The organism is Mycolicibacterium duvalii, from assembly GCF_010726645.1.
GTDB lineage: Bacteria > Actinomycetota > Actinomycetes > Mycobacteriales > Mycobacteriaceae > Mycobacterium > Mycobacterium duvalii.
This window is the reverse complement of the sequence record NZ_AP022563.1, coordinates 626,681-684,351: the sequence shown is the minus strand read 5'-3', so window position 1 is coordinate 684,351 and position 57,671 is coordinate 626,681. Positions and strand designations below refer to the sequence as shown.

45 protein-coding genes and 3 tRNA genes (2 of these 48 running past the window's edge) are annotated in these 57,671 nt (G+C 68.2%); 21 read left to right on the top strand and 27 right to left on the bottom strand.

What is annotated here, in order from left to right:
* From G6N31_RS03130 to G6N31_RS03120, 3 genes are all read right to left on the bottom strand, one after another.
* On the bottom strand, positions 1–903 hold the 5' portion of the coding sequence (locus tag G6N31_RS03130; RefSeq protein ID WP_098004594.1) for a 2-oxoacid:ferredoxin oxidoreductase subunit beta. The gene continues 183 nt to the left of window position 1, outside the view; only the first 903 of its 1,086 coding nucleotides appear in the window; the start codon lies at positions 901–903; its stop codon lies off the left edge, out of view.
* Between the two features lie 28 nt (positions 904–931).
* Complete coding sequence (locus G6N31_RS03125) at positions 932–2,869, bottom strand: 2-oxoacid:acceptor oxidoreductase subunit alpha (protein ID WP_098004593.1); 1,938 nt, start codon at positions 2,867–2,869, stop codon at positions 932–934.
* Positions 2,870–3,252: 383 nt separating this feature from the next.
* On the bottom strand, positions 3,253–3,516 hold the full coding sequence (locus tag G6N31_RS03120; RefSeq protein ID WP_098004592.1) for a hypothetical protein: 264 nt from the start codon (positions 3,514–3,516) through the stop codon (positions 3,253–3,255).
* A gap of 52 nt (positions 3,517–3,568) precedes the next feature.
* On the opposite strand from G6N31_RS03120, the gene fdhD reads away from it, so the two are divergent.
* The gene (gene fdhD, locus G6N31_RS03115; RefSeq protein WP_098004591.1) at positions 3,569–4,393 is read left to right on the top strand and encodes a formate dehydrogenase accessory sulfurtransferase FdhD; all 825 of its coding nucleotides are present in this window, start codon (positions 3,569–3,571) and stop codon (positions 4,391–4,393) included.
* 24 nt (positions 4,394–4,417) lie between these two features.
* Here fdhD and clpX read toward each other — a convergent pair whose 3' ends face one another.
* Both clpX and G6N31_RS03105 read right to left on the bottom strand, forming a co-directional pair.
* Positions 4,418–5,698, bottom strand: a complete 1,281-nt coding sequence (clpX, locus tag G6N31_RS03110; RefSeq protein ID WP_098004590.1) for an ATP-dependent Clp protease ATP-binding subunit ClpX — start codon at positions 5,696–5,698, stop codon at positions 4,418–4,420.
* A gap of 294 nt (positions 5,699–5,992) precedes the next feature.
* Positions 5,993–6,283 carry a hypothetical protein gene (locus G6N31_RS03105; RefSeq protein WP_098004589.1) on the bottom strand — a complete coding sequence of 97 codons (291 nt, stop codon included), beginning with the start codon at positions 6,281–6,283 and terminating at the stop codon, positions 5,993–5,995.
* Between the two features lie 121 nt (positions 6,284–6,404).
* Here G6N31_RS03105 and G6N31_RS03100 point away from each other — a divergent pair, with 121 nt between their 5' ends.
* Positions 6,405–6,848 carry a TIGR03618 family F420-dependent PPOX class oxidoreductase gene (locus tag G6N31_RS03100; RefSeq protein WP_098004615.1) on the top strand — a complete coding sequence of 148 codons (444 nt, stop codon included), beginning with the start codon at positions 6,405–6,407 and terminating at the stop codon, positions 6,846–6,848.
* 9 nt (positions 6,849–6,857) lie between these two features.
* Here the strand turns inward: G6N31_RS03100 and clpP2 are convergent, their stop codons facing one another.
* The 4 genes from clpP2 to G6N31_RS03080 all read right to left on the bottom strand — a co-directional run bounded on the left by clpP2 (position 6,858) and on the right by G6N31_RS03080 (position 9,780).
* The gene (gene clpP2 / locus G6N31_RS03095) at positions 6,858–7,493 is read right to left on the bottom strand and encodes an ATP-dependent CLP protease proteolytic subunit ClpP2 (protein WP_098004588.1); all 636 of its coding nucleotides are present in this window, start codon (positions 7,491–7,493) and stop codon (positions 6,858–6,860) included.
* Positions 7,490–8,092 (bottom strand): ATP-dependent Clp protease proteolytic subunit, encoded by a 603-nt coding sequence (locus G6N31_RS03090; RefSeq protein WP_163722421.1) that lies wholly within the window; start codon positions 8,090–8,092, stop codon positions 7,490–7,492. Before G6N31_RS03090 ends, clpP2 begins: the two co-directional genes overlap by 4 nt.
* Positions 8,093–8,215: 123 nt before the next feature.
* On the bottom strand, positions 8,216–9,652 hold the full coding sequence (gene tig / locus G6N31_RS03085; protein WP_098004586.1) for a trigger factor: 1,437 nt from the start codon (positions 9,650–9,652) through the stop codon (positions 8,216–8,218).
* Between the two features lie 51 nt (positions 9,653–9,703).
* Positions 9,704–9,780 (bottom strand) — tRNA-Pro (locus G6N31_RS03080).
* Positions 9,781–9,924: 144 nt separating this feature from the next.
* On the opposite strand from G6N31_RS03080, the gene G6N31_RS03075 reads away from it, so the two are divergent.
* Positions 9,925–9,998 (top strand) — tRNA-Gly (locus tag G6N31_RS03075).
* 814 nt (positions 9,999–10,812) lie between these two features.
* Here G6N31_RS03075 and G6N31_RS03070 read toward each other — a convergent pair.
* Positions 10,813–11,646 carry a GNAT family N-acetyltransferase gene (locus G6N31_RS03070; protein WP_163722016.1) on the bottom strand — a complete coding sequence of 278 codons (834 nt, stop codon included), beginning with the start codon at positions 11,644–11,646 and terminating at the stop codon, positions 10,813–10,815.
* A gap of 129 nt (positions 11,647–11,775) precedes the next feature.
* On the opposite strand from G6N31_RS03070, the gene G6N31_RS03065 reads away from it, so the two are divergent.
* The 6 genes from G6N31_RS03065 (at position 11,776) to G6N31_RS03040 (ending at position 18,996) form a co-directional block, all read left to right on the top strand.
* On the top strand, positions 11,776–12,675 hold the full coding sequence (locus G6N31_RS03065) for an oxygenase MpaB family protein (RefSeq protein ID WP_179964259.1): 900 nt from the start codon (positions 11,776–11,778) through the stop codon (positions 12,673–12,675).
* Positions 12,676–12,919: 244 nt separating this feature from the next.
* The gene (locus G6N31_RS03060; protein WP_098004585.1) at positions 12,920–13,765 is read left to right on the top strand and encodes an MlaE family ABC transporter permease; all 846 of its coding nucleotides are present in this window, start codon (positions 12,920–12,922) and stop codon (positions 13,763–13,765) included.
* Between the two features lie 41 nt (positions 13,766–13,806).
* Positions 13,807–15,798 carry a SpoIIE family protein phosphatase gene (locus tag G6N31_RS03055; RefSeq protein ID WP_098004584.1) on the top strand — a complete coding sequence of 664 codons (1,992 nt, stop codon included), beginning with the start codon at positions 13,807–13,809 and terminating at the stop codon, positions 15,796–15,798.
* Between the two features lie 59 nt (positions 15,799–15,857).
* Positions 15,858–17,198 carry a cytochrome P450 gene (locus G6N31_RS03050; protein ID WP_098004612.1) on the top strand — a complete coding sequence of 447 codons (1,341 nt, stop codon included), beginning with the start codon at positions 15,858–15,860 and terminating at the stop codon, positions 17,196–17,198.
* A 138-nt stretch (positions 17,199–17,336) separates the two neighbouring features.
* Positions 17,337–18,143 (top strand): MBL fold metallo-hydrolase, encoded by an 807-nt coding sequence (locus G6N31_RS03045; RefSeq protein ID WP_098004583.1) that lies wholly within the window; start codon positions 17,337–17,339, stop codon positions 18,141–18,143.
* Positions 18,144–18,249: 106 nt separating this feature from the next.
* Complete coding sequence (locus G6N31_RS03040) at positions 18,250–18,996, top strand: hypothetical protein (RefSeq protein WP_098004611.1); 747 nt, start codon at positions 18,250–18,252, stop codon at positions 18,994–18,996.
* A gap of 11 nt (positions 18,997–19,007) precedes the next feature.
* On the opposite strand, the gene G6N31_RS03035 is transcribed toward G6N31_RS03040, so the two are convergent.
* From G6N31_RS03035 to G6N31_RS03025, 3 genes are all read right to left on the bottom strand, one after another.
* On the bottom strand, positions 19,008–19,814 hold the full coding sequence (locus G6N31_RS03035) for an Fpg/Nei family DNA glycosylase (protein ID WP_098004582.1): 807 nt from the start codon (positions 19,812–19,814) through the stop codon (positions 19,008–19,010).
* A 3-nt stretch (positions 19,815–19,817) separates the two neighbouring features.
* Entirely contained in the window at positions 19,818–20,291 is a 474-nt protein-coding gene (locus G6N31_RS03030; protein WP_098004610.1) for a ribose-5-phosphate isomerase, read from the bottom strand.
* A 75-nt stretch (positions 20,292–20,366) separates the two neighbouring features.
* On the bottom strand, positions 20,367–20,987 hold the full coding sequence (locus G6N31_RS03025; RefSeq protein WP_098004581.1) for a mycothiol-dependent nitroreductase Rv2466c family protein: 621 nt from the start codon (positions 20,985–20,987) through the stop codon (positions 20,367–20,369).
* A gap of 95 nt (positions 20,988–21,082) precedes the next feature.
* Here G6N31_RS03025 and pepN point away from each other — a divergent pair, with 95 nt between their 5' ends.
* Both pepN and G6N31_RS03015 read left to right on the top strand, forming a co-directional pair.
* A complete protein-coding gene (gene pepN, locus G6N31_RS03020) occupies positions 21,083–23,668 on the top strand; it encodes an aminopeptidase N (protein ID WP_098004580.1) in 2,586 nt (861 codons plus the stop codon).
* A gap of 15 nt (positions 23,669–23,683) precedes the next feature.
* Positions 23,684–24,049, top strand: a complete 366-nt coding sequence (locus G6N31_RS03015; RefSeq protein ID WP_098004579.1) for an HNH endonuclease — start codon at positions 23,684–23,686, stop codon at positions 24,047–24,049.
* A gap of 16 nt (positions 24,050–24,065) precedes the next feature.
* Here the strand turns inward: G6N31_RS03015 and G6N31_RS03010 are convergent, their stop codons facing one another.
* Positions 24,066–25,160: a helix-turn-helix transcriptional regulator gene (locus tag G6N31_RS03010; RefSeq protein ID WP_098004578.1), complete on the bottom strand. Its 1,095-nt coding sequence runs from the start codon at positions 25,158–25,160 to the stop codon at positions 24,066–24,068.
* Positions 25,161–25,361: 201 nt separating this feature from the next.
* Between G6N31_RS03010 and G6N31_RS03005 the strand changes: the two genes are divergently transcribed.
* Together G6N31_RS03005 and G6N31_RS03000 are read left to right on the top strand one after the other, a co-directional pair.
* Positions 25,362–25,592, top strand: coding sequence for a hypothetical protein (locus tag G6N31_RS03005; RefSeq protein ID WP_163722013.1), 231 nt, complete (start codon positions 25,362–25,364; stop codon positions 25,590–25,592).
* Positions 25,593–25,620: 28 nt separating this feature from the next.
* A complete protein-coding gene (locus tag G6N31_RS03000; protein ID WP_098004576.1) occupies positions 25,621–26,013 on the top strand; it encodes a nuclear transport factor 2 family protein in 393 nt (130 codons plus the stop codon).
* A 74-nt stretch (positions 26,014–26,087) separates the two neighbouring features.
* Here G6N31_RS03000 and G6N31_RS02995 read toward each other — a convergent pair whose 3' ends face one another.
* From G6N31_RS02995 to G6N31_RS02985, 3 genes are read right to left on the bottom strand one after another with little or no spacing between them, the layout of a single operon-like run.
* Entirely contained in the window at positions 26,088–26,567 is a 480-nt protein-coding gene (locus tag G6N31_RS02995; protein ID WP_098004575.1) for a DUF5130 domain-containing protein, read from the bottom strand.
* The gene (gene ctaJ / locus G6N31_RS02990) at positions 26,554–26,784 is read right to left on the bottom strand and encodes an aa3-type cytochrome oxidase subunit CtaJ (protein WP_197747154.1); all 231 of its coding nucleotides are present in this window, start codon (positions 26,782–26,784) and stop codon (positions 26,554–26,556) included. The genes G6N31_RS02995 and ctaJ overlap by 14 nt, the downstream gene beginning before the upstream one ends.
* 25 nt (positions 26,785–26,809) lie before the next feature.
* Positions 26,810–27,478, bottom strand: a complete 669-nt coding sequence (locus tag G6N31_RS02985) for an HNH endonuclease (protein WP_098004574.1) — start codon at positions 27,476–27,478, stop codon at positions 26,810–26,812.
* Between the two features lie 162 nt (positions 27,479–27,640).
* Here G6N31_RS02985 and G6N31_RS02980 point away from each other — a divergent pair, with 162 nt between their 5' ends.
* A complete protein-coding gene (locus tag G6N31_RS02980) occupies positions 27,641–28,051 on the top strand; it encodes a globin (protein ID WP_420090956.1) in 411 nt (136 codons plus the stop codon).
* A gap of 9 nt (positions 28,052–28,060) precedes the next feature.
* Here the strand turns inward: G6N31_RS02980 and G6N31_RS02975 are convergent, their stop codons facing one another.
* From G6N31_RS02975 to G6N31_RS02935, 9 genes are all read right to left on the bottom strand, one after another.
* The gene (locus tag G6N31_RS02975) at positions 28,061–28,732 is read right to left on the bottom strand and encodes a DUF8185 domain-containing protein (RefSeq protein WP_098004573.1); all 672 of its coding nucleotides are present in this window, start codon (positions 28,730–28,732) and stop codon (positions 28,061–28,063) included.
* Positions 28,729–29,148, bottom strand: a complete 420-nt coding sequence (locus G6N31_RS02970; protein WP_098004572.1) for an acyl-CoA thioesterase — start codon at positions 29,146–29,148, stop codon at positions 28,729–28,731. The genes G6N31_RS02975 and G6N31_RS02970 overlap by 4 nt, the downstream gene beginning before the upstream one ends.
* Complete coding sequence (locus G6N31_RS02965; RefSeq protein ID WP_098004571.1) at positions 29,145–34,010, bottom strand: NAD-glutamate dehydrogenase; 4,866 nt, start codon at positions 34,008–34,010, stop codon at positions 29,145–29,147. Before G6N31_RS02965 ends, G6N31_RS02970 begins: the two co-directional genes overlap by 4 nt.
* Before the next feature lie 91 nt (positions 34,011–34,101).
* Positions 34,102–35,775: an energy-dependent translational throttle protein EttA gene (gene ettA, locus G6N31_RS02960; RefSeq protein WP_098004570.1), complete on the bottom strand. Its 1,674-nt coding sequence runs from the start codon at positions 35,773–35,775 to the stop codon at positions 34,102–34,104.
* A 121-nt stretch (positions 35,776–35,896) separates the two neighbouring features.
* Positions 35,897–36,400 (bottom strand): single-stranded DNA-binding protein, encoded by a 504-nt coding sequence (locus tag G6N31_RS02955; RefSeq protein ID WP_098004569.1) that lies wholly within the window; start codon positions 36,398–36,400, stop codon positions 35,897–35,899.
* A 162-nt stretch (positions 36,401–36,562) separates the two neighbouring features.
* Entirely contained in the window at positions 36,563–38,581 is a 2,019-nt protein-coding gene (locus G6N31_RS02950; protein ID WP_098004568.1) for a bifunctional copper resistance protein CopD/cytochrome c oxidase assembly protein, read from the bottom strand.
* A gap of 34 nt (positions 38,582–38,615) precedes the next feature.
* Positions 38,616–40,964: a glycerol-3-phosphate 1-O-acyltransferase gene (locus G6N31_RS02945; RefSeq protein ID WP_098004567.1), complete on the bottom strand. Its 2,349-nt coding sequence runs from the start codon at positions 40,962–40,964 to the stop codon at positions 38,616–38,618.
* Positions 40,961–42,538 (bottom strand): HAD-IB family hydrolase, encoded by a 1,578-nt coding sequence (locus G6N31_RS02940; protein ID WP_179964314.1) that lies wholly within the window; start codon positions 42,536–42,538, stop codon positions 40,961–40,963. Before G6N31_RS02940 ends, G6N31_RS02945 begins: the two co-directional genes overlap by 4 nt.
* Positions 42,539–42,555: 17 nt before the next feature.
* On the bottom strand, positions 42,556–44,028 hold the full coding sequence (locus G6N31_RS02935) for a wax ester/triacylglycerol synthase family O-acyltransferase (protein ID WP_098004565.1): 1,473 nt from the start codon (positions 44,026–44,028) through the stop codon (positions 42,556–42,558).
* Positions 44,029–44,128: 100 nt separating this feature from the next.
* Between G6N31_RS02935 and G6N31_RS02930 the strand changes: the two genes are divergently transcribed.
* The 3 genes from G6N31_RS02930 (at position 44,129) to G6N31_RS02920 (ending at position 46,510) form a co-directional block, all read left to right on the top strand.
* Positions 44,129–44,201: transfer RNA gene (locus G6N31_RS02930), tRNA-Arg, on the top strand.
* Between the two features lie 133 nt (positions 44,202–44,334).
* Positions 44,335–45,081, top strand: coding sequence for a dienelactone hydrolase family protein (locus tag G6N31_RS02925; RefSeq protein ID WP_098004564.1), 747 nt, complete (start codon positions 44,335–44,337; stop codon positions 45,079–45,081).
* Between the two features lie 61 nt (positions 45,082–45,142).
* Complete coding sequence (locus tag G6N31_RS02920) at positions 45,143–46,510, top strand: PE-PPE domain-containing protein (protein WP_234815396.1); 1,368 nt, start codon at positions 45,143–45,145, stop codon at positions 46,508–46,510.
* Between the two features lie 47 nt (positions 46,511–46,557).
* Here G6N31_RS02920 and G6N31_RS02915 read toward each other — a convergent pair whose 3' ends face one another.
* A complete protein-coding gene (locus tag G6N31_RS02915) occupies positions 46,558–47,061 on the bottom strand; it encodes a DUF2505 domain-containing protein (protein WP_098004562.1) in 504 nt (167 codons plus the stop codon).
* Positions 47,062–47,439: 378 nt separating this feature from the next.
* On the opposite strand from G6N31_RS02915, the gene G6N31_RS02910 reads away from it, so the two are divergent.
* The 4 genes from G6N31_RS02910 to pks2 form a co-directional block, all read left to right on the top strand.
* Complete coding sequence (locus tag G6N31_RS02910; protein WP_234815395.1) at positions 47,440–50,490, top strand: MMPL/RND family transporter; 3,051 nt, start codon at positions 47,440–47,442, stop codon at positions 50,488–50,490.
* A gap of 14 nt (positions 50,491–50,504) precedes the next feature.
* Positions 50,505–51,320 (top strand): class I SAM-dependent methyltransferase, encoded by an 816-nt coding sequence (locus G6N31_RS02905; RefSeq protein ID WP_234815394.1) that lies wholly within the window; start codon positions 50,505–50,507, stop codon positions 51,318–51,320.
* A gap of 514 nt (positions 51,321–51,834) precedes the next feature.
* Positions 51,835–52,056, top strand: coding sequence for an MbtH family protein (locus G6N31_RS02900; protein WP_098004559.1), 222 nt, complete (start codon positions 51,835–51,837; stop codon positions 52,054–52,056).
* A gap of 218 nt (positions 52,057–52,274) precedes the next feature.
* Positions 52,275–57,671, top strand: the 5' portion of a protein-coding gene (gene pks2 / locus G6N31_RS02895; RefSeq protein ID WP_234815398.1) for a sulfolipid-1 biosynthesis phthioceranic/hydroxyphthioceranic acid synthase. It continues 822 nt past the right edge of the window; the window shows 5,397 of its 6,219 coding nt (coding positions 1–5,397); the start codon lies at positions 52,275–52,277; its stop codon lies off the right edge, out of view.

The following is a 57,671-nucleotide window of genomic DNA, read 5'->3' as shown; positions in this document are numbered from 1 at the left end:
CGCGAAGGCGTATGCGGGATCCGCCAGGTGCGCGTCGTGGATCACGATCTGGTCGGCGGACACGTCGGCGGTCTTGGCGACCTCGAGCCCGTAGCCGGACTTGACCACGCAGTACCCGCCGTCAGCGCCGAAGGTGATCGGCTCACCGTGGGCGAGGTTGATCAGGCGGTCCTCGGCGCCCTCCTTGCGCAGCGCATCGAACGAACCGTCGTTGAAGATCGGGCAGTCCTGCAGGATCTCGACCAGCGCGGCGCCGCGGTGCGCGGCAGCGGCGCGCAACACCTCGGTCAGGCCCTTGCGGTCGGAATCCAGCGCACGCCCGACGAACGTGGCCTCCGACCCCAGTGCCAACGACACAGGGTTGAAGGGATGATCCAGCGAGCCCATCGGTGTGGACTTGGTGACCTTGCCGACCTCGGAGGTCGGTGAGTACTGGCCCTTGGTCAACCCGTAGATCCGGTTGTTGAACAGCAGGATCGTGATGTTGACGTTGCGGCGCAGCGCGTGGATCAGGTGGTTGCCGCCGATCGACAGCGAGTCGCCGTCGCCGGTGACGACCCACACCGACAGGTCGGGGCGCGCCAGCGCCAGACCGGTCGCGATCGTCGGCGCGCGCCCGTGGATCGAGTGGAAACCGTAGGTCTCCAGGTAATACGGGAAACGGCTGGAGCAGCCGATCCCGCTGACGAACGCGATGTTCTCGCGGCGCAATCCCAGCTCGGGCAAGAAGTTGCGGATGGTGTTGAGGATGACGTAGTCACCGCAGCCGGGGCACCAGCGCACCTCCTGGTCGCTGGTGAAGTCCTTGCCCTTCTGCGGCTGGTCGGTCGTCGGGACCAGAGCGGTCTTGCTCAGCGGCGTCAGGCCCAGGTCTCGATGGTCGTGACCGATCACATCAGTCATTTCGGCTCCTCCCGCAAGCGCTCGTGGGTCATGCGTCTACCGTCGCGGCAGGCACCTCGACGGTGGCCGCTGCCAGGCGCGCGAACTTGGCTTTCTCGTTTTCCTTGTCACCGAGCGTCCCGTCGAGCGCTGCATCGATGATGCCCTCGACCTCGTCGGCGAGGAAGGCCATGCCTTCCACCTTGGTCACCGACTGCACGTCGACGAGGTAGCGACCCCGCAGCAGTAACGCCAGCTGACCGAGGTTCATCTCCGGCACCACGACCTTTGAGTACTTGGTCAGCACTTCGCCGAGGTTGGCCGGGAACGGGTTGAGGTGACGCAGCTGCGCGTGGGCGACCTTGACGCCTTGCCGGCGTGCACGCCGGCAGGCTTCGCCGATCGGGCCGTAGCTGCTGCCCCAGCCGAGCATGAGCAGCTCGGCATCGCCGGTCGGGTCGTCGACCTCGAGATCGGCCACGGCGATTCCGGCGACCTTCTCCTGCCGCAACCGCACCATCAGGTCGTGGTTCTTCGGCTCGTAGGAGATGTTGCCCGATCCGTTCGCCGACTCCAGGCCACCGATGCGATGGGCCAGGCCCGGGGTGCCGGGGACGGCGAACTGGCGGGCCAGCGTCTCGGGGTCACGCGCGTAGGGGGCGAACGGCTCCCCCTCCTTGGCGAAGGTGTGCTCGATGGCCTCGTAGCTGTTGACGTCAGGGATACGCCACGGTTCCGAGCCGTTGGCGATCGCACCGTCGGACAGGATCATCACCGGGGTGTGGTAGTTGATCGCGATCCGCGCAGCTTCCACAGCGATCTCGAAGCAGTCCGACGGGGAGCGTGGCGCCAGCACCGCGACGGGCGACTCGCCGTTGCGGCCGAACATCGCCTGCAACAGGTCGGCCTGCTCGGTCTTGGTCGGCAGACCCGTCGAGGGGCCGCCGCGCTGCACGTCGATGACGATCAACGGCAGTTCGGTCATCACGGCCAACCCGATGGCCTCCGACTTGAGCGAGATGCCCGGACCCGACGTGCTGGTGACACCGAGGGCGCCGCCGTAGGACGCGCCGATGGCCGCGCCGATGCCGGCGATCTCGTCCTCGGCCTGGAACGTCATGATGTTGAAGTTCTTGTGCTTGGACAGCTCGTGCAGGATGTCCGATGCGGGGGTGATCGGATAGGTCCCGAGCACCACCTGCAGGTCGGCCAGCTGACCGGCCGTCACCAGGCCGTAGGCCAGTGCCGTGTTACCCGAGATCTGGCGGTACTCACCGGTTTTGAGCTTGGCGGGCGCGACCTCGTAGGTGGTGCCGAACGCCTCGGTGGTCTCGCCGTAGTTCCAGCCCGCCTTCAGCGCCAGCACGTTGGCCTCGGCGATCTCGGGCTTGCGTGCGAACTTCTCGCGGATGAACGCCTCGCTGTGCTCGAGCTCGCGGCCGTACATCCACGACAACAGGCCCAACGCGAACATGTTCTTCGCGCGCTGGCCGTCCTTCTTGCTCGCGCCGATCGACTCCACCGCCCCCAGCGTCAGCGTGGTCATCGCGACCGCCTGGACGACGTAGTCGGACAGTTCCTCGGTTTCCAGCGGGTTGGCGTCGTAGCCGACCTTGGCGAGGTTGCGCTTGGTGAACTCGTCGGAGTTGGCGATGATCAGCCCGCCACGCGGCAGATCGGAGACGTTCGCCTTCAGCGCGGCCGGGTTCATCGCGACCAGGACATCGGGCCGGTCGCCGGCGGTGAGGATGTCGTAGTCGGCGATCTGGATCTGGAACGACGAGACGCCGGGCAGCGTGCCCTGCGGGGCTCGAATCTCGGCCGGGTAATTGGGTTGGGTGGCAAGGTCGTTGCCGAACAGCGCCGCTTCGGAGGTGAACCGGTCACCGGTGAGCTGCATACCGTCGCCGGAGTCACCGGCGAAGCGGATGACCACCTTTTCCAGCTTCTGCCGGGGCGTCCCGGCCGCGCCGCCGTTGTCTCCCACTCGCCTGCCTTCCGTTGCTGCTCGGCTCAAGTCTTGGCAAGTGTCCACCGGGTCGCCAACTCTGCGACACGCCGTCGTTGGACCTGCACCAGAGTTTGGTGTCACTGCCAGTACCGATTATGGCACTTCTCTGAGGCTGGCCTATACCGGACGCGCCCTCTCGAGACAGGTGAGCGCACCCCAAACACACTGTTCAGTGGCTATCCCGACCAGCACAATGAGACAGAAGTGTGTTTCTCGTCACGTTTGTGCGACACGGCGAGCGAACTCAGATTTCTCAGGAAAGGTTACTTGCCAGTAGCCGTCAGCTAGCACTTTCGCAGCAGGTCGCAGGCGTGCAGACGATGCCTGCCGCGGACGAACGCAGCACGCACCGGCAAATCTCAGCCGGAGCCGCGCTCGTCGCCGCCGGCGGCTCGCCGCTCGTGCCACCGCAGGCGCAGCAGCAGCAGGCCGCGGTGGGCGCGCCATCCGGCCGACAGCGGATCGCGCCAGACCGGCACGTTCGCCGATGAGTCGAGGGCGGGCTCCATGGCCTCCATTGTGCCGCGTGCGGGGGTTGCCGGCTGCGCGACCGTGGTCACATCGCGGTGTCGGGTCCATGAACATTCGTCAGCCCGGCGCCGCACCACCACAATGGACAGCATGTCCGTCCGCAGCTTCGTCTCAGGTCCCTCTGCCGCCCGCGAGGGCCGCTAGATGGGGCGGGTGACGACACGTCGGCGCGTGCACCATGTGACCGCGGCAGAGGCGGTGGCCCGGCCCGACACCCTCGTCGTGGAGGAACCGCTCGAGATCCGTGTCAACGGTGCCCCGGTGACGGTGACCATGCGAACCCCGGGCTCGGATGTGGAGCTGACGCAGGGGTTTCTGCTCACCGAGGGCGTGATCGCGCGTCGTGAAGACATCGCGTCGGTGCGCTACTGCCGGGGCGCCGGCGACGACGGGGCCAACAGCTACAACGTCCTCGACGTGACGCTGGCGCCCTCGGTGCCGCCGCCGGCGGTGGACCCGACCCGCAACTTCTACACCACGTCCTCCTGCGGGGTGTGCGGCAAGGCGTCGCTGGACGCCGTCCGGCTGATCAGTCGCCATGCCCCGGGGGACGACCCGTCGACGGTGGACGTCGAGACGCTGTCCGCGCTGCCCGACAAGTTGCGCGAGGCGCAGAAGGTGTTCGCGGCGACGGGCGGGCTGCACGGTGCCGCGCTGTTCGACTCAGACGGGACGGCGCTGGTGGTGCGGGAGGACATCGGCCGGCACAACGCCGTGGACAAGGTGATCGGCTGGGCGCTGGAACAGCAGCGGATCCCGTCGACGGGCACGGTGCTGCTGGTCAGTGGCCGCGCCTCGTTCGAACTCACCCAGAAAGCGGTGATGGCCGGCATCCCGATCCTGGCCGCGGTGTCGGCGCCGTCCTCGCTGGCCGTCGATCTCGCCGGCCAGTCCGGGGTCACGCTGGTGGCGTTCCTGCGCGGTGAGTCGATGAACGTCTACAGCCGCCCCGACCGCGTCACGGGATAGCTGCGCCGGACAGAGCAGCAGGCGTCAGGCGGATTTTTCGCGGCGCTCGTTGCGCGACGGCTTGCGCGGGACGATCGTCGGCAGCACGTTGTCCTCGACGGTCTCCCGCGTGACGACCACCTTGGCGACGTCGTCGCGGCTGGGGATGTCATACATCACCGGCAGCAGCACTTCCTCCATGATGGCGCGCAGGCCGCGGGCACCGGTGCCGCGGTGAATGGCCTGGTCGGCGATCGCCTCCAGCGCCTCGTCGGCGAACTCCAGTTCCACACCGTCCATCTCGAACAGCCGGGTGTACTGCTTGACCAGAGCGTTCTTCGGCTGGGACAGGATCTGGACCAGCGAGTCCTTGTCCAGGTTGGTCACCGACGCGACCACCGGCAGGCGGCCGATGAACTCCGGGATCAGACCGAACTTGATCAGGTCCTCGGGCATGACCTCGGCGAAATGGTCGGCGGTGTCGATGTCGGCCTTGGAGTGCACCTCTGCGCCGAACCCCAGGCCGCGCTTGCCGACCCGGTCGGAGACGATCTTCTCCAGACCGGCGAACGCGCCCGCGACGATGAACAGCACGTTGGTGGTGTCGATCTGGATGAACTCCTGATGCGGATGCTTACGTCCACCCTGCGGCGGCACCGAGGCCTGGGTGCCCTCCAGGATCTTCAGCAGCGCCTGCTGGACACCCTCGCCGGAGACGTCGCGGGTGATCGACGGGTTCTCGCTCTTGCGGGCGATCTTGTCGACCTCGTCGATGTAGATGATGCCGGTCTCGGCGCGCTTGACGTCGTAGTCGGCCGCCTGGATCAGCTTGAGCAGGATGTTCTCGACGTCCTCACCGACGTAGCCGGCCTCGGTCAGCGCGGTCGCGTCGGCGATCGCGAACGGCACGTTGAGCATCTTGGCCAGCGTCTGCGCCAGGTAGGTCTTGCCGCAACCGGTGGGCCCGAGCATCAGGATGTTGGACTTGGCGAGCTCGACGGGCTCGGAGCGGGAATCGCGCGACTTCTCCCCCGCCTGGATGCGCTTGTAGTGGTTGTAGACCGCCACCGCCAGCGTGCGCTTGGCCGTGTCCTGGCCGATGACATAACCCTCGAGGAACTCCCGGATCTCGGCGGGCTTGGGCAGCTCGTCGAGCTTGACGTCGTCGGCGTCGGCCAGCTCTTCTTCGATGATCTCGTTGCACAGATCAATGCACTCGTCGCAGATGTAGACGCCCGGTCCGGCGATGAGCTTCTTCACCTGCTTTTGGCTCTTGCCGCAGAACGAGCACTTCAGCAGGTCGCCGCCATCTCCAATGCGTGCCATGGTGCTGGGGTCCTACTTCCTGTCGCCGTCGATGGTCCGTCTGTCGGTGAGGTGCACCGGGACCGTGAAGGGTAGTCCCGACGCTACCCGCTGTCTCCGTCGCTGTGCGACCGATAAAGCCGAATCGCGTGGGTGGTATTCAGCTGTGGTTGCGCCAACATATCGCCTGATCTACCCGGGATGGCCCTGGAACGCACCACCGTGTCTCTGGCGTGTCGCCGCCGTTACCCGACCGAGAGTACCCAAGCGTGCGACAACGTCTGCGCACGCGGCGCGGTGATCGGTTACCGCTGTTCAGCGGGGCCCTGGACCTGCGGGGCCGGGACCCGCCGGCCCGGGACCGACGGGGCCGGGTCCCGCCGGGCCGACCACCCCACCGACCCCGATGGGGCCCGCCGGTCCGACGACGGGGTTCGGCGGATTCACGTAGACGTCGACGTCGACGCAGGCTGCGAGCGCGGCGTTCCAGTAAGTGCCCTCCGGGCATACCGGCTCCTGCGCCTGGGCGGGCGCCGCCGCCAGGTGGATGGCTGCCCCCACCGCCGCGGCAGACAGCGCGGAGATGACGATTCGATGGTTCTTCACAGCGCCCCCTGATAACTGACGGCTAGGTCGATTATCAGCGTGACATGGCAGTGCGTCACCTCGACCCGGTTTCGCAAACTTTGCCGGCACGCACCGCTCGTAGGCTTCGGACATGACGGACATGACCACACTCGCGGAGGCTTTCGCCTTGGCTGCCGACGACAGCGGCCTGGCCGTGGTGTCGACGCTGCGCGCGGACCAGACCATCCAGTCGTCACTGATCAATGCCGGGCCACTGCCGCACCCGGGCACCGGCGCACCGGCCCTGGGTTTCGTCACCTACGGGCGGATCAAGCTCGCCAACCTGCGGGCCAGGCCCCAGATCACCGCGACGTTCCGCAGCGGCTGGCAGTGGGCCGCGGTCGAGGGCAGCGCCGACCTGGCCGGACCCGACGACCCGCAGCCGTGGCTCGACTCCGACGACGCGCTGGCGCGGTTACTGCGCGACATCTTCACCGCCGCCGGCGGCACCCACGACGACTGGGACACCTACGACCGGGTGATGCGCGAACAGCGTCGCACCGCCGTCCTGATCAATCCGACCAGGATCTACAGCAACGGTTGAGCGACCGGGTCAGCTCTTCTGGGCCGACAGCTTGCGGTACTCCAGCACCGTGTCGATGATCCCGTAATCCTTGGCCGCCTCGGCGGTGAGGATCTTGTCGCGATCGGTGTCCTTGCGGATGATCGCGGCATCCTTACCCGTGTGACGGGCCAGCGTCTCCTCCATCAGCGTGCGCATCCGCTCGATCTCCGCGGCCTGGATCTCCAGATCGGAGAACTGACCCTGGATCACGCCGCCCAGCGCAGGCTGGTGGATGAGGATGCGCGCGTTGGGCAACGCCAGCCGCTTCCCCGGCGTGCCCGCGGCCAGCAGCACCGCCGCCGCCGACGCGGCCTGTCCGAGGCACACGGTCTGGATGTCGGCCCGCACGTACTGCATGGTGTCGTAGATCGCCATCAGCGAGGTGAACGAGCCGCCCGGCGAGTTGATGTACATCGTGATGTCGCGGTCCGGATCCAGCGACTCGAGCACCAGCAACTGGGCCATGATGTCGTTGGCCGAGGCGTCGTCGACCTGCACGCCGAGGAAGATGATGCGTTCCTCGAACAGCTTGTTGTACGGGTTGGACTCCTTGACACCGAAGCTCGAGTGCTCGATGAACGACGGCAGGATGTAGCGCGCTTGAGGCTGCGTGTTCGGGTTCATTTGTCGAGTCCTGCTCCTGGTCCTGAGCCGTTGATGGTCACGCTGGTGATGATGTGGTCGACGAAGCCGTACTCGAGCGCCTCCTGCGCCGTGAACCAGCGGTCGCGGTCGGAGTCGGCTTCGATCCGCTCGATCGTCTGCCCGGTGAACTCGGCGTTCAGCCGGAACATCTCCTTCTTGATCGACGCGAACTGCTCGGCCTGGATCGCGATATCCGCCGCTCCACCGGTGATCCCACCGAGCGGCTGGTGCATCAGGATGCGTGCGTGCGGCAGCGCGTACCGCTTGCCCTTGGTGCCCGCGGCGAGCAGGAACTCACCCATGGACGCCGCCATGCCCATCGCATAGGTCGCGACGTCGCACGGTGCGAGCACCATCGTGTCGTAGATCGCCATCCCGGCGCTGATCGAGCCGCCGGGTGAGTTGATGTAGAGGTGAATGTCCTTGGACGGATCCTCGGCCGACAACAGAAGGATCTGCGCGCAGATGCGATTCGCGATGTCGTCGTCGACCTGGGAGCCCAGGAAAATAATCCGCTCGGCCAGCAACCGCTCATACACCGAGTCGACAAGGTTGAGGCCCGATGAGGCGCCACGCATGTCAGTCACGACTGGATACCTGCTTTCTATGTCTACTTCCGACGCGGTGACCGGTCTTACGAAAGACACTAACGAACCCGCCCCGCCCGGGAGTCCCCAGACGGCGCGCGTTCGCTCACAGCATCACTTGGTGTCGTCGTCAGCCGCGGCGTCGTCTGCCGCGGCCTCCTCGGCGGCCGTCTCCTCGGCGGCTGCGTCGACAGCCTCCTCGGCGGCGCCCTCGGCGTCCGCTTGCTCGCCCGAGGGGCCGAAGAACTCGGCGGTGTCGATCTCGGTGCCGTCGGTGTCGGTGACGGTCGCACCGTGCACCACGGCCGCGACGGTCAGACCGCGCCGTACATCGGCGAACATCGCCGGCAGCTGGTTGTTCTGCTGCAGCACCTGCAGCAACTGCTGAGGCTCCAGGCCGTACTGCCGCGACATCAGCACCAGACGCTCGGTCAAATCGTTCTGCCCGACCTGGATGTCGAGCTTGTCGGCGATCGCGTCCATGACCAGCTGCGTCTTGATCGCCTTCTCGGCGTTGGTGCGGTTGTCGGCGTCGAACTCGTCACGGCTGCTGCCCTGCTCGGCGAGCGCCTCGGCGAACTTCTCCTCGTCGTGGTCGAGGCTGTGGATCGCGTTGTGCAGGGTGTCGTCGATCTGGGCCTGCACCACCTTCTCGGGCAACGGGACCTCGGTCTGGGCCAGCAGCTCCTCGATGGCCTTGTCGCGGATCTCCTCGGCCTGCTGGACGCGCTTGGTCCGGGCGACCTTCTCGCGCAGATCGGCCTTGAGCTCGTCGATGGTGTCGAATTCGCTTGCCAGCTGCGCGAACTCGTCGTCCAGCTCGGGCAGCTCGCGGACCTTGACCGATCGGACGGTCACCGTCACCTCGGCGTCCTGGCCGGCGTGCTCACCGGCGACGAGCTTGGTGGTGAACACCTTGCTCTCGTCTTCCTTCAGACCGACGATCGCCTCGTCGAGGCCCTCGATGAGCTGACCGGAGCCGACCTCGTGGGACAGGCCCTCGGTGGTGGCTTCCGGCACGTCCTGACCGTTGACAGTCGCCGACAGGTCGATCGAGACGAAGTCGCCGTTCTCGGCGGCGCGGTCCACCCCGGTCAGGGTGCCGAAGCGCTCCTGCAGGGACGTGAGCTCGGCGTCGACGTCCTCGTCGGAGACGGTGATCGGGTCGACGGTGATCTTCAGCGCCGACAGGTCCGGCAGCTCGATCTCGGGCCGGATGTCGACCTCGGCGGTGAACACCAGCTCGTCGTTGTCCTCGAGCTTGGTGATCTCGATCTCGGGCTGGCCGAGGGGCTGCAGGGACGACGACGCCACCGCCTCGCTGTAGCGGCCGGGCAGCGCGTCGTTGACGACCTGCTCGAGCACCGCGCCCCGGCCGACACGCGCCTCGAGCAGCTTGCGCGGCGCCTTGCCCGGGCGGAACCCGGGCAGACGGACCTGCTTGGCCAGCTGCTTGAACGCCTTGTCAATCTCCGGTTCGAGTTCGGTGAAGGGCACCTCCACGTTGATGCGAACCCGGGTCGGGCTCAACTTCTCGACGGTGCTCTTCACGTTGTCACTCCTCTATGCCTGTCTGATGTCTGTGCGTACGGGTGGGTGTTCTGGTCGGGGTGACAGGATTTGAACCTGCGGCCTTCCGCTCCCAAAGCGGATGCGCTACCAAGCTGCGCTACACCCCGGTCGTCGCTGCGGGCAGCGCCAGACCACCGGCGATACTACGGCCTGACCACCGCGAAGCCATATCCAGCCGGGTGCAGACCTCGACTGGATTTGAGTTGGGTCGGCCCGGTACAGTCTGCCGGTACTGTCGTCCGGCAGCGCATGCGGGCGTAGCTCAATGGTAGAGCCCTAGTCTTCCAAACTAGCTACGCGGGTTCGATTCCCGTCGCCCGCTCCATCAAACGCCCCGGTAGGGGCGTTTTTGCTGTTGAACGGCTCTTTCGGTGGCCCGCTGCCTCCCGCCTGAAATCCGCCCCAGGGTCATTCCACCGCCCCAGAAGCCTGTTCTGAGGTATCTGGTCCATAGCTGACGCCTGGGATGGGTGGTGCGACCAGGAGGTCGCATGCGGGATTGGTGACTCGCGGCGGCGGTTCGCCGTGGCAGGCGCATTCTCGGATTCCAATTGGACGCCGAGGCCTCGGACGCCTGCCGCAGCTGGTTGCCAAACGGCGTGCCCCACGTCATTCACCTGAGATCAGGCCGGTTGTGGCGACCACGGCGGCAGGTCCTGGCTCGTATGGCACGCGAACTTTGTTGTCGTGCAATCAGTGTCGAAGAGCATTGTCGGCAGGGCTATCGTGACGACATGGGGCGCACCCGCCGGTCGGTGATCAGCGCCGTGGTACTGGGACTTACCGTCACCGCTCTGGGGGTCGGACCGGCGGCGGCTGCGCCCGAGCAATTCGATCCCGGCCCTCCGGGAATCCCGGCACCGGCCATTCCGGGGCTACCGCTGCCGGTGCTGCCGATCCCGGCCGGGTTGCCGCCGTTCCCCTACCCCGCCGACGTCCCGGTCGTCGAGCTGCCGGCGGACATCCCCAGAGTCGAGTTCCCGTCCTCGGTGCCGCCGGTGTCCCTGCCCGCCCCGATCCGCGAGGTCGGCTTGCCTGCCGACATCCACCGATCCAGCTGCCGGCGCCGATCCCACGCGGCTTGTTGTAGTCGTGGCCGGCTGGCGGACGGCGGTCACGGCGGGTCGGAGGGGATCACGTTAAACCGGGTCCCTCACCAACACTGCGCGCGTGTAGAGAAGGTGGAACCCGAAGCGCTGAACATTCTTCTGCGACGTCGACCCGGGAGCAGTCGTCACCACGGCGATGTCGCAACCGGCAGCCGCGGCGTCGTCGAGGCGGGCGGCGAGCAGGGCGGTCTGAACTCCCCGCCGCCGGAAGCCGGGAACGGTGGCGGCACCGGTCAGCTGCGCGACGCCGTGGGTGGTGCGCATGCTTGCGCCTCCGGCGACGGCATCGCCACACAGAGCGAGATAAGCGACGGCGCCGGCCTTTTCGACATCGCGGACGGCTGCCTGGACGATGTCGCGCGGAAAGTCTTCATGGCTCGGCACACCGACGTCATCGGGGTGGGCGAAACCGTCGACGACGGCGTCCGCCCACACCTCGAGTTCTGCCGATTCGCATCGGCGGACGGTCACGCCGTACCCGGCTGCGCGCTCCGAGGGCAGCAGAAGCCCGAGCACGTTCTCGAAGCCGACCAGCCGGTAGCCACGAATTGTCAGCGTGTGCGCCACCTCGGGATCGGCGAGGTTGGACAGCTCGACCTGCACAGGCACCTGCATTCCGGCGAGGGTGCGCTCCACCTCGTCCAGGCACGCCGCGTCAGGTGTCCCGCCGAAACCCAGGCCGACGACTTTGTTCATCGGAGAGCCGGGCGCCGCGGCGCAGGCGAAACCGCCGGCCAAGGGCATCGCCACTCCCCACCCACCGCGGTCGCGTGCCGCCTCGGTGGCCGCGACGATCAGCTCGGCTTCAGCAGCCTCTATGCGGGCCCCCAGCTCGGTGCTGCAGAACACGGGCGGATTGGTCACGGGAGCATTGTGTTCCCTGTTGGGTCCGCTGACGAAGTCGTTTTCGTACCTGTGGGGCGACGCGGCGGATCCTCAGGCGGGTGCACCACGCCAAGCGACGTTCCCCGCGGGCCACGTACCGTCGAGCACATGGTGCTGGCGCGGGAAGTGGCTGCGATCAGGGGCGGCTTGGGCCGTGCGGTGTTCGGGATGGTCGCGGGCCCCGACGGGCCGGACAACCGCGCACGAATTCACGACACACCGGGTCCTCGCTGGTTCGCCGAGGACCGCCCGATCCGGCGCGTGCACGCCGACGCGTCGATGTTCGTCGGAGGACTGCGCGCGTTGCTGCTGCAGTCCCTGCACCCCTTGGCGATGGCGGGCGTCGCCGCCCACTCTGACTACCGCGCCGATCCGTGGGGACGTCTGCAACGCACCAGCACTTTCCTCGCGGTGACGACCTTCGGGCCGCACGCCGATGCGCAGCGGGCCGTCGACAAGGTCCGCGGCATCCACCGCCGCGTGCGCGGGGTGGCGCCGGATGGCACTCCGTATGAAGCCGGCGATCCCCACCTTCTGGAATGGGTGCACATCGCTGAGATCGACAGCTTCCTCCTGGCGCACCAGCTCTACGGGGCCCAGCCGCTGGACCAGGCCGGCCGCGACGCCTACGTCGCCGACACCGCCCGCGTCGCCACCGCTCTGGGAGTGCTCGACCCACCCCGCAACGAGGGCGAGTTGCGCGAGCGGATCAACGCATATCGACCGGAGCTGCGCGGCACCGCTGCCGCCCGCGATGCCGCGCGGTTCTTGTTGTTGACGCCACCCTTGCCGTTGCCGGCACGCGCACCGTACGCGGTGCTGGCCGCCACCGCGGTGGCGATGTTGCCGGCGTGGGCACGAAAGCCCCTGTGGCTGCCGTACTTCCCGCCCCTGGAAGCAACGGCGGTGCGGGCGGCGGGGCGGGTGCTTGTCGGCGGGATCCGGTGGGTGATGACGGCCGGTCAGGAAGAGCACGCTCCCGGAAGATCAGCCTCAGTAGCACGGTGACGTGATCGCGGCGTCCGGTTGCCGGCATCGCTTTGCGGTGACCTGCTTCGGTGTTCGCGGAATACGGCCGCATCCGGCGCCCGGGACCGCCGCGGTGTCCTGAGACCTGTATCGCTGAGCCCAAAGACCCTATCGGGGCACTGCGCGACCGGGCACCGTCGGACCGAACCGCCCAGGTCGACACCACGGCTGGGCGGTGTCCACGGAGGGTCGGTGACGATGTGACGAGCGGTCTTGAGTCGCCATGACGCACCGCGCGCTCTATCCACGGCTTGTCCGCGAACTCGAAAGGCCCATCGACGTCCTGGGTCGCATCGGCGACATGGCGTTGTTCTACGTCCGGACCGCCGCAGGCATTCCCTATGCCCTGCGGTTCTACCGTCAGGACATTCTGCGGCTGATCGCCGAGATCAGCATGGGCGCGGGGACGCTGGCGATGATCGGTGGAACGCTTGTCATCGTCGGCTTCTTGACGCTGGCTACCGGTGGGACGCTGGCGGTGCAGGGCTACAGCTCGCTGGGCGACATCGGCATCGAGGCTCTGACCGGTTTCCTGGCGGCCTTCATCAACGTCCGGATCTCGGCTCCCGTCGTCGCCGGTATCGGCCTGGCGGCGACCTTCGGCGCCGGCGTGACCGCACAACTGGGTGCCATGCGGACCAACGAGGAGATCGACGCGCTGGAAGCGATGGCGATACGCCCGATCTCGTTCCTGGTCAGCACCAGGCTGATCGCCGGTCTGGTCGCGATCACGCCGCTCTATTCGATCGCCGTGATTCTGTCGTTTCTGGCCAGCCAATACACCACAGTGTTGCTGCTGGGACAGTCGCGAGGTCTTTACGATCACTACTTCGCGACTTTCCTGAGCCCGATCGACCTGTTGTGGTCCTTCGCCCAAGCCGTCCTGATGGCGGTGGCCATCCTGTTGATCCACACCTATTTCGGCTTCTACACCACCGGCGGGCCTGCCGGGGTCGGGGTGGCGACGGGGGATGCGGTCCGCACGTCACTCGTCGTGGTCGTCTCGGTCACGCTGGTCGTCTCGCTCGCGGTGTACGGATCGGGCGGCAACTTCAACTTGGCGGGCTGAAGCGGCGGCGTCTGCGCCACCGGCGATGCGATAGTGATCACATGCGCGGAAATCGGGGGGAGTGGTGGCCGCCGGGTTTGCTGCGGGACCGTCTTCCCCCGGGCGCGCTGAGCGCGGCCACGCTGTTCTTCGCCGCCCTGCTGGCGGTGCTGCTGCTGGGGTGGCTGTCGCTCGCGACGCGGCCCGCGGCGCAGTCGTTCAGCGCGTGGTGGCCCGCGGCGGGAATCGCGCTGGGTCTCGCACTGCGCTTCCCGCGGCGCTATCTCTGGTTGCTGGCACCCGCGGTGTGTCTTGTCACCCTGCCCCCGCAATTGTGGGCCGACCGGCCGCTTCCGTTGGCGATCTCCCTGTCGGTGGCCGCAGCCGTCGAGATGGTGGTGGGAGCGCTGATCCTGCGGGGTCGGTCGGACACGTTCCCGTCGCTGGTGACCCTCGGTGACTTCTCGCGCCTCCTGCTCGCAGCCTTTGCCGCCGCAGTCGTCTACGACCTCGTCGCAACCGCCGCCCACCTGGTGCTCAGCGGCCGCGCGGAGGCGGTGACCTGGTTGGTGACGGCGGCGCCGAAACACGCGGCCGGCATCCTGCTGGTCACTCCCCTGTTCATGGGTCTGCAACCGCACAGCCGCCTGGCCGGGCGCCTCGAGACGCTCATGCAAGTGGCCCTGACACTGGCGGTCACCGCCTACGTGTTCCTGATCACCGATGACCTGCCGGTGTCGTTTTTGCTCTTCGTTCCGCTGGTATGGGCGGCGACGCGGTTGACCACCCGGCAGTTGCTGCTGCAGATCTTGATGGTCGCCGTGATCGGCTCCTATGGCAGCGCCCGCGGCCGCGGGATCTTCGCGTTCGACCGGCTGGGCCCGGAGGCCGGGAGCATCCTGCTGCAGGTCTTCGAGCTGACACTGGTGACCGTCCTGATCTCGCTGTCGCTGACGGTGGGTCTCGAGCGCGAGACCGCCAACCGTCTGGCGCGCAGCGAGGGACTGTTCCGCACCAACTTCGACGCATCGGTCGCGGGCCAGCTCATGGTCATTCTCCAGGCGGGGGCCTGGAGAGTCCAGAAGCACAACGCGTCCGCGGCGGCGATCTTGCCGCGCCTTCGCCAGGGCGTCACGGGGCTCGAGGATCTGCTGGGAGTCGACGCGACCGCGGCACTTGCGGCGGTGATGAACCGGCTCGCCGGGGGCAACGCCCGTTTGTCGCTGACCACGGACAGCGAGCGCCACCTCGACGTCAGCGTCGCCGCCGTCGCCGACCACCTCACCGGGCACCCGGTGTTCGCACTGCACTTCCAGGACGTCACCGAAGCGCTTCGCGTCCGGCGCCTGGAACAGGCCGAGCTCGAACGGGCCGGTGAGGTGCAGCGCGCGCTCCTGCCCGAAGAGCTGCCCGTCATGCCGGGGTGGAGCATCGGGGCGGTGTCGGCCCCCGCCCGGCAGGTGGGCGGGGACTTCTACGACATCCGACTGCGCCTCCCCCACGCTGTGATCAGCCTCGGCGACGTGATGGGCAAGGGCATGGGCGCCGGCATGTTGGCCGCGGCGACGCGAGCGGCCCTGCGCTCCAACACCTTCGAAACCAGCCCGGATCGAGCCGTCGCCCACGCCGCGCACGTGCTGGACAACGACCTGAGCCGCACCGCCGCGTTCGTCACCCTGACCTACGTGCTCGCCGATCTGACGTCCGGCGAGTTCCGCTTCGTCGACGCCGGCCACGGACTGCACTTCATCCTCCGTGGCAGCTCGGGCCGGGTGGAGCGGTTGGCGTCCGAAGACCTGCCGCTGGGGCTGGAATCGCTCTGGCATGAGCGGCGAGGAACTCTACAGCCCGGCGACGGATTGCTGTTGGTCAGTGACGGGCTGATGGACCTGTCTGGCGGAACGGTCGACGACCTGCACAGCGCGATCTCCACGTGTGTCCGAGAGCTCGGTCCCGTCAGCACGCAGACGCTGATCGAGGCGCTGTGCGCACAAGCCGAGGAGACGCTGGATCGCGACGACGTGACCGCAGTCGCCCTGCGCCGGGACCCGTGACCGCCGAGTCGCGCCGAACTGCCCTTTGCGCCCCGTCCGGACGTGTCATGGTGACGGTCATGCACCCGCCGAGTCTGCCGTCTCCGCCGCTGATGTCCCCGCTGTTCGGCGGCCTGTACGCCGCGGCCTACGGCGTCGGCGGTCAGCCGCTGGTGCGCCGGCTGGTGCACCGGTACGGCCCGGTCGTCGCGCTGCCCGTCCTCGGATACGGCCGCGTCGTCGCGGTCGCCGACCCGGCGCTGGCCAAGCAGGTCTTCACCGCCAAACCCGACGTGTTGCTCGGCGGCGAGGGCGTCGGGCCGGCCGCCGCGATCTACGGTCGCCGCTCGATGTTCGTGCTGGAAGAGCCCGAGCACCTGCGCCGGCGCAAGCTGCTCACCCCGCCGCTGCACGGTGACGCCCTGCGCGGTTACGTCCCGGCGATCGAAGCGGCGACTCGCGCCGCGATGGCGTCCTGGCCGACCGGATCACCCGTGCGCATGCTCGACGCGGGTCGTGAGCTGACGCTCGAGGTGATCGTGCAGGTGATCTTCGGGGCGACCGAGACCGCCGAGATCGAGCGGCTGGGGGCGCCGTTCGCCGAACTGCTCGAGTTGGCGCTCTCGCCCGAGACACCGATCCGCTACGCGGCTCGCAGGCTCGGCGCGCTGCGCTCGTGGGGCACCCTGGCCGACCTCACCCGCAGGATCGACCAGGTCGTGCGCCCCCTCATCGCGCGACGCCGCGCGGCCACGGACCCCCCTCGCGCCACCGACGTGCTGGGCATGCTCGTCGACGCACGGTCCGAAGACGGCGACGGGCTGTCGGACGACGAAATTCGTGACGACGTCATCACGTTGATGCTCGCCGGGCACGAGACCACGGCCACCACCCTGGCGTGGCTGGTGGACCTGCTCGCACATCACCCCGGCGTACAGGACCGGGTGCGCGCCGAGATCGGCACCGGCCGTACCGAGTACACCGAGGCGGTGATCAACGAGACGCTGCGGCTGCGCCCTCCGGCGCCCCTCACGGGTCGGATGACCGCGCAGAAGTACCGGCTCGGCGACTACACGCTGCCGGCCGGGACACGCATCGTGCTTCTGCTCGACGCCATCAACCGCGACCCGCAGACCTACCGCGATCCGGATACGTTCGACCCCGAACGTTTCGTCGGTGCGCGCCCCGACCCCTACGGCTGGGTGCCGTTCGGTGGTGGACTCAAACGCTGCATCGGCGCCGGCTTCTCGATGTGTGAGCTCACCACGATCCTGCACACGATGCTCGCCGAAGCAGAACTGCGTCCCGTCGACCGGCGGCCCGACTCCCCGGCCACCCATGCCGCTCCGGTCATCGTCCCCCGCCACGGCGCCCGGGTTCACGTGGCACCGCTGTCGCGCCGCACCGAGGTCTCGGCCTGAACTGACTCGCTCCGATCGGGATATGTCGGCCACGGCGGGGTAACCGCACGGGGACCCGGCTCCGCGACCGAGGAGGATGTGTGCACGACGGCACGGCCGGCCCGACCGGCAACCCCAGCTGGCAGGGAGGGTGACCTCATGCACATCGATGTGACATTCATCGGTAACGCGACCACGCTGATCCGGTGCGGTGAGGTCACGTTGCTCACCGACCCGAACTTCCTGCATCAGGGGCAGCACGCATACCTCGGCTACGGACTGCTGTCGAAGCGGCGCAAGCCACCTGCGTTGACCGTCGAGGAGTTACCCGCCCTGGACGCGATCGTGCTGTCTCACATGCACGGTGACCACTGGGATCGTGTGGCGCAGAAGGGTCTCGACCACGGCCTGCCGATCATCACCACGCCGCACGCCTCGAAGCGACTGCACCACAGGGGCTTCCGGCGCGCGCACGGCTTGGACACCTGGCAGCAGTTCGATCTCGAGAAAGGGGGCATGGCCGTGACCATGACCGCCCTACCGGGCCGGCACGCTCCCACACCGGTCAATCGTTTCCTGCCTCCGGTAATGGGCACGATGCTGGACTTCGCCAGCACCGACGGTCACGCCCGACGCCGGCTCTACATCTCCGGGGACACGCTGCTCGTCGACGAACTCGCCCAGATCCCGGTGCGATTCCAGTCCATCGACGCCGGAATCCTGCACCTCGGCGGCACCCGGCTGCCCGCGGGGAACCGGTTGCCGTTCGGCTTGACCGTGACGATGGACGGCGGCCAGGGCGCCGACCTCACGGCGCTGCTGGATCTGCCCGCGGTGATCCCGGTCCACTTCGACGACTACAACGTGTTCGCGTCACCGCTCTCGGATTTCGTGGCGACGATGGCCGACCGCGGCCTCGCCGATCGCATCGTCGAGGTCGAACGCGGTCAGACCATCGCCATCTGACGCCTACGGGGTGCGCGGGTTGGCGACCGTGCTGCCGGGCGCGCCCGACCGGCTCAGCGCATTGAGACACGGTCACCGAATCACGCGCATCGGTACGCTGAACCGCATGGATGTCGCCTTGCTCGTGCTCCTGCTCCTGGTCGTCGGAGCGATCGGGTTCGCCGTGTACGCCGCGTCGAAGGCCTCGACGCGGCGCAGCGCGGCGGCGCTGTCGGACGCGAAGGCCGACGCCCGTCGGCTCATCGAGCGCCTCGGCGGCCAGGTGTTCGCGCTGACGGGCACCGACGAGGCGTCCACACAGGCCCTGGCGGATGCCTCGGAGCGTTACACGGCCGCGTCGTCGCAGATCGAGCAGGCCGACACGGCGCGGCAGGCCGAGCTGGCCAAGGAAAGCGCCGTCGAGGGGCTGTACTACATCCGGGCAGCGCGCACGGCCATGGGCATGGATCCCGGACCGGAACTGGAAACCCTGTCCGGCCAGCGGTCGGCCGGGGCGGTCACCGAGGACCGGCGCGTCGAGTTCGAGGGCCGCCAGATCGAGGCGTCACCGACCCCCTCGCAACGCACGCCGAACTACTACCCCGGCGGTCGGGTCGCCGGCCGCCCCGTCCCGGCCGGGTGGTACTCGGAGCCGTGGTGGAAGCCCGCTCTGGTGGCCGGCGCCTGGGGCGTGGGGTCTGCACTGCTGTTCAGTAGTTTGTTCTCCGGTATGGCCGGGGTCGGCTACGGCGAGGGCTTCCAAGACGGCATGGCCGCGGGTCAGGACGGCGGGTACGACGGCGGCGACGCGGGCGGCGGCTGGGACAGTGGCGGCGACTTCGGCGGCGACTTCGGTGACTTCGGCGGTTTCTGAGCCCGCCCTCGTCACGTCTGGCAGTTCGGGCACCAGAACAGGTTGCGCGCCTCCATCTCGACCGTGCGCACCGGTGTCTTGCATACCCGGCACGGATCGCCGGCGCGCCGGTAGACATAGGTGCGCGGCCGGCCCGGCCGGTAGGACGGGGCACCGTGGTCGTGTTCGTCGTCGACGACGACGATCTTGCCGCGCCGGACCCCGACCTTCATCAGTGCCACCAGATCGGCCCACATCTCCGCGAATTCGTCGGCGGTGACCGTGGCGCCCGTCCGGAACGGGTCCATGCGGTGCCGGAACAACAGCTCGCTGCGGTACACGTTCCCGACGCCGGCGATCACGGTCTGATCCATCAGCAGGGCGCCGATGGGCCTGCGTGACTTGGTGATCCGCCGCCAGGCCAGCCCCGGATCAGCGTCGGGCCGCAGCGGGTCGGGACCGAGTTTCGCCACCACGTCGTCGACGTCGGCTTCGTCGATCACCTCGCACACCGTCGGGCCGCGCAGGTCGGTGCCGCACTCGGCGCCGCGCATGCGCATCCGGACCGCGCCGACCGGAACCGGGTCGATCCCGTCCTCGTTCGGCGTCCAGTCGGTGAAGCTGCCGTACAGACCGAGGTGCACGTGCACCACGCGGCCGCCGGCGTAATGATGAAAGAGGTGCTTCCCCCAGGCGCTGGCTTTGATGAGCACCTGACCGCTCACCGCCGCTGCACCGTCGACGAAGCGGCCCTGCGGGCTGGACACGATCACCGGGGCGCGCCCGAATCGGCGGTGGTGCCGGCGCGCCAACCGATGCAGGGTGTGGCCCTCGGGCATCGGTTACGCGCCGGGAACCGGCGGTGCGGTGTGGGTCTTCTCGTAGTCGGCGAGGATGTCGATGCGGCGCTGGTGGCGCTCGGCCTCCGACCACTGGGCCGCCAGAAACGCATCGACGATCCGCAGTGCTTCCTCGGTGGAGTGCATCCGACCGCCGATGCCGATCAGCTGCGCGTTGTTGTGTTCGCGGGCCAGCGTCGCGGTCTCGGCACTCCAGGCCAGCGCGCAGCGCGCCCCGGGAACCTTGTTGGCCGCGATCTGCTCGCCGTTGCCCGAACCGCCGAGCACGATGCCGAGGCTGCCGGGGTCGGCCACCGTCTTCTCCGCCGCGGCGATGCAGAACGCCGGATAATCGTCCTCGGCGTCATAGGCGAAGGCGCCGCAATCGACGGGTTCGTTGCCCGTCGCCGACAGGTGCTCGATGATGGCCTGCTTGAGCTCGTATCCCGCGTGGTCGGCTCCCAGGTAGACGCGCATGGCGGTCACCCTACCTGCCGTCTCCGGGGCTCATTCGCCGATGTCGTCGGCCCACAGTTGGGGTCGCCGACCGCGTCAGTCGAAGACCGGCGGCTCGGTGCGGGTGCGCTTGAGCTCCCAGAAGTGCGGATAGGACGCAAAGGTCACCGACGCGTCCCAGAGCTTGCCGGCCTCCTCGCCGCGGGGGATCCGCGAGAGCACCGGCCCGAAGAACGCCACCCCGTTGACGTGGATGGTCGGTGTGCCGACGTCCTCCCCCACCGCATCCATACCCTCGTGGTGGCTTGCGCGCAGCGCAGTGTCGTATTCCTCCGAGGTCGCCGCCTCAGCCAGCTCAGCGGGCAGACCCGCTTCGGCCAGCGACTCCGCGATGACGCGGGTGAAGTCCGGGTCGGTGTCCCCGTAGCCCTGATTGTGGATCCGGCTGCCCATCGCGGTGTAGAGCGGCGAGAGCACGTCGGCGCCGTGGGCCTGCTCGGCGGCGATCGCGACACGCACAGGGCCCCACGCCTTGGTCATCGCCTCGCGATAGTTCTCCGGCAGATCCCGGCCCTCGTTGAGCACCGCCAGGCTCATCACGTGGAAGTTGACGTCGATCTCACGCACCTTCTCCACCTCGAGAATCCACCGCGAGGTGATCCAGCACCACGGGCACAGCGGATCGAACCAGAAGTCGGCACGGGATTTCTCAGCCATTGGGGGTCCTTTCGCCAAAACACACTCCGACGTCCTACGCGGCATAACCCACGACGCCCGTCACGCCTTCCCGTCAGAGGCTAGTGTTTACCGGCGTGGCACTTCCTAATCTGACGCGCGAGCAAGCCGCCGAGCGGGCCGTCCTGGTGACCGTGGACCGGTATCGCATCACCCTCGATCTCACCGACGGCGCCGGCAAGCCCGGCGAGCGGACGTTCCGGTCGACGACGACGGTGGAGTTCGACGCCCTCGCCGGTGCCGACACCTACCTCGACCTCGCCGCCGAGACCATCCACAGCGCCACCCTCAACGGCGTCGACATCGACGTCTCGGCCTACGACGAATCCACCGGCATCCCGCTGACCGGGCTCGCGAAGCGCAACGTCGTCGTCGTCGACGCGGACTGCCGGTACTCCAACACCGGCGAAGGTCTGCACCGGTTCGTCGACCCCGTCGACGACGAGGTGTACCTGTACTCGCAGTTCGAAACCGCCGATGCGAAGCGGATGTTCGCGTGTTTCGATCAGCCTGACGTGAAAGCCACGTTCGAGGTGACCGTGGTCGCTCCGGCGCACTGGGAGGTGGTGTCCAACGGAGCGACGACCGACGTCGCCGACGACGGTCCCGCCAAACGGCACAGCTTCGCGGTGACCCCGCGGATGAGCACCTATCTGGTCGCGCTGATCGCCGGACCGTACGCGCGGTGGGACGACGTCTACAGCGACGACCACGGCGACATCCCGTTGGGCATCTTCTGCCGCCGATCGCTGGCCGACCACATGGACGCCGACCGCCTGTTCACCGAGACCAAACAGGGATTCGGCTTCTACCACAACAACTTCGGCGTCCCGTACGCGTTCGGCAAGTACGACCAGCTGTTCGTTCCGGAGTTCAATGCCGGCGCGATGGAGAACGCGGGAGCGGTGACGTTCCTGGAGGACTACGTATTCCGCAGCAAGGTCACCCGCGCGTCCTACGAACGTCGCGCCGAGACCGTGCTGCACGAGATGGCCCACATGTGGTTCGGCGACCTGGTCACCATGCGGTGGTGGGACGACCTGTGGCTCAACGAGTCCTTCGCGACGTTCGCGTCGGTGCTGTGCCAGGCTGAAGCCACCGAGTACACCGAGGCGTGGACCACGTTCGCCAACGTCGAGAAATCCTGGGCCTACCGCCAGGACCAGTTGCCGTCGACCCACCCGGTGGCCGCCGACATCCCCGACCTGCACGCCGTGGAGGTCAACTTCGACGGCATCACCTACGCCAAGGGCGCCAGCGTGCTCAAGCAACTGGTGGCCTACGTCGGCCTGGAGCCCTTCCTGGCCGGACTGCGCGACTACTTCCGGGACCACGCGTTCGACAACGCGACCTTCGGCGACCTGCTCGGTGCGCTGGAGAAGGCGTCCGGGCGCGACCTGTCCGGGTGGGGCCGGCAGTGGCTGAAGACCACCGGGCTCAACACCATGCGGCCCGCCTTCGACGTCGACGAGCAGGGCAGGTTCACTCGCTTCGCCATCGAGCAGGGCGGCGCCAAGCCCGGCGCCGGCGAGACCCGCGTCCACCGCCTCGCGGTCGGCATCTACGACCAGGACCCGTCGGGCAAGTTGGTCCGGACACATCGCGAGGAACTCGACGTCGACGGTGACGTCACCGATGTGCCTGCGCTGCAGGGTGTTTCGCGGGGCCAGTTGATCCTGGTCAACGACGACGACCTGACCTACTGTTCCCTGCGGCTGGACCCCGACTCGCTGCAGACGGTGCTGACCCGGATCGCCGACATCGCCGAGCCGCTGCCCCGCACCTTGGCGTGGTCGTCGGCGTGGGAGATGACCCGGGATGCCGAATTGCGCGCCCGCAATTTCGTCGCGCTGGTGATCAGTGGGCTGCACGCCGAATCCGAGGTCGGCGTCGCGCAGCGGCTGCTGTTGCAGGCGCAGACCGCGCTGGGCTCCTACGCCGACCCGGAGTGGGCGGCCGAAAACGGGTGGCCGGCGTTCGGTGACGCGCTGCTGGATCTGGCCCGCGAATCGGAGGCGGGCTCCGATCATCAGCTCGCGTTCGTCAACGCGTTGTGCTCGTCGGTGCTCTCCCCCAATCACGTCGCGGTGCTGTCCACGCTGCTCGACAACGAGCCGGCGGCGGTCAACCTCGCCGGGTTGGTCATCGACACCGATCTGCGCTGGCGCGTCGTCACCGCGCTGGCCCGCGCCGGCGTGATCGACGCCGACGGTCCGCAGACCCCGTTCATCGACGCCGAGGCCGACAACGACCGCACGGCCGCCGGTCGGCGCCACGCGGCCGCCGCAGCGGCGGCCCGGCCCCAAGCCGCGGTCAAGGACGGGGCCTGGCTGCAGGTGGTCGAGGATGACACGCTCGCCAACATCACGGCCCGCGCGATCATCGGCGGCTTCGTCCAGCCGGGGCAGGCCGAACTGCTGGCCCCGTTCCGGGACCGCTACTTCGGCGCCATCTCCGGCGTGTGGCAGCGACGGTCCAGCGAGGTCGCCCAGACGGTCGTGATCGGCCTGTACCCGTCGTGGGACATCAGCGAGGAGGGGCTCGCCGCAGCCGACCGTTTCCTGTCCGACCCCGAGGTGCCGCCGGCGCTGCGCAGGCTGGTGGTCGAAGGGCGAGCCGGGGTGGAACGTTCGCTGCGGGCCCGCGGCTTCGATCTCGGGTAGCGCCGGGGCGGTCTCGTGGCGGTCAGCAACAGTCGGCGGGCGCGGGCTGCGCGTCGGCGTAAGCGCCGGGTGGCTGCCGTGGTCAACGACCTCACCGACGCGCAATGGGAGACGATCAAGACGGCGTGGGGCGGGTGCGCCTACTGCGGCTCCACCACGGGCACCCTGCAGCGCGACTGCGTGATGGCGATCTCCCGCGGCGGCCGGTACACGATCGACAACGTCGTGCCCGCCTGCGTGGCCTGCAACGCCAGCAAGTGCAACGACGAGGTCACCGGCTGGCTGCGCCGCAAGCGTCTCGACGAACGCCTGTTCCTGGAGCGCTACGTCCGGCTCCGGGCCGAGGTGACCGCACAGACACCGAAAGTGCAGCCGGAGTAGCGGTCTCGCTCGGCGGCTACGGGCTCAGCGCCAGGAGTAGATGGACCAGGTCGGCCTGGCGGTGAGTGCCGGTCTTGTCGAATGCGTGTTGCAGGTGAGTGCGGACCGTCGGCAGCGAAATCGACAGCTCTTGCGAGATGTCTTTGAGGTGTGCGCCGTCTGTCACCCGGATGGCAATCTCGGCTTCGGCTCTGGTGAGGCCGTAGAGTTTGCGTAACAGCACTGCCGGGGGTACGGGTTTGTCCTCGGGATCAACGATCAGCACCAAAGCCATTGGCCGCCTGGGCTGCTCGCCGCTGCTGCGGTACGAGGGCAACACGTGGACGATGTAGGGCCGCCGGCCGGAGGGGCGCACGCAGGTGAGCGTCGTTCCACGGCGGACGGCACAGAGTCCCGCGCCGAGCGCCTGCGCAAGGGCGCAGTGCAGCTTCTCCTCGGCGTGGGCGGTGGTGGCGGTGATGCGCCCCGACCGCAGCGCAAGCCCGTCCTCGCGGCGAAGGATTCGTTCCGCAGCAGAATTATGGTCGATCATCAGGTGGTCGGCGGCGACGATGCCTACCCCATGCCGAATCACCTCCAGCGCAGCGGCCAGTTCGCCGGTCCGGTCGGCCAGCGCCGCGAGCTGCTCCCGCGCACGCAGCGCTTGCTGCAGATGGCCCACCAACTCGCCTGTCAGCCGAATGCGGTCCCGGGTGCCGAAAGCCTCGTCGCCGCGAGCGGCACCGGTCAGCAAGCACACCGGCCGGGCTCCATCGGTGAGTCGGACGAACAGGCCGTCGTCGATGCCGAGCGGACGCAACCAGTCGTGGAGTTCCGACCTGCGCACCAACGGCATGAGCTCGGTACCGGTGCGGATGTCGCCGACCAACCCGTGCTCGACGGCCGCGAAGACATGGTCGAAGCGGTGGTAGTACTGCGCATAGCTGGCTGCGGCCTCACCCGGGAGCGTGGAATTACCCACCGACCAGGACGGGTCGTCGACGAACAGGCCCGCTTGTTCGCTGCCGAGCACGCGGCGGATATCGCGGAGCGCCACCTCCCAGTGCACTGGTGTGATCGCGGCGGCGTAGATGCTGGAGACTACGCGCGAGAATTCCCCGAGCGAAACCATCGCTGCCCGGTCCTTGATCCCGTATCAGGTATCCCCATGGGGCCGCCCTCAATGTGAGCGCCGAAGTATTCCGCTGTGCGACGTGAGAAGTCTATTCCGAATCTCATGTATTCGGATGACGTATCGGGCGGGTGCCGGTGCTTGTCTTTCGAGGTGTCCGAACGGTGGCTTGCTGTTCGGGCCCAACGCCAGGAGGTCCTCATGTTTCACTTGCGCACCACACCTCCGCGCCTCATCCACGGCCATACCCCCGTGACGGAGGTTTCGGCGCCTGCTGCGGTGCCCCACCACCATTGGCCGGATACCCGACTGTTGGGGGCGCTGGGACACCTCCCGCATCCGCACCTACCCGAGCCGCACCCGCATCCCCTGCACCACGAGGCCTACTACCTCGAGATGGCCCGGATGTCGCGGCTGATGGAACACCTGTGACGACCACCGCCAGGAAGGGAAGTTCGCAATGTCCACACAAGAAGAGAACATCGCACTCGTCAGGCAGGGTTATGAAGCCTTCAGCCGCGGCGACATGGAGACCGTGCTGAGTCTCTACGACGACGACATCGAGTGGATCCAGCCGGGTGAAAGCGAGGTCAGTGGCACTTACCGCGGGAAAGCAGAGCTTGCCGGCCTACTGACCCGAATGGGCGAGAAGATGACGTCGATCACGCCGCTGCGCTTCCTGGGCGACGACGACACGGTGGTGGTGATCAGCCAAGCCACCGTCGGCGGCGAGACGAGCCAGGACGTGGAGGTTTTCACCCTCCGCGACGGCAAGGCCGTCCGGGCCCAGACCTTCGGCGACACCGCGATGATGGAGCGGCACTTCGGCAGGAAGGCCGTGGCGGCGAGCTGACCGCGCAGACGCGAAAGTGCAGCCAGGGTAGCGGTCCGCTCCGGCGGCTACCGTGACTGCACTTTCGCCGGAAGTCAGCGCGGAGAGACGCCTGCCGACAGCACCCGCACACCGCTGATCAGGCCGTCGATCAGGTTGCCCTCCTTGAAGGAGGCGGCGGCGGCGGACACCCCGAGCGGAGCGGCCTCCTCGATGCCGCGGCCCTTGACCTCGGAACCGTAGACCACCTCGATGGCGCGCTGGTTCGGTGACACCGCCAGCAGCACCGCGTTGTCCGGGGTGGGCACTCGGGCCAGGATCTCGCGGGCGGTGGCCGCGGTGTCGGCGCCCAGATCGCCGATGTACACCGCGAAGCGCGCCTTGGCTGCGCGGGACCCGAACTTCAGCGCGTTGTCGAGCGTCACCAGGTCCATCGTCGGGAACGGGTAGTGCACCGACAGCTCACCCGGTTCGGTGACCGCCGAGATCCGGCCACTCGTGGTGACCGCGGCACCGTAGGGCAGCTGCCGCAGCTGACCGGCCGACGTTGCCGTTGCGACCTCACCACTTGCCACTTGCGCCACCTCCGATGGTCAGATGCGAACCATGGCCGCCGTGGCCGTGATCGGCGGGGTCATCGGACGCCCACAGGATCGGTTCGTGCGTCCACTTCTCCGACATGTCATAGGTCGCGGGGTGCGGGTTCTTCTGCCGCCAGATGAACAGCGACAGCACCCCGGCCAACGCCAGTGGGACCACCACAAAGCTGGCGTGGATCAATGCATCGTTCACGGTCAAACCGTATCCCACAGCCGCGTCAGGCCGCGCCCTCACCCAGATATCTCGCCCACGCCGGGTCGAGTTCCTTGACCGTGGACAGCAACCGCCAGTGCTGGCCCTTCGGGGGCAGCGGCGCGGCCCGCAGGGTCCAGCCCAGCTCGGCCAGCAGCTTGTCGGCCTTGCGGTGATTGCACGCCGAGCAGGCCGCCACACAGTTCTCCCACGAGTGGTCCCCGCCGCGGCTGCGCGGGACGACGTGGTCGACGGTGTCGGCTTTGGACCCGCAGTACGCGCAGCGGAACCGGTCGCGGTGCATCAGCGCGGCCCGCGTCATCGGCACCCGCGCGCGGTAGGGCACGCGGACGTACGTGCGCAGCCGAATCACCGACGGCACCACGATGCTGCGGGTCGCGGAGTGGATCACCGGGCCCATCGGGTCGTCGTGCACCACGTCGGCCTTCTCGCACATCAACATGATCACCGCGCGGCGCATCGGCAGTGCCGTGAGCGGCTCGTAGGTGGAGTTGAGCAGCAACACCCGGCGCCGCCCCCAGATGGCGGGCTCCGGAGCCGTCGTGGCGACGTAGCCGTCGGTGGCAGGGCTGACGCTGTGCAGAGCGCGCGCCGCGATACCCGCTGTCGACCCGGATGAGCCTGCCGCGACCCGGTGGTGCCGGTGGCCGCGACCGTTCCTGCGCTGCGCCATACGTCCTCCGCCCGACAGTTCACCATGGATGCCAGCGGTTCGCACGACATTTCTGATCGTGTTCGCTGGTCAGTCCGGTGAACTTTCCGTGACCGGGGCCCGGCCCCCCGAGCCGCGGTCGCGCCGGTACGGCGCGTGACGGCACCACGACCATGTCCCACAATGGGGGTGATGGATGCAGTCGAAACACCCCGGTCGTTCTACGACGCTGTGGGTGGGCACGATACGTTCCGCAAGATCGTCGGACGGTTCTACGAGTTGGTTCGCGAGGACGAGATCCTGCGTCCCCTCTACCCCGACGACGACCTCGACGGCGCCGAGGAGCGGCTGCGAATGTTCCTCGAGCAGTACTGGGGCGGCCCGCGCACCTATTCCGACCAGCGCGGACATCCGCGGCTTCGGATGCGGCACGCACCCTTCCGGATCGGGTTCCTGGAACGGGATGCCTGGCTGCGCTGCATGCACACCGCGGTCGCCGACATCGACGCCACCACCCTCGACGACGCGCACCGGCGGGAACTGATCGCCTATCTGGAGATGGCGGCCGACTCGATGGTCAATTCGCCCTTCTGAGCAGGCGCCTCAGCGCAGCACCACCGCGGGAGCACCGCGGCGCTGGTAGACGGTGCCGAATCGGGCGTCGACGCGCAGCCACGCCGGCGTCGCGCGAACCCGGACGACATCCTCGGCCGACGACGGCACGAAACCCATGCCCGCCAGCGCCAGCACGCAACGCATCGGCACGCCGGCCGCTTCGGCGCCGGGGCCGGCGCTGACGTGCAGCACCTCCTGGTCGAGCAGCGACGTGGGCGGGCCGTGCGCACTGGCGTGCTCCTGCGCCAGCTGCGACCCGCGCTGGGCCAGGTCGCGCACCGCCGCGGCGGGTACGTCGTCGAGATGGACGAAACCGGTGTCCGGTGGCAGCGCCCCGCGCCAGGCCGAGTCCATCGAGAACCCGGGGTCGACGTGACCGTCGGGGGTCATCGCGGCCAGCCCCGCCGACAGTGCGTCGGCGCCGGCGCACAGATCCGCCGGACGGACCCGGCCGGTCACCACTCGGCTGGCCAGCACGTCGAAACCGGTGGCGACCCACGCGACGATCAGGGTGTCGCCGCGTCCGCGCAGCCGGATCACCGCCGACTCGTCGAGCCGGCGCGCCCGGTCGACGAAGGTGGCCAGGTCGTCTCGCTGTGCGGTCCGGGACTGCACCCCTGCGTCGGGCCCCAACCACACGCCGCGCTCCTCGGCCATCATCGCGACCAGCGGCGCAGGTACTCCCGCTGGCGGTCGGAAAGCCGTTGCAGCCGCTGCTCTTCGATGTGCACAGCGGCCAGCTGGGTGTCGGCGATGACGGCAGGTCGGGAGTCCGGCGCGGCGTGGACCGGGCGCACTTCGTAGCCGATCGTGAAATCGACCGCACGGACCCGCTTGGACCACATCGTGACCTGCAGCGGAGAATCCACCAACCGCAGCTGGGCCTTGTAGGCGATGTTGACCTCGGCGATCAGCAGCCCGATCGTGATGATGTCGTCGCCGAAGGGCTCCCGCAGGAACGGGATTCTGGCTTCCTCGAGGATGGTGACCATCGTCGCGTGATTGACGTGCTGATACATGTCGATGTCGGACCAACGGACATGCACCGGCGCTGTGAAGCCGTGCTGATCAGTCACCCAGCTGTTCCCGTTCCACTCAGCCTGGTCATGCTGCGGATCTGGCGCGCGGCCACCGACAGGGTCGCCAGGTCGTGCTCACCGCTCTCGTACAACTCGGTCAGGGTGCGGCGCGCCCGGGTCACCCGAGAGCTGTTCGTCATCTCCCACTCGGCGATCTTCTCCTCGCCGCTCTCGTCAGGCTCCCCGACACCCAGCACGTCGAAACACAGCGCCCGCAGCGAGCCGTAGATGTCGTCGCGGATCGCCAACCGCGCCAACGAATGCCACCGGTCGTCCCTTGACAGCCGGGACACCGCCGTGAGCAACCCGTCGGTACCGAGGTGGTCCATCAGAGCGAAATTGGTGTCGGCCACCTCGGCAGGATCGCGGTCGACGATGTCGGCGACGTCGATCACATCGAGCAGGCTGAACTGGTAGAGCCCGCTGGCGACGGTGTAGGCCAACTCGTCGGGCACGCCGTGTGAGCTGAACTCCTCGGCCTCCTTGGCCACGATCGCCTTGTCGTCGCCGCGCAGCCACTGCGGCATCTGCGGCGTGAGATCGGCGACCTTGTCGGCGAACCGGTGAATCTCCGCACCGACCGCCAACGGCTGGGGCCGGTAGTTCAGCAGCCAGCGAGTGGACCGGTCGACGAGTCGGCGCAAATCCAGCGTCATTCGGTCGGTCACCGCGACGGAGACACCCTCGGCAGCCGTCGCGCGGATCTGACGCCAGACCCGGCCGAACCCGAAGATCGCGTCGGCGGCGACGAAGCTGCGCACCGCGTCGACGGGCGTGACCCCGACGTCCTCGGTGACGCGGTAGACATAGGTGATGCCGGCCGTGTCGACGACGTCGTTGACCAGCATCGTGGCCACCATCTCGCGGCGCAGCTGATGGGCCCGGATCTCGTCGCTGAACTGTTCGCGCAGTCGCTGCGGAAAGTACAGCGGCAGCCGCGCGGCGAACACATCCTGATCGGGCAGGTCGCTGGCCAGCAGATCGTCTTTCAGGGCGAGCTTGATGTGCGCCATCAGCGTCGCCAGTTCCGGTGAGGTCAATCCCAGACCGGCCTCGGCACGGCGCGCGATCTCCTTGTCCGAGGGCAGCGCTTCGAGCTCGCGGTTGAGCTCCCGCTCGGCGACCAGGTCCCGGATTATCCGGGCATGCACCGAGAGCACGCTCGCGGCGTTGGCTCGGCTGGTGCCCATCAGGTCGTTCTGACTCTCGTTGTCCGACAAGACCAATCGACCGACCTCGTCGGTCATCGACAGCAGCAGCTCGGTCCGTTCGCCGGCGTCGACCTTGCCCGCGGTGACCAGCGAGTCGATCAGGATCTTGATGTTGACCTCGTGATCGGAGCAGTCCACACCAGCGGAGTTGTCGAGCGCGTCGGTGTTGATCCGACCCCCGCACAGGTCGAACTCGATCCGCCCCAACGAGGTCACCCCGAGATTCCCGCCCTCGCCGATCACCTTGGCGCGCACCTGATTACCGTTGACCCGGACGGCATCGTTGGCGCGGTCACCGACCTCGCCCTCGGATTCGGCCTTGACGTAGGTACCGATGCCGCCGTTGAACAGCAGATCGGCCGGCGCCTTGAGGATCGCCCTGATCAGAGCCGGAGGCGGCAGCTCGGAAACATCGCTGTCGATGCCCAGCGCCTCGCGCGCCTCGGCGCTGATGGTGATCGACTTCTGGTCGCGACGGTAGACACCGCCGCCGGCGCTGATCAGCGACGGGTCGTAGTCCTCCCAGCTCGATCGGGGCAGGTCGAACAGCCGCTTACGCTCCTGCCAGGAGGTGGCGGCGTCGGGGTCGGGGTCGATGAAGATGTGGCGGTGGTCGAACGCGGCCAGCAGCCGGATGTGACGCGACAACAACATCCCGTTGCCGAAGACGTCGCCGCTCATGTCGCCGACGCCGACCACGGTGAAGTCCTCGGACTGCGTGTCGACACCCATCTCCCGGAAGTGCCGCTTGACCGACTCCCACGCACCCTTGGCCGTGATGCCCATGGCCTTGTGGTCGTAACCGACCGAGCCCCCGGAGGCGAAGGCGTCGCCGAGCCAGAAGTCGTAGGACTGGGCGACTTCGTTGGCGATGTCGGAGAACGCCGCCGTGCCCTTGTCGGCCGCGACCACCAGGTAGGCGTCGTCCTTGTCGCGTCGCACCACCTGCGGCGGCGCGACGATCCGGCCCGACGTCTTGTCGACGTTGTCGGTGATATCGAGCAGCCCGGCGATGAACAAGCGGTAGCAGGCGACCCCCTCGTCGCGTGTGGCCTCCCGGTCTGCGGCGGCATCACCGGTCGGCTCCGGGGGGTTCTTCACGACGAAACCGCCTTTGGCCCCCACCGGCACGATCACCGCATTCTTCACCGCCTGCGCCTTGACCAGTCCCAGGATCTCGGTGCGGAAGTCCTCCTTGCGATCCGACCAGCGCAACCCGCCGCGGGCGACGAAGCCGAATCTCAGGTGCACACCCTCCACCCGTGGCGAGTAGACGAAGATCTCGAATTTCGGTCGGGGCAGCGGCAATTCGTCGATGAGCTCCGGATTGAGCTTGAAGGACAACACGTTCTGGGCGCGTGCAGAACCTGCGCCGGTGACGAAGTAGTTGGTGCGCAACGTGGCCTGCATCATCGAGGCGAAGGCCCGCAGTACCCGGTCGGCGTCGAGGCTGACCAGCGCGTCGATGTCGGCCGACACCGCCGCGGCCGCCGCCTGAGCGTCGCGCCGGTTGGTCTCGCTGGCTTCCGGGTCCGCCGGCGCGAACAGCGCCTCGAACAGTTCGACCAACGACCGCGCGGTCGCGGCATGCTCGTTGACGACGGTGGCGATGTGGGTCTGGCTGTAGGAGAAACCGGCCTGTTTGAGGTACTTGGCGTAGGCGCGCAGCACCGCGACCTGGCGCCAGTTCAGACCCGCGCGCAGCACCAACTCGTTGAACCGGTCGATCTCGGCGTGCCCGTGCCAGATCGCGGTCACGGCGTCGGCGAACCGCTCCGCGATCTCCTGCCGTTGCGCGCCCCTGGCGATCTCGGGGATGCCGCGGTGCGGTGAGATCCGGAACTGGTAGATCCACACCGCGAGCCCATCGGGCCGGGTGACGGTGAACGGCCGCTCCTCGAGGACCACGACACCCATCGACTGCAGCATCGGCAGTAGCTGACTCAGCGAGGCCGACCGGCCGCCGAGGTACCACACCAGGTGGCTGACACCGTCGTCCTCGCTGTCGGTGAGCACCAGTTTGACCGAGTCGTCTTCGAGCGCCTCGATGATGGCGATGTCGTCGAGCGCCTGCTGCGGATCGAACGCCTGCTTGTAGACCTCGGGGAACGCGGTGGCGTAGTGCTCGGCGACACCCTGCTCGACGGCTCCGGCCCTCACCGCACCCAGCAGCCGATCCCCCCAGGTCCGGGCCGCCTCGGTGAGCAGGTCCTGGATCCGCACCTGGTTGGCGTCGGACACATCGACGTCGCCCGGACGCGACCCCTCCGGCAGCCTGACAGTGAAATGGACGACTGCCCAAGGTGATTCGCTGACCCGGGCGGCGTAGTCGATGCTCTCCCCGCCCAGTTCGCGCACCAGGATGTCCTGCATCTCCAGCCGCACCACGGTGGTGTACCGGTCCCGGGGAAGGTAGACCAGGCACGAGACGAAGTAGCCGAGCGGGTCGGTCCGCATGAACAGCAGGGTGCGGCGCCGCGAGCCCAGATCGATGACGGCCATCGCCATGTCGAGCAGAGCCCGCGCACTCAGCGCGAAGAACTCGGCGCGCGGGATGGTCTGGATGACGTCGAGCAACAGCTGCCCGGGGTGGCCCGGGTCGCGGTGGGCCAGCGCCAGCGCGTCGTTGACCCGCCGCGACACCAGCGGGATCTCCAGCACGTTGGCGTTCATCGCCGCGATGGTGAACAAGCCGACGAAGCGGTGCTCCACCGCCTCTCCCCCGCCGTGCTCGCCGTGCTGTTCGCGCACCACGACGATCTGCGGGTAGGCGCCGTAGCGCAGGAAGCTGGGGATGGTGGCCTGGGCCAGGGCCAGCAGTTCGTCTTCGCGGGTCAGCTGTGGCAGCACGTCGTCGCGTGTACGCAGCACACCGAGGCGGCTGGCCACGTCGACCGACGCGTCGCCGTCGTTCACGACGCAGCGCTGGTAACCGAGCAAGACGAAGTGCCCGTCGAGAAGCCAGCGCAGCAGCGCCGCCACGTCCTTGCGGTCGGGACTGGGGAATCGCGAACCGGTGTCGGCGTCGAGTTCGACGGACAGGCTGCGCATGGTCGCCGACATGCTGGCCGAATCCACGGCCACCTGACGTGCGTCGGCGAGCACCCGCGGCAGCAGCCGTTGCGCCTCGGCCAGTGCATGCCGATCCACCGAACGCGACAGCTGGACGTGCACCCAGGTCTCCTCGACCCCGTCGGCCGAGGACGCGTGCGCTGCGGGCGCGATGTCGAGCAGCTCCCCGTCCGGGTTCCGCCGGACCCGGAACACCGGGTTCATGATGGCCTTGTAGGCCACGCCGATGCGGTGCAGCAGCACCGTCACCGAGTCCATCAGCATGGTGGCGTTGTCGGTGACGATCTGCAGCGCCGGGCCGAAACCTGCGGGCTCGTCGGGTGCGTACACCGCGACCCGGGTCTCGCCCGGGGACCGCTGGTGGCCGAGCCCGAGCTGCGCGGCGACCAGCGCGGGACCCGCGACCTCGGGGGTCTTCGCCTTCCGCAGCGGCCCGGTGACGGCGGCCTCGGCGCCCGGGGCGCCGCCGTAGGGGCCGCGGTAGGTGTCGAGGTACGCCGGCAACAGCCGATCGACGAACTCCGGGACGGCTTCGTGCTCCGACGCGCCGCCGGCGGTTCCGGAATTCAACGACATAGGCCGCTCCTGACTCCCACGTGCACACCGGACGTCGTTGGCTGCCAACCGCGCCGTAGGGGCCGACGGTTAGCTGGTGCGCACGACGAGACTATCCCCGGGTGAGCTTGCGGTGGGTGACCCGGTGCGGACGGGCTGCTTCCGCGCCGAGTCGCTCGACCTTGTTCTCCTCGTACGCGGCGAAGTTTCCCTCGAACCAGAACCATTTTGCTTCGTTGTCCGCGTCGCCCTCCCAGGCCAGGATGTGGGTGCAGGTGCGGTCGAGGAACCAGCGGTCGTGGCTGATCACCACCGCACAACCGGGGAAGTTCTCCAGCGCGTTCTCCAACGAGCTCAGGGTCTCGACGTCGAGGTCGTTGGTCGGCTCGTCGAGCAGGATGAGGTTGCCGCCCTCCTTGAGGGTCAGGGCGAGGTTCAGCCGGTTGCGCTCACCGCCGGACAGCACGCCGGCCGGCTTCTGCTGATCGGGACCCTTGAAGCCGAACGCCGACACGTACGCCCGTGACGGGATCTCGTTCTGACCGACCTCGATGTAGTCGAGCCCGTCGGAGACCACCTCCCAGACCGTCTTCTTCGGGTCGATGCCTGCGCGGCTCTGGTCGACGTAGCTGAGCTTGACCGTCTCGCCGACCTTGACGGTGCCGCTGTCCGGCTGCTCGAGCCCGACGATGGTCTTGAACAGCGTGGTCTTGCCGACGCCGTTGGGACCGATCACTCCGACGATGCCGTTGCGCGGCAACGTGAACGACAGGTCCTTGATCAGCTGACGGCCGTCGAAACCCTTGTCGAGGTGTTCGACTTCGACGACGACGCTGCCCAGCCGCGGGCCGGTCGGGATCTGGATCTCCTCGAAGTCGAGCTTGCGCGTCTTCTCGGCTTCGGCGGCCATCTCCTCGTAGCGCTGCAGCCGCGCCCGGTTCTTGGCCTGGCGCGCCTTGGCGCCGGAGCGCACCCAATCCAGTTCGTCTTTGAGCCGCTTCTGCAGCTTCGCGTCCTTGCGGCCCTGCACCGCGATGCGCTCGGCCTTCTTCTCCAGGTACGTCGAGTAGTTGCCCTCGTACGGATACGCGCGCCCGCGGTCGAGCTCGAGGATCCACTCGGCGACGTTGTCGAGGAAGTAGCGGTCGTGGGTGACGGCCAGAATCGCGCCCTTGTACTCGGCGAGATGCTGCTCGAGCCACAGCACGCTCTCGGCGTCGAGGTGGTTGGTGGGCTCGTCGAGCAGCAGCAGGTCCGGTTTGGACAGCAGCAGCTTGCACAGCGCCACGCGGCGCCGCTCGCCGCCGGACAGATGGGTGACCGGTTCATCGGGCGGGGGGCACCGCAGCGCGTCCATCGCCTGTTCGAGCTGGGAGTCGATGTCCCACGCGTCGGCCGCGTCGAGCTCCTCCTGGAGTTTGCCCATCTCCTCCATCAGCTCGTCGGAGTAGTCGGTCGCCATCAGCTCGGCGACCTCGTTGTACCGGTTGAGCTTGGCCTTGACGGCCACGCCTTCCTCGACGTTCTCGCGGACGGTCTTGGTCTCGTCCAGCGGGGGTTCCTGCTGCAGGATTCCGACGGTGGCCCCGGGCTGCAGGAACGCGTCCCCGTTGTTGGGCTGGTCCAGTCCGGCCATGATCCGCAAGACGCTCGACTTGCCGGCCCCGTTGGGCCCGACGACGCCGATCTTCGCGCCCGGAAGGAAGTTCAGCGTGACGTCGTCAAGAATCACCTTGTCGCCGTGCGCCTTGCGGACCTTCCGCATCGTGTAGATGAATTCGGCCATTGCCTCCGATGTCGCCTTTCTCGATCCCGTGCCTCGTTCTGCGGGATCATCTCGGACTGTGCGATCGTCGGGCCCCATCCTAGGCGTGGCCGGCATCGCGCCGCCGTCGCGGTGCGGACGGCTACGCGCTGCGCGCCAGCCCGGCGCTGACCTCGCCCGACTCGTCGTCGAGGTCAGCGCCGCGGTCGGTGTCCGGCTCGGCGGCGGCGCCGTCGGATGATGCGCCGGTGTCGTCGCCGTCCGCGGTGTTCTGCGCCGCGGGCTCGGGGTGCCTGCGCTTGTCGATGCTGGCGATACAGCGCGCGAGGTCCGGCCCCACCGAGGTGGCCCTGATCTCCGACGAGGACCGCCGGTTGCCGTCGCGGTCCTCGTATTCGTTGGTGTAAAGGTGTCCGACAACGATCACGGCGTCTCCCTTCCCGAGCCCGGCACCGACACCCGTCACCAGGCGGCCCCAGCAGTTCACGGTGGCATAGAGCGAGTTGCCCGGCTCCCAGTCGCCGTCGGCGGTGCGGCGGCGAGAGTTGCTGGCGACCCGGAACCTGATGAGCTGATGATCGCCGACCCAGCGGCGCTCCGGCGCGGTGACGACAGTTCCGACGACGGTGATGGGTGTCTCGAACATGAGTGGGGTCCTTCCCGGTTTCTTCGGCAGCGGGTCGGCCAACAGCGTCCGGCCCGTCGATGACACCTGCCATTGATCCGCGCGGTACCGACACCCGCGGCCCGCCCGCACGCCCGCGGTGCGCAGTTGTGGATGAAACCGGCTTTGTGGACAGCCGCGCCGTCAGCGTCCGGCGCGGTCGCGCCGGGCCATCTCGGCCAGCATGGCGTTGTAGGCCGCCAGGTCGGCGTCCTCGTCGCGCTCGGCGGCGCGGTCGAGACGTTTGGCGGTGCGGTCGTCGCTGCGCCGCCATTGCACGAACAACGCGAGCAACACGATGACCAGCGGCACTTCCCCGGCGGCCCAGGCGATCGCCCCGCCCAGCCGTTGGTCACCGAGAAGGTCGGTGTGCCACGGCAACTGCAGTGACCGGTAGAACTGCTCGCCCAGCACCGTCTGGGTGCCCATCAGTACCACGCCGAAGAACGCGTGGAACGGCAGCGACAGGAACACCACCGCCAGTTTGACGATTGGCGGCAGGGGGCGCGGCGTGGGGTCGACGCCGATCACGACCCAGTAGAACAGGTATCCGCTGAGCAGGAAGTGCACGTTCATCGCGACGTGGGCGGCGTGGCTGCCGCCGGTCGCGTCGAAAATGCCGCCGAAGTACAGCCCGTAGAAGCCGACGATGAACAGCGCGGTGGCGACGAACGGGTTGGTGAGCACTTTCGAGAACCGGGAGTGCAGCGCCGCCAGCAGCCACTCCCTCGGACCCGGCGGGTCGTTTCGGCCCGCGGCCGGCAGCGCCCGCAAGGCCAGTGTCACCGGGGCCCCCAACACCAGCAGGATCGGCGCGAGCATCGACAGCAGCATGTGCGCCGCCATGTGCATGCTGAACATCGCCGGCATGTAGCGCCCGATGCCCGACGACGTGGCGATCAGCAGCACCAGGCAGCCGAGCACCCAGGCCACCACGCGGCCGGCCGGCCAGGCGTCGCCCCGACGGCGCAGCCGGCGCACCCCGGCCAGATAGACCAGGGCCGCCACGATGGCGGCGGTGCCCAGCAGCACATCGAACCGCCAGTCCAGCACGACGCGGGCCAGGGTCGGCGGGCCGGCGAGGTCGTAGCCGATCTCGACTGCGGGGATCGACAGATTGACATCGACCGGCGCGGGCGGCGGCGTGCGTCCCAGCGCCACCGCGACCCCGAAGGTCAGCGCGAAGATCACGGCCTCCACGAGGGCCAACCGGATCAACGGCCCCCGCGCGGCCGGGTCCCGCTGCACCGCGGCCACCCCGGTGCGCCGCTGCCGCCAGCCCAGGTATCCGAGGGCGCCCAGCGCCGCCACCTTGGCCAGCACCAGCAGGCCGTACCGGCTGCTGACGAGGTCACCCGGAGCCATCCGCACCATGGCGTTGAGCACGCCGCTGAAGGCCATCGCCACAAAGCACCACAGCGCCACCGCCGAGAACCTGCGGGCCGCCACGTCGGCGTACGCACCGCCCCGCCACGCGTGGGCGAGCAGCGCGAGCAGCCCGCCGGCCCACAACGAGCCGGCGACCAGATGGATCAGCAGGCTGTTGGTCGCGACATCGTGCGATCCACCCGACGACGAGTGCCCGGTCAACACCAACGGCAACAGCGTCGCCAACGACCCGGCGAACAGCACCGGGGTCGGAGACCAGCGCAACACCGGCACCGCGGCCACGCAGACCACCGCGGCGAGCAGCGCGGTCCAGCGCCACGCCCCGGCGACGTCGATCAGGCTCGCGACCGACCAGATGTCGGCGGGACTGGTCCGCGCCGTCAACGGCTGACCACTGACGTCGGAGACCGTCAGCGCCACCATCAGCACCGCGCCGACCGCCCAGATGCCCGCGGCGACGGTGCCGATCCGCAGCGCCCGGTATCCGCCGGCGTCGAGCACCCCGTTGGCCTGCGGAGGCACCAGGAACGCCGCGAACAGGAACGAACCGACGGCGGTGACGCCGGCGATCTCCGCGGCCGCGCGGACGAACGGCAGCCCATAGGTGGTCACCGGCCCGGGATCGGGCAGCCCGGTCGCGGTCAGCGCGTCAGCCAGCGACAGCGCCGACAACGCCGCCGCGGTGACCCCGGCCAGTACCGCCACCCCATAGAGCAGCGTCCACACCGGAGCCCGCAGCACGCCGGTCGGGGCGGTCTGCCCGGGGGAACTCATGGTGCCAGCGTATGACTTCGGTGGCGGTGGCCGGTCACACCGCCTGGTGGCGCTCCTCACGCCGGCGCCGCTCCCGCGCGAAGAACTGCTTGCGCGCGTAGCGGTCGACGGTGTTCATGTCGGTCAGGATGCCGCGCAACTCGCGGCGGAAGGCCCGGCGGCGCTCGGTCAGGTCGGCAGCCGGACGCAACAACTCCTGGTCCGCCGCAACTTGCTGAGCGGTCGCGAACAACAGCGCCGACGCCGACTCCGTGCTCTGCACCCGGCTCTGCGCGACATACTGCTGGCCGAGCCCCAGGGCTTTGGTGGTCAGGTCCTTCTCCGAGATGTCGGCCGGGGCATCGAGCAACGCGTCAGCGAGGATCTGGTAGGCCTCGAAGAACGGCCGCAGCAGCGGGCCGGCGATCGCGGGGCGTTTGGCGCGCATCAGGGCGTCGAGCCGCTCGCCGCCGGCGGCGACGTCGCTCTCCCAGTCGTCATGCCACGCCATCTCCTGGGCGACGTGTTCCCGGAACGCGGCCGAGTCGGCGAAGTAGAACTCGAACTTGAGCAGATCACGCAGCCGCATCACCTGGGTCCAGAAGGCCTCGACCCGCTCGGTCTCCTGACGCGCGGCGTACGCCAGCGCCAGCTCGACCAGGGAGGTCTCCAGGAATGCGTCGATCAAGGAGTTGCGGTAGAACGCTGCCTCGAGTTCATCCTGTGGTGCGATCCGCCACACCGGTTCGCGCCCGCCGTCAACCCGGGTGACCGGATGTCCGCCCGACAGCGCGTCGAGCGCAGCGCGCACGCCCTCGGGGGTGCGCAGGCGCAGCGCGCTGTTGGTCATCGGGGCCTGCTTGCGCTCGAGGTAGTCCAGGGAATCCTGCAGGGTGTGGTGCAGCTGGTCCAGCGTCAGCGCGATCCCGCGGGTGCTCAGCAGCAGCGCCGACACCAGCGCGGTCGCGTTGATCGGAGTCACCTGCAGGATCCGCCACGCCACCTCGAAGGCCATCTTCTGCAGCGCGAGGCGTTTGGCGGAGTCGTCGGTGGTCATCGGGCCGTGCGGCTCTCCGAGGTACTCGCGCATCGACACCGCCTCGGGGAAGCGGACGTAGATCTTGCCGTAGTTGCGCTCCCCCTGGGCTTTGATGAAGTTGTACAACCACGGCAGACCTTCGGGCGTCTTCTCCCCGCCGCGCGCGTACGCGGCGTACTCGGCGGTCTCGTGCAGCTGGTCGAAGCTGATCGACACCGGCTGCAGCAGGATGTCGTCGCTGCGCCCGTCGAGGTAGGCGTCGGCGACATACGCCAGCAGTCCGAGCTTGGGCGGCAGCATCTTCCCGGTGCGTGACCGGGTGCCCTCGATGGACCAGCTGAGGTTGAAGCGCTTCTCGACGATGTACCCGACGAATTGGCGCAGCACGAACTTGTAGAGCGGGTCGTCGAGTTTGCGCCGGATGAAGATGACCCCCGAGCGGCGCATCAGCGGGCCCATCGCCCCGAACGACAGGTTGATGCCGGCGAAGGTGTGCACCGGGGGCAGCCGGTTCTCCTGCATCGCCACCGGCACGATCACCCCGTCGAGATACGACCGGTGGGAGAACAGCAGCACCGCGGGGTGGTTCTCCAGCCCGCGCCGCATGCTCTCGACCTCGAAGCGGTCGTAATCGATCTTCGGGTCGAAGCCGCGGCTGAAGATCGCGCGGCCCAGCGTCGGGATGAGGTCGACGGAGAATCGGCTCCATCCGGTGCTGAGCTCGTCGAGCATCTCGCCGGCCTGCTCCACGGTGGCGCCCGGGATCTTCTCGAGCCCTTCGCGGAACCGGGTCGACGACAGCACTTCCGGTTTGATCAGCCGCGGCGACTTGTATTCGGGTCCGAGCAGCCTCAGCTCGACCCGTTCGATCGCCAGGATGGCCCGACGGAGCACGAAACGGGCGAATTCGCGGTGGTTTTCGGCCACCGTGGTGTCGCTCCACTGTTGTCGCAGCTCGGAGATCTTGGCCGGTTCGCCGGCGACCACCCTTGCCCGCGAGGGGTCGCGCCGCAAGATGCCGGCCTGCAGCAGCTGCGGCGGCCGGTAGGTGTCGCGGCCCGACAGCAGCGCCACGACTTTCGAGCGGGTCGGCAGTCCGCCGGGCACCCAGAACACCCGCACCGGGACCACCCAGCGGTCCTGGTCGGCCTGCAACTGTTCGACGAGTTGGGCCAGCACCGCGGCCGGCGGGTCGTCGTCGACGGGCAGGCGCAGCACCTCGATCTTGGCGTCGGGATGTTCGCGGCGCTGCCGCTGCAACCAGTCGGCGAGCAGACGCTCCTCGGCGGGCGACGACACCGAGGCGAGCACCAGGGTGTCGTCGGTGGCCGTGAACGCAGCGATGTCGTCGGCACGCAGCTTCATGGCCGCCCCCTGCCGCCCGCGCGTTTGGCGGGCGCCTTCGCCGGCGTCTTCTTCGCCGGCGACTTCTTCGCCGGAGCTTTCTTGTTGGCGGGTCTGGCGGCCTTTTCCTCGGTCCGCGTGTACAACGCCGGGGTGGGCAGCTCGTCGTGCGGCCAGTTCTTCAGGGTGTCGAGGTAGAGCTGGCGGATCTCCTCCATCCGTTCCGGCAGATTCGCCGGCGTCCAGTCGTCCACCGGGATGGGCGGATAGACCACGACATCGACGGTGCCGGCGTTGAAGGTGCTCGAGTCGCGGGCCGCGATCACCTCCGCGTTGCGGATCACGATGGGCACGATCGGAATCCCGGCCGACATCGCGATGCGGAACGGTCCCTTCTTGAACGGGCCCACCTCGTTGGTGTCGAGTCGGGTTCCCTCCGGCGCGATCAGGATCGAAACACCCTTCCGGGCAAGGTCTTCGACCTTCTTCAGACCCTCCACCGCCTTCGCGGGATCGTCGCGATCGATGAAGGCGGCATCGAGGATCTTGCCGATGGTGCCGACGATCGGGTCGCTTTCGAGTTCCTTCTTGCCGACGGTGGTGAAGTTGTCGTTGACCAGGCGCCCGGCGATCAGCGGGTCGGCCTGGTTGCGATGGTTGAAGATGAACACCGCCGGCCGCTGCGCGGTCAGGTTCTCCTTGCCGAGCACCTGGAGGTTGATGCCGATCGCGCCGAGCAGGGTCCGGCCGAACACCGACGTGAAGAAGTTCACGCCGTTGCGCTTGCTGCGGGTCAACAGCCCGATCCCCAGCGCGCTTGCCGCGACCGGCACCATCGTCGCGACACCGGCCGCGGTGCGCAGCTGCGACGCCGGACTCCCACCACTTCGGCTGCTGAACCGCAGGACGGGCCAGCCGCGTTTGGCGGCCACCGCCGCCATCTTGCCCGCGGGATTGGTGGGCCTGGGGTTGCCGACCAGGTACATCAACGCGACGTCCTCGTCGCCGTCGGCGTAGAAGTAACTGCGGGACAGGTCGATGTTGTTGGCCGCCGCGAATGCCTGTACGGCACGGGCCTTTCCGGGTCCCCAGATGATCGGACGTTCCACTTCGCCGGTGATCAGTCCGTCGTCGTCGGTCTCGAATCTGTTGCTCAGTACGTTGGTGATGCCGAGAAACCGCGCCACGGGCTCCACCTGCACGGTCAACGCCGAGGAGCTGAGCACCACGGTGTGGCCGCGAGCCATGTGCGCCCGGACCACCTCGCGCATCTCCGGATAGATCCGGCTGACGATCTTCTGCACGAACAACCGTTCGGCGAGCTCGTCGACGTCGGCGACCGAGTTGCCGCGCAACATCCGTGCGCCCTTGCCGATCAGGTCCTCGAACTCCGAGCGCCCGAGCTGATGGTTCAGCCCCGCCTGCACCATCCCGATGAACTCCCCGACCGACATCTGACGGCGCCGCAACCGATCCTGGGTCATCACCACCCCGGTGAAGCCCGCGACGAGCGTGCCGTCGAGGTCGAAGAAGGCACCGATCTGGGGGCCCTCCGGGCTGGCCATGATCTCGGCAACCGAACCCGGTAAACGCATTTCGCCGTCGGGCGAGGTCATGTCGGACTTCCGTTCAGTGGGAGGGACGAGGACTGCGCGGTGAACGTCGCCGGGACCGCCCGGCCGTCACCGCCGAGGGCGAGGACTTCGTCGAAGCCGTCCAGCAGACACTGGGCGAACAGGTCGGGCTCGGTGATCGACGCCCGGTCGTAGCGCGCGGTGATCGTGCAGTACCCGGACCGCGACACCAGCACCACCATCATCGCCACACCCGGCAGTGGACCGAGCCCGTACTGGCGCAACACTTTCGCACCGGCGATGAAGGTGTCCCCGGCGTAGACGGGTACGTTGCTGGCCTGGACGTCGGAGTTGACCACCGCGCCGGCCATGGTCTCGAGCACACTGTCGGGCAGCAGGCTCACCAGTGGAGCGATGGCCCCGACGAGGTCGAGCGCCCGCTCGTCGCGCTTGCGGGTCATCTGTGCCCGGATCTCCTTGATGCGCTCATCCGGATCGGTCAGGCCGATGGGGGCAGCGAGGTTGACCCCGACGAACCGGTTGCCCCCGGCCGGATCGGCGTCCGAGCGCAGGTTCACCGGCACCGCCATCGGCAGCGTGTCGACCGGTACCCCCTGGGCGCGGTGATAGAGCCGCAGCGCCCCGCACAGCCCGGCCAGGTAGGCATCGTTGATCGAGCCGCCGGCGGCCTTGGCGGCGCGGTGCAGGTCACCGAACGCGATGTCGATGGCTTCGCTGCGCGACGACAGACTGCGGCGGCGCAGGATCGGAGACGGGTCGGCCACCGGACCGATCACACGGGCGCCCGAGAACGCGTAATCGATGGCACTGCCGACTCGCGACACCGGATCGCGCACCACGTGGCCGACCGCCTGCGCCGTGCCGACCAGCACGTTGCGGACGCTGCCGACGACGGTGCCGGGCAGCCGGCCCAGGCCTTCGCGCATCAGGTCGTTGGGTGAGAGGTCCGACGGGATCGGCAGCGGCGGGGTGTCCTGCGGACCGGGTTCCCGCTCGAAGTCGTACAGGGTGGCGAACATCTCCACCCCGCCGACACCATCGGTGACGGCGTGGCTCAGGTGCACCATCAGCGCCGCCCGGTCGTCGGCCAGACCCTCGATGAGCGTCGCCGTCCACAGCGGGCGGGAGATGTCCAGCGGCGACTGCGCAGCCACTTCGGCCAGGTCCATCACCTGACGCCAGGTTCCCGGTTGCGGCACCCGGACCCGGCGCAGATGGAAGTCGAGGTTGAAGTCGGGGTCGACGACCCAGCGCGGCGCGGCCGTCGGCAACGTCGGCGTGACGACCTTCTGCCGCAGCCGCAGCACTTTGCGCGACGCATGCTCGAAGCGCGTGCGGAACAGGGTCCAGTCCGGGGTGGTGTCGAGCAACTCGACGGTGAGGATTCCCGAGCGGGTCCGCGGGTTGGCCTCGCCGCGGTGCAAGATCTGGTCGAGCGGGCTGAGTTCCTCCGGAAGTCCGGCCGCGTCCAGGTCCGGCGCATTGCTCATGCGCACCAAACTAGTCGGCAGCCGTGCCCGACGAGGCGGCTTTTGTGCACCGCTGCCACACCCGTCACGGGTGGACCCGCGCGATACACTGCTCGGCGCTGCCTCCGTAGCTCAGCGGATAGAGCAGCCGCCTTCTAAGCGGTTGGTCGCAGGTTCGATCCCTGCCGGGGGCGCTGCACCCTCGGCGAGGCGCCGGCGCCGTCCGGCGGCGACTGCGTGGCCGGGGTGACTCATGGGCCGGCACAGACGGTTTCGCGGGCAGCGAAGCCGTGGTGCCAACCCCTCGAACGTGGCAGCGTCAGCGGGGTGACCGTGCACCAGAGCTCCCTGCGCCATTCCCTCGACGATCGACATTTCGACACCGTGCTGGTCCGCGACGACGTCCGGGATGACGGCGCCGGAACCCCGCCGACCGTGCTCGTGTTCCACGGTATGGAGGGCCGCAGCGACGCGCAGCTCGACATCGCGACGCGCCTCGCGCGGGCTGGGTACCAGGCCGTGGCGGTCGACCTGTTCGGCGAGGACGTCAGCGCCGGCGGCATCGACGCCACCGGCGCCGCGATGACCGCGTTCCTGGCCGATCGGGAAGCGCTCGCGCGACGACTGGCCGCGGTGTACGACGCGCTCGTGTCGGGCCCCGACGTCGATGCCGGCCGCGTCGCGGCCGTCGGGTTCTGCTTCGGTGGGCTGTGCGTGCTCGACCTGGCCCGCGCCGGTCACCCCCTGGTTGCCGTCGCGAGCTTCCACGGCCTGCTGACCCCGCCACCCCACGCCCCACCGCGCCCGGTGACCGCGAAGGTGATCGTCTTCCACGGGTGGGACGACCCGTTCGCCCCGCCGGACGACGTCGTGGCGCTGGGCCGGGAGTTCTCGGGCCGCGGCATCGACTGGCAGCTGCACGCCTTCGGCAACACGATGCACGCGTTCATGGCGCCGTTCGCCGACGACCCGGCCCGGGGAGTGCTTTTCAGCGAATCCGCCTCCCGCCGGGCGTGGGCGTCGCTCGAGCGCTTTCTGGCCGAGAGCTTCGGCCCCGACGATGCAGCGCACTAGCACCCCCGTGGTCGCGCCCACCGGCCGGACGGGTTACGGTGGCGTGGGGAGGAGAGTCGGTGTGAGCAAATTTCGTAGCAGGGTGGCCAGGACCACCGTCGGGGCGGTCGCCGTGGGAGCCGCGATCACGGTCGGCGGTGCCGCGGCCACTCATCCGGGATCCCTTTCGTCGCCGCTTGTCGACCTCAGCGCGCTGATCGTCGTCGGCAGCTCGACCCATCCGGATCCGACCGGCAACGAGGACTTCTTCGGCGGCCTGTTCAACCAGGCGCCCTACAACCCCGGCGGGCAACCCGGCGCGGACCTGATCGGGGTCGACTTCCGGGGCGGTGCCGCGGCGATCGACGAGGCCCTGCAGGCGAACTCCGGCGAGGACAACGCCGTCCTGTCGTCGGGCTGGGGCGCGGCCAACGCCAGCCTGCTGCTGAGCCGGCTCGACCGGGCGACGGACCCGGCGCTGCCGACCACGGTGTTCGTCCTCGACAACAACGTGTCGCGTCCCGACGGCGGATTCGGGACCCGGTACCCGCTGTTCGCGCTGATCGGGGTCAACCCGTTCCCGTCACCGACGGACACCGCCGCGGCCGCCGTGGTCGACATCGCCTACCAGTACAACTACAACTCGAACGCTCCGGCGGACCTGCTCAACGTCGTCGCGCACGTGAACTCACTGGTGGCCTATCTGTACGGATACCGGGAGCAGTCCGAGATCGACCTGCCCGTCGACATCACCGGCCGACCGACGGTGACCTGCGGCAGCGCCGACACCTGCGCGGTACTCACCGACGGTGCCGCGGTGCCCTGCGACGACGCTCGCTGCACCCCGCCGGCTGACGACCGGGTGGTCGCTTACGTCACCACCCGCGGGAACACCACCTATGTCACCTACACGACCGAGGAGTTGCCGCTGACCCGGCTGATCCGCCAGGTGTTCGGCGACTCCGTCGCCGACGTCTCCGCACCACTGTTGAAGGTGATAGTGGACTCCGCCTACTATGACGGCAACCCGATCCCGTCAGACCCGAGCCGCTACCGGCCGGCGCGACTCTTCCCGTCGCTGGGTGAGTTGGCCGACACCGCCGCCAAGGTGCCCGACGCCGTTCGTGAGGGCTTGGAGTCACTGTCGGAGAAGGACTCTCAGGACTCCCCGACACCGCAGCAGGTCGACGAACCAGTGCGTGAGGTCGTGCGGACGTTGCCGACCGACGACCCCCAGGACGATGCGAACGAAACAGTGGCTACCCATGATGACGTCGAGATAGACACGGAGCAACAGGATTTCGGCATGTCAGCTCCGAATACGTTTGCACCGGAAGAAGACTCAGCCACCGAAGAGTCGAGCGCCGACGATGCCGGCAACGAATCCAGCGCCGGGCCGCGAGAACGGCGCCGCGATGCGAGAGAACGCAGCACCGGGAATCGCAGCTGACCGACTGGCGCACTCGGCACCGGCTGCGCCCCTAGAGAGAAGGCCGATCACGAGTTCTCCGCGATCCAGGTGGCGGTGAAGCGCTGTATCACCGAGAACTGCGGAATCATCAAGCGGCCGATCATCCCTTCGACTTTGCCACCGACCAGTGGCACCTTGAATTCCACGGTCGCGGTGCACTTCAGGCGCGAACCACCGTCGGCAGGCGTCAACAATGCGACGCCGCGGCCGGAGCCGGGGGCGCCATGGGTGGCGATGCCGACCTCCCCGCGGACAGTGCCGTCGCCGGCGGGTTCCCACATCTCGTCCTGGACCACGTGCCAGTCGCGGGGGAAGAACCTGGCGAACGCCTTGGGCAGCCCGTCGGGATGCAGGTCATGCAGGAGGACCACCGACACGGAGCCGTCGTCACCGACGTCGAGCGAGTCAAGCCGCCCCATCCCCCCGAACGTCTTCATCCGGGTGCGCCAGTAGTTCTCCTGCGAGAACGCCCAGTGAATCTGTTCCACGCTGGCCGGGGAGTCGACGGCGAAGTCGATACATCGCGTCATCGGCGCATCACCGTCCGGGTGACGCGAGCCACGCTTGGGACGGATCGCTCATCATGCCACCCCCGTTTCTGTGGCGACTTACGGGCGGCCGAGGGCCGCGGGAAAACGGTATTCCAATACATGGAATCTTGACACCTGCGTCAATAGTGCGACTAGGCTGACCGCCACACAGGAGCACGCTGCGCGGAATGTGGCCCAAAATTGGAGAGCGGGCGGGGGCGCCGGAAATCCATTCTCTTGCAATGGGAATCAATCCAGATTCTCGCCCGAGACCTTGAAAAGAGGCACCGGGGTGGGTGAAGCGGCCCATGATCTTGATGTTGCCGTCGCCGCACTGGCAGACGGCTTACCGACGGCCGGCTGATGCGCGTGCCGGTGGTGGCCAGACGGTCGGCCACGCCGTCGGTCGCCCCGCACAGCGGTTTGTTCCGGCGGCTGAGCGACGTCGTGGTGCGATGGCCCTGGCTGGTGATCGGCTTCTGGGTCGCGCTGGCCGTGGTGCTACCGCCGCTGTTCCCCACTCTGGTCGAGGCGACGCAGAAGCAGCCGGTTTCACCGCTACCGGCGGACGCGCCATCGATCGTGGCGACACAGCAGATGGGTGCGGCCTTCGACGAAGCCGGTTCCGAGAACGTGCTCCTCGTGCTTCTGACGAACGAGAACGGCCTCGGCGACAAGGATGAGGACGTCTACCGAACCCTCGTAGGACGTCTGCGCAGCGACAGCCGATTCGTGGTCATGCTGGAGGATTTCGTCAGCACTCCTCAGCTGCGCGAAGGACTCAGCAGTGAGGACGGCAAGGCGTGGCTGGTGCCGGTGTGGCTGGCGGGCGAGCTGGGTTCGCCGGAGTCCTACGAGGCGTACACCCGCATCGCCGATGTCGTCAGACACACGGTGGACGGTTCCACGGTGACGGCGAACTTGACCGGCCCCGCAGCGACATTCGCAGACTCGCTCGACGTGGGCACCAGAGACCAGGTCAAGATCGAAGCCGCGATCATCACGCTGCTGGTCGCCATCCTGCTGATCATCTACCGAAAACCCGCGACGATCCTGTTGCCGCTGATCACGATCGGCGTCTCGCTGGGCATTGCGCAGACCGCCGTGGCCGGCGCCGCCCAACTGGGTCTGGGGGTGTCGCCTCAGACCATCACTCTGCTGAGCGGCATGATGGCCGGCGCGGGGACCGACTACGCCGTCTTTCTGATCAGCCGGTACCACGACTTCGTGCGCATGGGTCAGCCGTCCGATGACGCGGTCAGGAACGCGTTGGGATCCATCGGCAAGGTGATCGCCGCATCCGCGGCCACGGTGGGTGTGACCTTCATGGGGATGACCTTCGCCCGGCTGGAACTGTTCGCGACCATCGGGCCCGCACTCGCGATCGGCATCGGCGTTGCGTTTCTGGCATCGGTGACGCTGCTGCCGGCGATCATCGTGTTGACCGGACGCCGCGGCTGGATCGCCCCGCGCCGCGATCTCACCACGCGCTTCTGGCGGCGGTCCGGGATCCGCATCGTGCGCCGGCCGACGGCCAATCTGATCGCCAGCCTTGTCGTCCTGGTCCTCCTGGCGGGGTGCGTGCTCGTGGTGACATACAACTACGACGACCGCAAGGCGTTGCCGGACAACGTCGCGAGCTCCCTCGGTTACCTGGCGCTCGATCGCCACTTCCCCGTCAACACGACGATCCCCCAGTACCTGCTGATCCAGTCGCCTCGAGACCTGCGCACCCCTGAGGCACTCGCCGACCTCGAGCAGATGGCGCAGCGGATCACCCAGCTACCCGACATCGCGGCCGTGCGCGGTATCACCCGGCCGAGCGGGGAACGACTGGAAGCTGCCAGCACGACGTTCCAGGCCGGGGAGATCGGGTCCAAGTTGAACGACGCGTCCACCCTGATCCATGACCGGACAACGGATCTGGAAAGGCTCGCATCGGGCGCCGATCAGTTGGCCGACGGCCTCAGCACCCTGCGTGAGCAGGTCACCCAACTGATGTCCGGTCTGAGTGGGATCCTCTCCGGGCTGCAGACGATCCAGAGCCGGTTCGGCGCCGCCACGACGTTCGGGCAGATGGGCGATTCGGAGCGACTGATCGCCGGGATGCGCACCCTCGGCGATTCGATGCAGAGGGTCTTCGAGGATTTGACGAAGAACCTCGAGTGGATCGATCCGGTGGTCACCGCACTCGACGGCAGCCCGTACTGCAACGACACTCCGGCGTGCGTCTCCGCACGGGACCAGTTCCGGACATTGCAGGCCGCGCGCAACGACGGCACCCTCGACAAGCTCGCCGGCGACCTCCGGTCGACCGGACCGATGTCGAGCCTGACGCAGACGGTGTCCCAGCTGAGCCAGTCGATGAACTCGCTGATGGGTCCACTGGGCTCGCTGGGGATGACTTCTGCAGGCGGCGCCCAAGCGCCGTTCGGCGGCATGCAGGAGGGTCTCGACTCACTCGCCGAGGGTGGCCGCCAGGTGGCCGACGGCGTCGCCCTTCTGGTCGATCAGACCAAGAGGATGGGCACCGACCTGGGCGCCGCCTCGGAATTCCTGCTCACCATGAGGGACGGCGCGACGTCACCGTCGATGGCCGGCTTCTTCATCCCATCCGACGTCTTGGCGACGGACGACTTCAAGAAGGCGGCCAAGTTCTTCATCTCCCGCGACGGCCATGCCGCCCGTTACCTCATCCAGACCGAACTCAACCCCTTCAGCACCGAGGCGATGGATCAGGTCATCGCCATCACCGACACCGCGCGGCAAGCGCAACCGAACACCGCGCTGGCCGACGCCTCGATCGCGATGACGGGCTACCCGGCGACGCTGCGCGATGCCCGCGACTACTACGACCACGACATGCGGTTCATCATCGTCGTGACCGTCGCGGTGGTGCTGCTGATCCTTGTCGCGCTCCTGCGCGCCATCGTCGCACCGCTCTATTTGATCGCGTCGGTGATCCTGTCCTACCTGGCAGCACTCGGCCTGGGCATCGTCACGTTCCAGTTGATCCTCGGCGAACAACTGCATTGGAGCGTCCCGGGACTGACGTTCATCATCCTGGTCGCCATGGGCGCCGACTACAACATGCTGCTGATCTCTCGGATCCGCGACGAGTCTCCCCGTGGCATACGGTCGGGGGTTATCCGGACCGTCGGCGCCACCGGTGGCGTGATCACCGCCGCCGGGCTGATCTTCGCGGCCTCGATGTTCGGCCTGCTGTTCGCCAGCATCAGCACGATCATCCAGGCCGGCTTCGTGGTCGGCACCGGAATACTGCTCGATACCTTCCTGGTACGCACCGTCACCGTGCCGGCCATGGCCGTGCTCGTCGGGCGGGCGAATTGGTGGCCGTCGCGGTGGCGGCCCGGGCCCCCGACGTCATCTCGCCGCCATCGCGGGCAACCCGTTTCCGAACCTCTGTGAACGAGGAGGACGTCGTGTCGAACAAGGTGGACTTCACCGGGGTGCAGTGGAAGTCGGTCGAATGGACGAACCTCTGCCTGCTGTACCTGCGGGCACATGAGAGCAGGACGCCGAGCCCCATCCTGGGTGACCACGTCGCTGCGCAGGACATCGACCGCATCGAGTACGACTTCGAGCGGATGCACCGGGTTCTGCACCCGGACATCAATCAGTTCATGGTGGCATTGCGCAGCGCGCAGTTCGACGCATGGGTCGGCCAGTACCTCGACCGCCATCCCGAGGCCACCGTTCTGCATCTGGGGTGTGGGCTGCACAGCCGGGCTCTGCGGATGGCGCGACCCGGCGGCGCGTGGTTCGACGTCGACCTGCCCAACGTCATCGCGTTGCGCCGCGAGCTGCATTCGGAATCCCCGTCGTACCGCATGATCGGCTCGTCGGTCACCGACCCGAGATGGATCGACGAGCTGCCGACCGGGGGCCCGGTGTTGATCGTCGCCGAAGGTCTCCTGATGTACCTGACACCTCGCGAGGTCGCCGAGTTGCTCCACCGAGTGCTCGACCGTTACGACAGCGGCGAGTTGATCGCCGATCTCCTGTCGCCCTGGGGCCCGCGGATGTCCCGAGTCTTCACGAGAGGCCTGATCAAGTGGGGTACCCGAGATGGTGGAGAGATCACCCGCTGGGAGCCGCGGCTGACAGCCGTCGACAGCAGTCCCATCATGGCCGGCTTCCAGCGGATTCCGTTGCCCCGGCAGAGGTTGCTGTACCGCGCTCAACACGCCCTGCCCGCGCTGCGGAATTACGACCGCATCTACAGGTACACGTTCTAGAAATATCTCTCCACAATCCTGCATGTGAATCGGTGAGCGCTCCCTCTTTCCCCCGACGAGCCCACTGCAGGTCCGGAATCGATTGCTGCTGAGGAAATATCTGCCATCAGCCCGCCATGATGTGTATGTGCGTTCACGAGCACCAAAGGTGCGAGCACACCATCGAAAGCGTCCAGTGACAGGAACTCCGGGACCCGCGCGCACCGTTCGCGGTCGACGCGCACCGCGTCGCTGGCCATCCTCGAGCACTGAGAAAGACGACATCATGCGGCGGATCTCGCAAACATTCGCCGGCACCGCGGACGCGATGTGTCCACAGCTCGTCATTGGCAGTAAGAAGGCCTTCCACATCGTCTTTTAGCGCATCGAAGCCGTCGGAATCATTGCCTAGGCAAGCACACCGGGCATTGGCTTCAGCGAACGTCGAGCACTTTTGCGAAAACCTCGACCGACGCCGCCGACTGCAGTAACGTTCGCGTCAATTGATGGGCTCGATGCACGGTCGGGAGAATCAATGAGCGTCAATCCGTTCGACGACGAAAGCGCCAGCTTCTTCGTTCTGGTCAACGACGAAGAGCAGCACAGCCTGTGGCCGGTGTTCGCCGATGTACCGGACGGCTGGCGCGTGGTGTTCGGCGAGGCCGAGCGCGCTGCATGTCTGGAGTACATCGAGCAGAACTGGACCGATATTCGGCCGCGGAGTCTGCGCGAAAGGCTCGCGAAGAATCAGGGCTGAACGGCCCGACCGTCCGGATCGGGGGCAGTCGGATGGAATACGGACGTCGAGCATTCAGCTCGGCAGAGCAACAAGAAGATCACTTCATTCACGGCCGTCGTCGTGTCGCGGGCGGTGAACACCCGTGCGACCGGTCGCCTGACATCCGTCGACCCCTCGGCTCAGGAGAGTGAGCCGCGGTGGGGAACTCGGGGTCGCATCCCATCGCGGTCATCGGCATGGCGTGCCGCCTACCGGGGGGCGTCGACTGTCCGGAAAGGCTATGGGAAGCGCTGCTGCGCGGTGAAGACCTCGTCACCGAGGTTCCGCCCGACCGATGGGATGCCGACGAATACTACGACCCCCAACCCGGGGTTCCTGGCCGCTCGGTGACGAAGTGGGGCGGGTTTCTCGACGATGTCGCCGGCTTCGACTCGGAGTTCTTCGGGATCAACGAGCGCGAGGCCATAGCGATCGATCCGCAGCACCGACTGCTCCTTGAAACGTGCTGGGAAGCCGTCGAGCACGCCGGCGTCACCCGGGAAGCGATGAGCGACTCGCAGACAGGGGTTTTCGTCGGACTGACCCACGGCGACTACCAACTGCTGGCCGCGGACGCCGATGCGGTCGAGGCGCCCTACGGCTTCACCGGCAGCAGCTTCAGCCTGGCGTCCGGCCGGATCGCGTACGCCTTGGGGCTGCACGGCCCGGCCATGACCGTGGACACCGCGTGTTCCTCGGGACTGACAGCGGTCCACCTGGCCTGCCGTAGTCTCGTCGACGGCGAGAGCGACCTCGCCCTGGCCGGCGGTGCCGCCGTGACGCTGGACCCGCGCAAGTTCGTCGCGGGCTCTGCGGAGGGCATGCTCTCACCGACCGGACGATGCCATGCCTTCGACGTCGCGGCGGACGGTTTCGTGTCCTCCGAAGGCTGTGCGGTGTTGCTGCTCAAGCGTCTGCAGGACTCCCTGCGCGACGGGGACCGCATCCTGGCGGTGATCCGGGGCACCGCCGCCAATCAGGACGGCCACACCGTCAACATCGCGACGCCCTCCCTCGCTGCGCAGACTGCGGTCTACCGGTCGGCGCTGGCGGCAGCGGATGTGGACGCCGACACCATCGGCATGGTCGAGGCGCACGGACCCGGCACACCGGTCGGCGATCCGATCGAGTTCGCGAGCCTGGCCAGCGTCTACGGCATCCGGCGGCCGTGCGCGCTGGCGACGCTGAAGACCAACTTCGGGCACGCCCAGTCCGCTGCCGGGGCGCTGGGGCTGATGAAGGCGGTCCTGGCCGTCCAACACGGCGTGGTCCCGCCGAATCTGCACTTCACTCGACTGCCCGATCAGATGGCCCGGATCGACACGAAACTCTTCGTGCCCCAGCGGGTCACACCCTGGCCCGTCGCGGGCGACCACCTGCGCCGGGCCTGCGCGTCGTCCTACGGACTGTCCGGGACCAACGTGCACGCGGTCGTCGAGCAGGCGCCGCACCAACCTGCCCATGGCGTGCGAACGGGCGTCACCCCTGACCGCCTGCTGTTCCCGCTGTCCTCGACCTCGACCCACGAGTTGCGACGAACAGCAGCGCGCCTGTCGGACTGGGTGTCGACGCACGAAGACTTCAGTCTTTCCGATCTCGCGTACACACTGACCCGCCGGCGCGCACACCGCGTGGTCCGCACGGCCGTGTCCGCCACGACGAAGGCCGAGTTGGCCCGGTCACTGCGGGTGGTCGCCGACGGCGACGCTCCGTACCAGGCTGCCGTCGGGCAAGACGACCGTGGACCGGTGTGGGTGTTCTCGGGCCAGGGCTCGCAATGGGCGGCGATGGGCAGCGAACTCCTCTCGACTGAACCCGCATTCGCGGCCACCGTCGCGGCCGTCGAGCCGCTGATCGCCGGCGAGGCCGGCTTCTCGGTGACCGACGCGATATCCGCGATGCACACCGTGTCAGGCATCGACCGCGTCCAGCCGGCCTTGTTCACCATGCAGGTTGCGCTCGCCGAAACGATGCGGTCCTATGGCGTCCGGCCGGGGGCGGTGATCGGACATTCCCTGGGCGAGGTCGCCGCAGCGGTGGTGTCGGGCGCCCTGTCACTGAAAGACGGCGTGCGCGTGATCTGCCGGCGCTCGCGGCTGATGACCCGCCTGGCCGGAGCGGGCGCGATGGCCGCCGTCGACCTTCCTGCGCAACAGGTCCTCTCAGAGCTCATCACTCAAGGCATCGACGACGCGGTGGTAGCCGTGGTGGCGTCGCCGCAATCCACCGTCGTCGGCGGTGCGTCGCAGACCGTGCGTGCGCTGATCGCGGCATGGGAAGCCCGCGACGTGATGGCCCGCGAGATCGCCGTCGACGTCGCATCACACTCCCCGCAGGTGGACCCCATTCTCGGCGAACTGGCTGAGGTACTCGCCGGCTTGCGTCCCAAGACGCCGGAGATTCCCTACTATTCGGCCACGCAGTACGACCCGCGTGAAGAGCCCGTGTGCGACGCCCTCTACTGGGTGGACAACCTACGCAACATGGTCCGTTTCGCGCCCGCCGTCGCGGCCGCCCTGGAAGACGGCCACCGCGTCTTCGCCGAACTCGCACCGCATCCACTGCTGACCCACGCGGTCGAGCAGACTGCCCGCAGTCTGGACATCACGCCGGCGACGCTGGCGGCCATGCGCCGGGACCAGAGCACACCAGAGGGAATGCGCGGACTCGTGATCGATCTGTACGGCGCGGGCGCAGCGATCGACTTCACCGAGCTCTGCCCTGATGGCCGGCTGGTCGACGCGCCCCTGCCCACCTGGACCCATCGGCGGCTGATGTTCTCCCGCGGCGCGTCGGAGCCGCTGACCCACGGTGGCCGTACCATTTCCGTACATCCGCTGCTCGGTGCCCACGTCCGCCTGCAGGAGCAACCCGAAAGACACGTCTGGCAGGGAGAAGTCGGCACCGCGGCACACCCCTATCTCGCCGACCACCGGATCGCCGGCGTGGCGGTGCTGCCGGGCGCGGCCTTCTGCGAGATGGCGCTGGCTGCCGCCGGCACGCTGCTGGGCGACCGCGCGGAAGTCCGTGACCTCGTCTTCGCGCAGGAGCTACTCCTCGACGAGCAGACCACGGTCGGGGCCGGCGCCACGCTGCAAGCGCCAGGCGTCGCCGAGTTCAGTGTGGAAACCGACCACGCCGGTGAGCAAACCCGGTTGGCCACCGCACGGCTGGCGGTCACCGATGCCGAACCTCCTCCCCCACAGGACATCTGCGCGCTGCGCGCCGCGCACCCGAACGTCGAAGATGGGGCCGCGGTGCGCACGCGACTGGACCGGCACGGCATTCGCTACGGCCCGTCGTTCACCGGTCTGGCTGCGGTGTACACCGCTGACGAGCAGACCGCGACCTTGCTCGCCGAAGTCACGCTGCCCGGGCAGATCCGTTCGCAGCAGGACGCATACGGCATCCACCCCGCTCTGCTGGATGCCTGCTTTCAGTCCGTGGCCGCGCATCCGCAACTCGTCGCCCTGGGCGATGACGGCCTCGCGGTGCCGTTGGGCATTCGCCGGCTGCGAACATACGGTCCGGCCCGCAGCGCCCGCTTCTGCAGCGCGCGTATCGCGCACGTCGGCGCAGCGGACGTCCACACCGACCTGAACATCCTCGACGGGCACGGAGCGGTCCTGGCCACCGTGGAGGGTCTGCGCCTGGGCGTAGGTGCAGCCCAGTCCGACCGTGACGAGCGGGTGTTGGCGAACCGGTTGCTGTCGATCGAATGGCGACGGCGTGAGCTACCCGAGGTTGAACACGACGCCGGAACCTGGCTGCTGGTCAGCACCGATCCCACAGATGCCACCGCCGCCTCACTGACCGGTGCGTTGCACGACGCCGGAGCACAGTGCATCACGATCTCCTGGCCGCGCCGCGCTGACCATGCGTCGAAAGCCGGTGCGGTCACCCGGCAAGTGGGTTCCGGCGACGTCTCCGGTGTCGTCATCCTCACCGGCCCCGCCGACGGCGGCCCGGTCCAGCACAGCCCCACGCTGGGACGCGAGTACGTGGAACATCTGGTTCGGATCATCCGGGGGCTTCCGGAGGCTCGCGATGATCTGCCACGCCTTTACGTGCTGACACGACACGCTCAAGCCGTCACCCCGGAAGACGTCCCGAACCTGGAGCAGGCCGGTCTGCGTGGCCTGTTGCGGACCGTCGGTGCCGAGCACCCGCACCTACGTGTCACGCAGATAGATGTCGACGACGCCACCGGGTCCGACCTCCTGGCGCGGCAGCTGCTGGCCGGGTCCGACGAGGACGAAACCGCGTGGCGCGCCGACGCGTGGTACGTCGCGAGGTTGATGCCGGGCCCGCTGCGCGCGGAGGATCGGCGCACCACGGCCGCTGGCACGGACGACGCGGTCGGCCTGGCCATCCGCACCCCGGGAGATCTGGGAACCGCAGAATTGGTTCTGGGGGAACGTATTCCGCCCGGCCCCGGGCAGGTCGAGGTCGCTGTCACCGCGTCCAGTGTGAACTTCGCCGATGTCCTGGTGGCGTTCGGCCGCTACCCGGCATTCGAGGGACGGCTGCCTCGCTTGGGTACGGACTTCGTCGGAGTCGTGTCCGCAGCCGGGCCGGATGTCACCGGTCTCGCCGTCGGCGACCGGGTCGGCGGGCTGTGCGCGGACGGCTGCTGGTCCACGTTCATCACCACCGATGCCTGCCGCATGGTCCCGCTACCGGCCGGACTCAGCGACGCGCAGGCTGCTGCGGTGACCACCGCCTACGCCACCGCGTGGTACGGATTGCACGAACTCGCCGGGATCAGGGCCGGAGACAAGGTGCTGATCCATTCCGCCACCGGCGGTGTGGGTCAGGCCGCCATCGCGATCGCCCGTGCCACCGGAGCGCAGGTGTACGCGACCGCGGGTAAGGAAGAACGCCGGGTTCTGCTGCGGGACATGGGAATCGAATACATCTACGATTCCCGGAGTCTGCAGTTTGCGGATCAGATTCGCCGCGACACCGGTGGCTACGGCGTGGACATCGTCCTCAACTCGGTGACCGGCGCTGCCCAGCGGGCGGGGCTGGAACTCCTCGCACTCGGCGGACGCTTCATCGAGATCGGTAAGCGCGACATCTACGGTGACACCCGGTTGGGACTGGCGCCCTTTCGCCGCAATCTGGCGTTCCATGCCGTAGATCTCGGACTGCTCGCCTACAGCCATCCCGACCGATTGCGGGACCTGCTGCTCGAGGTGTACCGACGCACCGCCGACGGCACCCTTGCCCTACCCCAGATCAGCCGGTTCCCCCTCACCGACACCGCCTCCGCCATTCGCTTGATGAGCGGTGCACAGCACACCGGCAAGCTGGTGCTCGACATCGGATGCGCGGCGCAGTGCACCGTCGCCGTCCCGCCGGCGCAGACGGACGTCTTCCGCCGCGACGGCGCCTACCTGATCAGCGGCGGGCTGGGCGGTCTCGGCCTGTTCCTCGCGGAGCGGATGGCAGCGGCCGGCTGCGGACGCCTGGTGCTGTCGTCCCGATCGCAGCCGACACCGGAGGCACGCGAAGTGATCGAGCGCATCCGCGCGACGGGTGCCGAAGTCGCCGTCGAGTGCGGTGACATCGCCGCGCCGGAGACCGCGCCA

Bases quoted from the DNA above. Each gene is read 5' to 3' on its own strand.
- G6N31_RS02975 (WP_098004573.1), bottom strand. From the start codon at position 28,732: ATGATGGCCGAGGAGCGCGGCGTGTGGTTGGGGCCCGACGCAGGGGTG.
- G6N31_RS02900 (WP_098004559.1), top strand. From the start codon at position 51,835: ATGAGCGTCAATCCGTTCGACGACGAAAGCGCCAGCTTCTTCGTTCTG.
- G6N31_RS03000 (WP_098004576.1), top strand. From the start codon at position 25,621: ATGTCCACACAAGAAGAGAACATCGCACTCGTCAGGCAGGGTTATGAA.
- G6N31_RS03040 (WP_098004611.1), top strand. From the start codon at position 18,250: ATGGATGTCGCCTTGCTCGTGCTCCTGCTCCTGGTCGTCGGAGCGATC.
- G6N31_RS02955 (WP_098004569.1), bottom strand. From the start codon at position 36,400: ATGTTCGAGACACCCATCACCGTCGTCGGAACTGTCGTCACCGCGCCG.
- G6N31_RS03035 (WP_098004582.1), bottom strand. From the start codon at position 19,814: ATGCCCGAGGGCCACACCCTGCATCGGTTGGCGCGCCGGCACCACCGC.
- clpP2 (WP_098004588.1), bottom strand. From the start codon at position 7,493: ATGAACCCGAACACGCAGCCTCAAGCGCGCTACATCCTGCCGTCGTTC.
- G6N31_RS02980 (WP_420090956.1), top strand. From the start codon at position 27,641: ATGGGGGTGATGGATGCAGTCGAAACACCCCGGTCGTTCTACGACGCT.
- fdhD (WP_098004591.1), top strand. From the start codon at position 3,569: ATGGGGCGGGTGACGACACGTCGGCGCGTGCACCATGTGACCGCGGCA.
- G6N31_RS03030 (WP_098004610.1), bottom strand. From the start codon at position 20,291: ATGCGCGTCTACCTGGGAGCCGACCACGCGGGATACGAGCTCAAGCAG.
- G6N31_RS03090 (WP_163722421.1), bottom strand. From the start codon at position 8,092: ATGCGTGGCGCCTCATCGGGCCTCAACCTTGTCGACTCGGTGTATGAG.
- G6N31_RS02950 (WP_098004568.1), bottom strand. From the start codon at position 38,581: ATGAGTTCCCCCGGGCAGACCGCCCCGACCGGCGTGCTGCGGGCTCCG.
- G6N31_RS02935 (WP_098004565.1), bottom strand. From the start codon at position 44,028: ATGAGCAATGCGCCGGACCTGGACGCGGCCGGACTTCCGGAGGAACTC.
- ettA (WP_098004570.1), bottom strand. From the start codon at position 35,775: ATGGCCGAATTCATCTACACGATGCGGAAGGTCCGCAAGGCGCACGGC.
- G6N31_RS03120 (WP_098004592.1), bottom strand. From the start codon at position 3,516: ATGCTGTCCATTGTGGTGGTGCGGCGCCGGGCTGACGAATGTTCATGG.
- G6N31_RS02915 (WP_098004562.1), bottom strand. From the start codon at position 47,061: ATGACGCGATGTATCGACTTCGCCGTCGACTCCCCGGCCAGCGTGGAA.
- G6N31_RS03100 (WP_098004615.1), top strand. From the start codon at position 6,405: ATGACCACACTCGCGGAGGCTTTCGCCTTGGCTGCCGACGACAGCGGC.
- G6N31_RS02945 (WP_098004567.1), bottom strand. From the start codon at position 40,964: ATGAAGCTGCGTGCCGACGACATCGCTGCGTTCACGGCCACCGACGAC.
- G6N31_RS03050 (WP_098004612.1), top strand. From the start codon at position 15,858: ATGCACCCGCCGAGTCTGCCGTCTCCGCCGCTGATGTCCCCGCTGTTC.
- G6N31_RS03065 (WP_179964259.1), top strand. From the start codon at position 11,776: ATGGTGCTGGCGCGGGAAGTGGCTGCGATCAGGGGCGGCTTGGGCCGT.
- G6N31_RS02940 (WP_179964314.1), bottom strand. From the start codon at position 42,538: ATGCGTTTACCGGGTTCGGTTGCCGAGATCATGGCCAGCCCGGAGGGC.
- G6N31_RS02965 (WP_098004571.1), bottom strand. From the start codon at position 34,010: ATGTCGTTGAATTCCGGAACCGCCGGCGGCGCGTCGGAGCACGAAGCC.
- G6N31_RS03045 (WP_098004583.1), top strand. From the start codon at position 17,337: ATGCACATCGATGTGACATTCATCGGTAACGCGACCACGCTGATCCGG.
- G6N31_RS03055 (WP_098004584.1), top strand. From the start codon at position 13,807: ATGCGCGGAAATCGGGGGGAGTGGTGGCCGCCGGGTTTGCTGCGGGAC.
- clpX (WP_098004590.1), bottom strand. From the start codon at position 5,698: ATGGCACGCATTGGAGATGGCGGCGACCTGCTGAAGTGCTCGTTCTGC.
- G6N31_RS02985 (WP_098004574.1), bottom strand. From the start codon at position 27,478: ATGGCGCAGCGCAGGAACGGTCGCGGCCACCGGCACCACCGGGTCGCG.
- G6N31_RS03005 (WP_163722013.1), top strand. From the start codon at position 25,362: ATGTTTCACTTGCGCACCACACCTCCGCGCCTCATCCACGGCCATACC.
- G6N31_RS03060 (WP_098004585.1), top strand. From the start codon at position 12,920: ATGACGCACCGCGCGCTCTATCCACGGCTTGTCCGCGAACTCGAAAGG.
- G6N31_RS03010 (WP_098004578.1), bottom strand. From the start codon at position 25,160: ATGGTTTCGCTCGGGGAATTCTCGCGCGTAGTCTCCAGCATCTACGCC.
- G6N31_RS03025 (WP_098004581.1), bottom strand. From the start codon at position 20,987: ATGGCTGAGAAATCCCGTGCCGACTTCTGGTTCGATCCGCTGTGCCCG.